This window comes from Nocardia amamiensis, assembly GCF_015477605.1.
GTDB lineage: Bacteria > Actinomycetota > Actinomycetes > Mycobacteriales > Mycobacteriaceae > Nocardia > Nocardia amamiensis_A.
Genome location: NZ_JADLQX010000016.1, coordinates 1 through 57,120 on the forward strand (window position 1 = coordinate 1; position 57,120 = coordinate 57,120).

General features: G+C 67.9%; 51 protein-coding genes and 2 pseudogenes (1 of these 53 only partly in view). 18 read left to right on the forward strand and 35 right to left on the reverse strand.

Features of this window, described 5'->3' with window-relative positions; translation table 11 throughout:
- The 5 genes and pseudogenes from IU459_RS21195 to IU459_RS21215 form a co-directional block, all read right to left on the reverse strand.
- Window positions 1-2,215, reverse strand: a pseudogene (locus tag IU459_RS21195) (hypothetical protein); the annotation flags it as partial.
- Window positions 2,212-4,296, reverse strand: coding sequence for a S1 family peptidase (locus IU459_RS21200; RefSeq protein ID WP_195131298.1), 2,085 nt, complete (start codon window positions 4,294-4,296; stop codon window positions 2,212-2,214). The pseudogene IU459_RS21195 and the gene IU459_RS21200, both read right to left, overlap by 4 nt.
- A gap of 139 nt (window positions 4,297-4,435) precedes the next feature.
- Window positions 4,436-5,230, reverse strand: coding sequence for an AfsR/SARP family transcriptional regulator (locus IU459_RS21205; RefSeq protein WP_195131299.1), 795 nt, complete (start codon window positions 5,228-5,230; stop codon window positions 4,436-4,438).
- 49 nt (window positions 5,231-5,279) lie between these two features.
- Entirely contained in the window at window positions 5,280-6,347 is a 1,068-nt protein-coding gene (locus IU459_RS21210) for a DNA/RNA non-specific endonuclease (RefSeq protein ID WP_228838279.1), read from the reverse strand.
- 196 nt (window positions 6,348-6,543) lie between these two features.
- Window positions 6,544-7,239: a type 1 glutamine amidotransferase domain-containing protein gene (locus IU459_RS21215; protein WP_195131301.1), complete on the reverse strand. Its 696-nt coding sequence runs from the start codon at window positions 7,237-7,239 to the stop codon at window positions 6,544-6,546.
- Between the two features lie 334 nt (window positions 7,240-7,573).
- Here IU459_RS21215 and IU459_RS21220 point away from each other — a divergent pair, with 334 nt between their 5' ends.
- A complete protein-coding gene (locus IU459_RS21220; protein ID WP_195131302.1) occupies window positions 7,574-8,257 on the forward strand; it encodes a PAS and ANTAR domain-containing protein in 684 nt (227 codons plus the stop codon).
- Window positions 8,258-8,270: 13 nt separating this feature from the next.
- On the opposite strand, the gene IU459_RS21225 is transcribed toward IU459_RS21220, so the two are convergent.
- The 3 genes and pseudogenes from IU459_RS21225 to IU459_RS21235 form a co-directional block, all read right to left on the reverse strand.
- Complete coding sequence (locus tag IU459_RS21225) at window positions 8,271-9,656, reverse strand: aldehyde dehydrogenase family protein (RefSeq protein ID WP_195131303.1); 1,386 nt, start codon at window positions 9,654-9,656, stop codon at window positions 8,271-8,273.
- Window positions 9,656-10,747 carry an AMP-binding protein gene (locus IU459_RS21230; protein ID WP_228838280.1) on the reverse strand — a complete coding sequence of 364 codons (1,092 nt, stop codon included), beginning with the start codon at window positions 10,745-10,747 and terminating at the stop codon, window positions 9,656-9,658. The genes IU459_RS21225 and IU459_RS21230 overlap by 1 nt, the downstream gene beginning before the upstream one ends.
- A gap of 215 nt (window positions 10,748-10,962) precedes the next feature.
- Window positions 10,963-11,226: pseudogene (locus tag IU459_RS21235) on the reverse strand (IMP dehydrogenase); the annotation flags it as partial.
- A 429-nt stretch (window positions 11,227-11,655) separates the two neighbouring features.
- On the opposite strand from IU459_RS21235, the gene IU459_RS39345 reads away from it, so the two are divergent.
- Window positions 11,656-12,300: an HAD family hydrolase gene (locus IU459_RS39345; protein WP_324198967.1), complete on the forward strand. Its 645-nt coding sequence runs from the start codon at window positions 11,656-11,658 to the stop codon at window positions 12,298-12,300.
- A gap of 97 nt (window positions 12,301-12,397) precedes the next feature.
- Here IU459_RS39345 and IU459_RS21245 read toward each other — a convergent pair whose 3' ends face one another.
- Window positions 12,398-13,333, reverse strand: a complete 936-nt coding sequence (locus IU459_RS21245) for an NAD-dependent epimerase/dehydratase family protein (protein WP_195131305.1) — start codon at window positions 13,331-13,333, stop codon at window positions 12,398-12,400.
- A 149-nt stretch (window positions 13,334-13,482) separates the two neighbouring features.
- Here IU459_RS21245 and IU459_RS21250 point away from each other — a divergent pair, with 149 nt between their 5' ends.
- From IU459_RS21250 to IU459_RS21260, 3 genes are all read left to right on the forward strand, one after another.
- Window positions 13,483-14,169 carry a TetR/AcrR family transcriptional regulator gene (locus tag IU459_RS21250; RefSeq protein WP_195131306.1) on the forward strand — a complete coding sequence of 229 codons (687 nt, stop codon included), beginning with the start codon at window positions 13,483-13,485 and terminating at the stop codon, window positions 14,167-14,169.
- Between the two features lie 130 nt (window positions 14,170-14,299).
- Window positions 14,300-15,961: a sulfatase-like hydrolase/transferase gene (locus IU459_RS21255; protein ID WP_195131307.1), complete on the forward strand. Its 1,662-nt coding sequence runs from the start codon at window positions 14,300-14,302 to the stop codon at window positions 15,959-15,961.
- 81 nt (window positions 15,962-16,042) lie between these two features.
- Complete coding sequence (locus tag IU459_RS21260; protein WP_195131308.1) at window positions 16,043-17,476, forward strand: MFS transporter; 1,434 nt, start codon at window positions 16,043-16,045, stop codon at window positions 17,474-17,476.
- Window positions 17,477-17,623: 147 nt separating this feature from the next.
- Here the strand turns inward: IU459_RS21260 and IU459_RS21265 are convergent, their stop codons facing one another.
- The 5 genes from IU459_RS21265 to IU459_RS21285 all read right to left on the reverse strand — a co-directional run bounded on the left by IU459_RS21265 (window position 17,624) and on the right by IU459_RS21285 (window position 22,152).
- Window positions 17,624-18,109: a glutathione peroxidase gene (locus tag IU459_RS21265; RefSeq protein WP_195131309.1), complete on the reverse strand. Its 486-nt coding sequence runs from the start codon at window positions 18,107-18,109 to the stop codon at window positions 17,624-17,626.
- Between the two features lie 105 nt (window positions 18,110-18,214).
- A complete protein-coding gene (locus tag IU459_RS21270; protein ID WP_195131310.1) occupies window positions 18,215-19,807 on the reverse strand; it encodes a succinic semialdehyde dehydrogenase in 1,593 nt (530 codons plus the stop codon).
- Between the two features lie 136 nt (window positions 19,808-19,943).
- Window positions 19,944-20,138 (reverse strand): ferredoxin, encoded by a 195-nt coding sequence (locus IU459_RS21275; protein WP_195131469.1) that lies wholly within the window; start codon window positions 20,136-20,138, stop codon window positions 19,944-19,946.
- A 2-nt stretch (window positions 20,139-20,140) separates the two neighbouring features.
- Entirely contained in the window at window positions 20,141-20,950 is an 810-nt protein-coding gene (locus tag IU459_RS21280; RefSeq protein ID WP_195131311.1) for an SDR family oxidoreductase, read from the reverse strand.
- Window positions 20,950-22,152, reverse strand: a complete 1,203-nt coding sequence (locus IU459_RS21285; protein ID WP_195131312.1) for a cytochrome P450 — start codon at window positions 22,150-22,152, stop codon at window positions 20,950-20,952. The genes IU459_RS21280 and IU459_RS21285 overlap by 1 nt, the downstream gene beginning before the upstream one ends.
- A 301-nt stretch (window positions 22,153-22,453) precedes the next feature.
- Between IU459_RS21285 and IU459_RS21290 the strand changes: the two genes are divergently transcribed.
- The 7 genes from IU459_RS21290 (at window position 22,454) to IU459_RS21320 (ending at window position 29,761) form a co-directional block, all read left to right on the forward strand.
- Window positions 22,454-23,920 carry an aldehyde dehydrogenase gene (locus IU459_RS21290; protein ID WP_195131313.1) on the forward strand — a complete coding sequence of 489 codons (1,467 nt, stop codon included), beginning with the start codon at window positions 22,454-22,456 and terminating at the stop codon, window positions 23,918-23,920.
- A 37-nt stretch (window positions 23,921-23,957) separates the two neighbouring features.
- The gene (locus IU459_RS21295; RefSeq protein WP_195131314.1) at window positions 23,958-24,710 is read left to right on the forward strand and encodes an SDR family oxidoreductase; all 753 of its coding nucleotides are present in this window, start codon (window positions 23,958-23,960) and stop codon (window positions 24,708-24,710) included.
- Window positions 24,707-25,582 carry an NAD(P)-dependent oxidoreductase gene (locus tag IU459_RS21300; RefSeq protein WP_195131315.1) on the forward strand — a complete coding sequence of 292 codons (876 nt, stop codon included), beginning with the start codon at window positions 24,707-24,709 and terminating at the stop codon, window positions 25,580-25,582. The genes IU459_RS21295 and IU459_RS21300 overlap by 4 nt, the downstream gene beginning before the upstream one ends.
- On the forward strand, window positions 25,579-25,983 hold the full coding sequence (locus IU459_RS21305) for a carboxymuconolactone decarboxylase family protein (protein WP_195131316.1): 405 nt from the start codon (window positions 25,579-25,581) through the stop codon (window positions 25,981-25,983). The genes IU459_RS21300 and IU459_RS21305 overlap by 4 nt, the downstream gene beginning before the upstream one ends.
- A 12-nt stretch (window positions 25,984-25,995) precedes the next feature.
- A complete protein-coding gene (locus IU459_RS21310; protein WP_195131317.1) occupies window positions 25,996-27,465 on the forward strand; it encodes an FAD-dependent oxidoreductase in 1,470 nt (489 codons plus the stop codon).
- A 33-nt stretch (window positions 27,466-27,498) separates the two neighbouring features.
- Window positions 27,499-28,077, forward strand: coding sequence for a TetR/AcrR family transcriptional regulator (locus IU459_RS21315; RefSeq protein WP_195131318.1), 579 nt, complete (start codon window positions 27,499-27,501; stop codon window positions 28,075-28,077).
- 97 nt (window positions 28,078-28,174) lie between these two features.
- The gene (locus tag IU459_RS21320) at window positions 28,175-29,761 is read left to right on the forward strand and encodes a GMC family oxidoreductase (RefSeq protein ID WP_195131319.1); all 1,587 of its coding nucleotides are present in this window, start codon (window positions 28,175-28,177) and stop codon (window positions 29,759-29,761) included.
- Between the two features lie 176 nt (window positions 29,762-29,937).
- Here the strand turns inward: IU459_RS21320 and IU459_RS21325 are convergent, their stop codons facing one another.
- Window positions 29,938-30,285: a DoxX family protein gene (locus IU459_RS21325; protein ID WP_195131320.1), complete on the reverse strand. Its 348-nt coding sequence runs from the start codon at window positions 30,283-30,285 to the stop codon at window positions 29,938-29,940.
- Window positions 30,286-30,419: 134 nt separating this feature from the next.
- Here IU459_RS21325 and IU459_RS21330 point away from each other — a divergent pair, with 134 nt between their 5' ends.
- The gene (locus IU459_RS21330) at window positions 30,420-31,289 is read left to right on the forward strand and encodes a sigma-70 family RNA polymerase sigma factor (protein ID WP_195131321.1); all 870 of its coding nucleotides are present in this window, start codon (window positions 30,420-30,422) and stop codon (window positions 31,287-31,289) included.
- Window positions 31,290-31,409: 120 nt separating this feature from the next.
- On the opposite strand, the gene IU459_RS21335 is transcribed toward IU459_RS21330, so the two are convergent.
- A complete protein-coding gene (locus IU459_RS21335; RefSeq protein ID WP_195131322.1) occupies window positions 31,410-32,375 on the reverse strand; it encodes an AraC family transcriptional regulator in 966 nt (321 codons plus the stop codon).
- Window positions 32,376-32,625: 250 nt separating this feature from the next.
- Between IU459_RS21335 and IU459_RS21340 the strand changes: the two genes are divergently transcribed.
- Window positions 32,626-33,882 carry a PucR family transcriptional regulator gene (locus IU459_RS21340; protein ID WP_195131323.1) on the forward strand — a complete coding sequence of 419 codons (1,257 nt, stop codon included), beginning with the start codon at window positions 32,626-32,628 and terminating at the stop codon, window positions 33,880-33,882.
- A 10-nt stretch (window positions 33,883-33,892) separates the two neighbouring features.
- On the opposite strand, the gene IU459_RS21345 is transcribed toward IU459_RS21340, so the two are convergent.
- From IU459_RS21345 to IU459_RS21375, 7 genes are all read right to left on the reverse strand, one after another.
- Window positions 33,893-34,888, reverse strand: coding sequence for a DUF4185 domain-containing protein (locus IU459_RS21345; protein ID WP_195131324.1), 996 nt, complete (start codon window positions 34,886-34,888; stop codon window positions 33,893-33,895).
- Window positions 34,889-35,076: 188 nt separating this feature from the next.
- A complete protein-coding gene (locus tag IU459_RS21350) occupies window positions 35,077-36,486 on the reverse strand; it encodes an AMP-binding protein (protein WP_195131325.1) in 1,410 nt (469 codons plus the stop codon).
- Window positions 36,479-37,081 (reverse strand): energy-coupling factor transporter transmembrane component T family protein, encoded by a 603-nt coding sequence (locus IU459_RS21355; RefSeq protein ID WP_195131326.1) that lies wholly within the window; start codon window positions 37,079-37,081, stop codon window positions 36,479-36,481. The genes IU459_RS21350 and IU459_RS21355 overlap by 8 nt, the downstream gene beginning before the upstream one ends.
- Complete coding sequence (locus IU459_RS21360; RefSeq protein ID WP_195131327.1) at window positions 37,078-37,758, reverse strand: energy-coupling factor ABC transporter ATP-binding protein; 681 nt, start codon at window positions 37,756-37,758, stop codon at window positions 37,078-37,080. Before IU459_RS21360 ends, IU459_RS21355 begins: the two co-directional genes overlap by 4 nt.
- Window positions 37,755-38,882: a thiolase family protein gene (locus IU459_RS21365; RefSeq protein WP_195131328.1), complete on the reverse strand. Its 1,128-nt coding sequence runs from the start codon at window positions 38,880-38,882 to the stop codon at window positions 37,755-37,757. The genes IU459_RS21360 and IU459_RS21365 overlap by 4 nt, the downstream gene beginning before the upstream one ends.
- Window positions 38,879-40,000 (reverse strand): AMP-binding enzyme, encoded by a 1,122-nt coding sequence (locus IU459_RS39745; protein WP_195131329.1) that lies wholly within the window; start codon window positions 39,998-40,000, stop codon window positions 38,879-38,881. The genes IU459_RS21365 and IU459_RS39745 overlap by 4 nt, the downstream gene beginning before the upstream one ends.
- Window positions 39,993-40,577, reverse strand: coding sequence for a biotin transporter BioY (locus IU459_RS21375; protein WP_195131330.1), 585 nt, complete (start codon window positions 40,575-40,577; stop codon window positions 39,993-39,995). The genes IU459_RS39745 and IU459_RS21375 overlap by 8 nt, the downstream gene beginning before the upstream one ends.
- Before the next feature lie 176 nt (window positions 40,578-40,753).
- Here IU459_RS21375 and IU459_RS21380 point away from each other — a divergent pair, with 176 nt between their 5' ends.
- The 3 genes from IU459_RS21380 (at window position 40,754) to IU459_RS21390 (ending at window position 42,928) form a co-directional block, all read left to right on the forward strand.
- The gene (locus tag IU459_RS21380) at window positions 40,754-41,206 is read left to right on the forward strand and encodes a CBS domain-containing protein (RefSeq protein ID WP_195131331.1); all 453 of its coding nucleotides are present in this window, start codon (window positions 40,754-40,756) and stop codon (window positions 41,204-41,206) included.
- A gap of 335 nt (window positions 41,207-41,541) precedes the next feature.
- Entirely contained in the window at window positions 41,542-42,003 is a 462-nt protein-coding gene (locus IU459_RS21385) for a hypothetical protein (RefSeq protein ID WP_195131332.1), read from the forward strand.
- Window positions 41,984-42,928, forward strand: a complete 945-nt coding sequence (locus IU459_RS21390; RefSeq protein ID WP_195131333.1) for a hypothetical protein — start codon at window positions 41,984-41,986, stop codon at window positions 42,926-42,928. The genes IU459_RS21385 and IU459_RS21390 overlap by 20 nt, the downstream gene beginning before the upstream one ends.
- A 71-nt stretch (window positions 42,929-42,999) precedes the next feature.
- On the opposite strand, the gene IU459_RS21395 is transcribed toward IU459_RS21390, so the two are convergent.
- Together IU459_RS21395 and IU459_RS21400 are read right to left on the reverse strand one after the other, a co-directional pair.
- On the reverse strand, window positions 43,000-44,016 hold the full coding sequence (locus IU459_RS21395) for an alpha/beta hydrolase (RefSeq protein WP_195131334.1): 1,017 nt from the start codon (window positions 44,014-44,016) through the stop codon (window positions 43,000-43,002).
- A gap of 246 nt (window positions 44,017-44,262) precedes the next feature.
- Window positions 44,263-45,468 carry an esterase/lipase family protein gene (locus IU459_RS21400; RefSeq protein ID WP_195131335.1) on the reverse strand — a complete coding sequence of 402 codons (1,206 nt, stop codon included), beginning with the start codon at window positions 45,466-45,468 and terminating at the stop codon, window positions 44,263-44,265.
- A gap of 565 nt (window positions 45,469-46,033) precedes the next feature.
- Here IU459_RS21400 and IU459_RS21405 point away from each other — a divergent pair.
- Window positions 46,034-47,089: a fused (3R)-hydroxyacyl-ACP dehydratase subunits HadA/HadB gene (locus IU459_RS21405; protein WP_195131336.1), complete on the forward strand. Its 1,056-nt coding sequence runs from the start codon at window positions 46,034-46,036 to the stop codon at window positions 47,087-47,089.
- Here the strand turns inward: IU459_RS21405 and IU459_RS21410 are convergent, their stop codons facing one another.
- From IU459_RS21410 to IU459_RS21455, 10 genes are all read right to left on the reverse strand, one after another.
- Complete coding sequence (locus IU459_RS21410; RefSeq protein ID WP_195131337.1) at window positions 47,090-48,142, reverse strand: LLM class flavin-dependent oxidoreductase; 1,053 nt, start codon at window positions 48,140-48,142, stop codon at window positions 47,090-47,092.
- A 44-nt stretch (window positions 48,143-48,186) separates the two neighbouring features.
- Window positions 48,187-49,230, reverse strand: a complete 1,044-nt coding sequence (locus IU459_RS21415; protein WP_195131338.1) for an alpha/beta hydrolase — start codon at window positions 49,228-49,230, stop codon at window positions 48,187-48,189.
- On the reverse strand, window positions 49,227-49,637 hold the full coding sequence (locus IU459_RS21420; protein ID WP_195131339.1) for an acyl-ACP desaturase: 411 nt from the start codon (window positions 49,635-49,637) through the stop codon (window positions 49,227-49,229). The genes IU459_RS21415 and IU459_RS21420 overlap by 4 nt, the downstream gene beginning before the upstream one ends.
- 58 nt (window positions 49,638-49,695) lie before the next feature.
- The gene (locus IU459_RS21425) at window positions 49,696-50,643 is read right to left on the reverse strand and encodes a transcriptional regulator (RefSeq protein WP_228838281.1); all 948 of its coding nucleotides are present in this window, start codon (window positions 50,641-50,643) and stop codon (window positions 49,696-49,698) included.
- Between the two features lie 598 nt (window positions 50,644-51,241).
- Window positions 51,242-51,823 (reverse strand): Rv1733c family protein, encoded by a 582-nt coding sequence (locus IU459_RS21430; protein WP_195131341.1) that lies wholly within the window; start codon window positions 51,821-51,823, stop codon window positions 51,242-51,244.
- A complete protein-coding gene (locus IU459_RS21435; RefSeq protein WP_195131342.1) occupies window positions 51,805-52,464 on the reverse strand; it encodes a TetR/AcrR family transcriptional regulator in 660 nt (219 codons plus the stop codon). Before IU459_RS21435 ends, IU459_RS21430 begins: the two co-directional genes overlap by 19 nt.
- Window positions 52,465-52,557: 93 nt before the next feature.
- The gene (locus tag IU459_RS21440; RefSeq protein WP_195131343.1) at window positions 52,558-53,520 is read right to left on the reverse strand and encodes a helix-turn-helix domain-containing protein; all 963 of its coding nucleotides are present in this window, start codon (window positions 53,518-53,520) and stop codon (window positions 52,558-52,560) included.
- Window positions 53,521-53,607: 87 nt separating this feature from the next.
- Window positions 53,608-54,465: a helix-turn-helix domain-containing protein gene (locus IU459_RS21445; protein ID WP_195131344.1), complete on the reverse strand. Its 858-nt coding sequence runs from the start codon at window positions 54,463-54,465 to the stop codon at window positions 53,608-53,610.
- Between the two features lie 285 nt (window positions 54,466-54,750).
- Window positions 54,751-55,815, reverse strand: coding sequence for a fused (3R)-hydroxyacyl-ACP dehydratase subunits HadA/HadB (locus IU459_RS21450; protein WP_195131345.1), 1,065 nt, complete (start codon window positions 55,813-55,815; stop codon window positions 54,751-54,753).
- Between the two features lie 94 nt (window positions 55,816-55,909).
- Window positions 55,910-57,120, reverse strand: the 3' portion of a protein-coding gene (locus IU459_RS21455) for a lipase family protein (protein WP_195131346.1). 193 nt of this gene lie beyond the right edge of the window; 1,211 of the gene's 1,404 nt are visible here — the last part of the coding sequence; its start codon lies beyond the right edge, outside the window; the stop codon is at window positions 55,910-55,912.

Below are 57,120 nucleotides of genomic sequence, written 5' to 3' on the forward strand. Positions count from 1 at the left end.
TCGGCGGTGGCTGCGGCACAGTCGGCGGTGGCTGCGGCACAGTCGGCGGTGGCTGCGGCACAGTCGGCGGTGGCTGCGGCACAGTCGGCGGTGGCTGCGGCACAGTCGGCGGTGGCTGCGGCACAGTCGGCGGTGGCTGCGGCACAGTTCGCGGTGGCTGCGGCACAGTTCGCGGTGGCTGCGGCGCGGTCGGTGACGGCGATACCGCGCTCACCTTCGGCGGCGGCGAACCCGGCGACCCTGGTGTAGGTGATGCCGAATTCGCGCTGATACCCGGCCCCGGTGTGTGGCCGGTGAGGACGATGGTCACCGCCCGCCCGCCGTTGTCGTCCGGAACCACCAGTGTCGCCGCGTACGAGCCGGGCGCCTGCGGTCGGAAAATCACTCGGAACACACAGGTCCCGGAACCCCCTGACGATGCGCAAGAGGCGCGCTTCGCGGTGAATGTGGAGTCTGCCTCCAGAAAAGCCGCTGACTCGTCGTCGCAGTCCAGTGCTGGGAACGAGACATCCCGTTCTGCGGCGGAGCCAGCGGCGACCGTACCGAAGTCGATGCTGTCCGCATACCGCGTACAGGATCCATCTCCGGGCGGGGGCAACGGACGCGACCCACCCGATGCGGGTACGGACGCCCCGGGCGGCTCGCCACCCGCATCCGACGGCGGCGGCGGGAGCCTGGTGATATACGCCTCCGATCCGACCTCCGCCGGTCGGCCGGTGGTGAGCATGACCGCCGTGATGGCGGCAGCCACGACCAGTGCGCCGACCCATCCGGTAGCGACCGGATGCGAAGACATCATGGAAACGGACTTACGTGCCGTATGTGTGGAAGCCATGCGGCCCCCCAGCAACTTCCCACCCGCACCGGATACCACGACCGCACCGGCCGCCGCCGCCAGCGCCTGACGGCGAACCCGGTCCTCGTGTTCGAAGTAGGCCAGGTCAGCGGCGGAACCGCTCGCGAGCGCGGCATCTCGACCGAGCTTCAGGACCGTTCCCCACGCACCCCACAGCAGCGTCAAGCCGAGCACGGGCGCGACTTTCCGCGCCAGAGTGCACGCGGACGCTTGCCTGCCATGGCCAACCGCGGCCTCCAGCACACGTTCGATAACCGGTGCGGCCTCCGCGATTTCCCTCGGCGCGGCCCGGTTCGTCCACTCGAGCACGGCGTCGAGGTAGTCGGCGGCATTCGGCGGCGGGATCCCCCATTCGCCCGCGACCGTACGGGGATCCACGGCCAGCCGGTAGCCCGCACCGGAGCTTTCGGCCAAATGCAGACCGGCCAGCTCGTCGAGCGCCGATGGACTGCCGACATCGCGAGTCATCGCCCGGCACAGAGCGGGCGACAGGTGGGCCCCCGCCACGGCACACAGCACCGTAAGAACGCGACGCGACCGCTCCCCGAGGCCGCCGACCAATGCGCGTTGCGGCACGTCGGGGGCAGCAGGCATCGCGGCCGCGCCACCGCCGCGAAGCCATGCGGCGGCCTGCAGTAAAGCGCGCGGATAACCGTTGGCCGCTCGGCACAACTGCAGCGCCGCCGCAACGTTCTCGTCCAACCCGCGGCCGAGTTCACGGGCCATCAGCCCGAGGCCCGCCTGTTCGTCCAAGCCCTGCAAGTCCAGCGAACGCCCCCGCCCCCACGCGACTCGCTGCCTGGTCGATACGACCAGGTCACTGGCGGGCAGCAAGTCGACGAGTGCAGAGAACTCCTCCACGGAACCCTCGAAATCGTCCACCACGACCAGCGCGCGGATGGAAGTCATCAGGCGGCGCAATCGGCGCAGATCGGGAATGTATCCCGGGGCGTCATAACAGGATTCGAACAGCTCCTGGATCACGTCCGGCGCCGCCACCCCGGCGGCGTGCAGGAACACCACGTCGCGGCCTTCGGCCGCACGATCGGCGGCGAACCGCCGCAGCAGTGCGGACTTGCCGACTCCGGGCCCGCCGCATACTTCGACCGGCAGTCCTTCCGCGAGCCACTGCATCAGCAGCGCCAATTCCATTCGCCTGCCGAGCAATTCGGCACCGGTCCTGGGCAGCGCCGTGCTCACCGGCCGCGTCCGCCGCGTCACGACGGGCGCTGGATCGTCGCGTACTACGACCGAGGAATTCTGTGCGTTGATGACGACGTTGCGATCCCCCACAACGACCTGACCGGCTACCGCACCACCCACGTGGACGCGGTAAACGGAATCGGACTCCCCCGTCATGTTCCTGTCGTCGCTGGCACAACACCGTTGTGGATGGCTTGCGCGACAGCGGGATGGGCCAGGTATTCGGCGATGCTGTGTGCCCGTTCCTTGGGATTGTCGACGGGGATTTCCCGGAGCTGTCCCTTCCAGATATGGCGCAGTGGGCAGCCGATGGTGATCGGATCGACCGCGGACCAGGCATTGAGCCAGTCGCCGACGCGCGCAGGCCGGTGCGGCCCTCGGACCAGGAGTTTGTCGTGGACCGAGTCCAACCCCAAGGGGCTGCCGAGAGTGACCAACACGGCGACGTCGAGCTGGGGCTGCAGCCGGGTGAGCAGATCCATCGCGACCACGGTGCCCAGACTGTGGCTGACCAGGGTGAGCTGCCCCGAAGCGGGGACGGTCTCGAGCACACAGTCGAGTACCGCCTGCCGGATCTGCTCGTCGGCGAGGTACGTGGAAACATCACGGAAGACTTGGGCGATGATGAGCTCGTCCAGGTCGCTGCGGGCAGCGAGCCAGCTGAGCTGTCGCTGCAGCTTGCTCACGATCGCACTGCCGATCGAACCCAGTCCTTCCACCTCGATGCGGTCCTCCGGTGGACCGTCCTCGGCGGGCATGCCGGCATCCGCGGCCGCGTTCTGCAGGATCTCTTCGTACAACTGGCGCGCCGGCGGTGTGGCCGGAGCCATTGCCAGGGCATGGTCGACGGCCATCGTTTCGGGCGCGAGGGTGGTCCTCTCCAGGGGCTGCAGCAGGGCGGCCAAACGGTCGCCGTAGAAGGGGAAGTACGCATCCGAGGGATCGAGCGGGCTGAGCCCGGCGAGGGTGAGACCTTTGTTGAGTCCGGCGGTCCACTCCCGGCGCAGGAGCTCGGGATCGCGACCGTGCTGACTGCGGCCGTGCAGGAACAGCAGGTGACGCGTGCCGCCGAAGGCGCCCGCTCGGGCGGTGACGCCGCCCCGGAGTCCCGTGCTCTCCCGTGGCGTGGGAGCTGGAGTCGCCGGCTCGACATGCTCCTCGACAGGTGCGAGGTGGGGAATAGCGGCCGACGGGCCGGCGGCCAGCCCACAGCCGGGACCGAGTTCGGCGAGGAGTTCTTCGTCCCGCGCCGAGCGCGGCAGGCAGGCCAGGTGCCTGAGGATCGCACTGATTCGCACACCCTCGTTGGCTGTCCAGGCGATCGCGTCGTCGCCATCGCCCTGGCGCCAGACCGTCCCGTCGCGGCGCAGAATCCGTCCCTGCTCGTCGGTGCGCGGCACACCGGAGTGGTGCAGCGCGACGACCTCCCACTGGTCATTGAAGACCGGGGAGCCGGAGTTTCCCGGTTCGGTGTCGGTCGAGTAGTGCAGGAAGTGATCGAGTTGCAGGTCGAGCTGGTTCTTGCGGATCCCGATTTCCTTCAGCCGGCCCATCGGGTGGCCGATGATGTTCATCGCCTCACCGACGACGATCTTTCCCTGGTCCATGATCAGGCGGTTCCACCAGCCGACGACGTCCCCAGGCGGTTTGCCGTCGGTCCGGGGAAGGACCGGCACGAGAGTGAAGTCCAGGTGCTCGTCGGTCACGAAGAAGTCGGGGTCGAGATGGAACCGCAGGGGAAGGCAGGGGTCGTTGTCGATCGTGGTCTCGGCGCCGAAATCGACCACGACCTGCCGGGCGGTGTCGAGGTCGGGAAGCACGTGATTGTTGGTCAGGAGCAGCCGGGGCGATACCAGGAACCCGGTGCCCAAAGGTATCTCTCGGCCATTGCGAATCATCGAGATCCGCGCGACCGTCGCGGCCGTGCGAGCGCCACGGGCCAGGAAGTTGGCCGGTTGGAGTTCGTTGCTGGCGCCGATGATCCGCTCGAGGGTGGCGATACGGTCGGCGGGCTCGGCCCTGCCGGCTTCGACTATGGCCTCGACCGGCATCTTGCCACTGGCCGCCAGCCGCTGCGCGCGAGCGCTGATTTGTTCCGGAGAGTCGACAACAGGGCTGTGCTTCATGTCGCGGATTTGCTCGATGTCCTCGCGCTTGGCCTCGGTAGCGCCGTAACGCTCTGCGGCGGCCTCGACCTGCTTCAACCACGCCGCCTGGATTTGTTCGCGAGAATTCATGGTCCATCCGCCTAGAACAGAAGTTGGTGTTGTCGGTCCGCTATCGGCGTGGAGTGTTCCTTGTGCGCGTCACACCACCGTCACCTCGCCGTCTCGCCCGGCGCGGCAGGTCCTCCCCGATGCCGTTCGGCCTCCGCCGTCACGGCGCTCGCAGTGCCTCGTGATCCGGTAGCCACTCGATCGTCGCGGCATCGCACTCCTGGACCGGAAGGAGCAGGTTGTCGATGTCCGGTGACGGCTCCTCGCCGAACTCGGCCCAGAGCAGGTCTCGGTATCGCTGATATTCGCGCAGGGCGTCGATCTTGTTGCCTTGCGCGAGATGAATCCGCATCAGAATCCGGCGGGAGCTCTCTCGCAGCGGCTCTGCCGCCGCGACCGCCGACGCGGCCATCAGGGCGGCCCCGAGCTGCCGGCGCTCCAGCAATGCTTCCGCTGCCGCTTCGAGCGCCGCGACCCAGGCCAATCGATACCGTTCCCGGTCGACGACAACCCACTCCTCGTCCCAGTCCGGCAGTAACTCCCCCCGGGTCAGCAGCAGCGGAACTCGCGAGAGATCCTCTGCGCATGGCTGGTGCACCAGTTTGTGCGCCAATTCGGTCAGGTACGGCAGATCGACGGATACGTTCGGGTGCAGCCGAAGACGATCACCGTTGATCTCGACGACTGCGTCCTGGACACGGCGCAGCCGCCACAGAGCGGTTCGCAGACGCTGTGCCGCGCAGCGATCAGCGCATTCCGGCCACAGCGCGCCGGCAAGGCGGCCACGAGCGACCGGTCGATTCAGCAGTGCCAGATAGGTCAGCACCCGTTCTGCCGCGTGTGGAACGGAAAGCCGAAGACCGCCGCTGTGCAGGGCGAATTCCTCGACCAAAGAGAGCTGGAAACACGCCGTATTCATGGCATTGTGGTCGATGAGCACCATTTCACTACTCAATCGCGAAAGTCGGTCTTCATACTGTCGGCACGAGTAGCCGACTACGTGATCACCACTGGATCTCCGAAACGGCGCGCAACGGACTGGACAATTCCTCCGGCGCCATATGGAGATCCGCGTCCCGCAGGGTTTGCGGGAAGTGGACGAGCGCCCGCTGCTCGATTTCGGTCAATGGAACCTGGAAGACGCGGAACTCGTCCAGGTCCAGCGCTTCGAGTGGCTGCAGGTTCTGGCTCAACAGAAATCCGCGGGCCTTCAGCTCGCCGTTCTCGACGAACGCGAGGATCTTCCAGAACTCGCGCGGGATCTTGACTTGCCGGAACTCCCGGTCGTCGTCGGTGAAGACCGGACCGCCGAACGCGCTCACTTTGAGGTCGTCGACATCGGCGTCGGCGAAGACCGCGTCTTCGAGCCGGCCCCAGATTCCGTTGCGCGCGCTCTGATTGAAGTCGTCCATCTGCGGGGTGATGTTGGTGTAGAAGAACGAGTCCTTGTTGGCTGTCGCCGCCTCGGTCGCACTACCCCAGATCAGATCGGCCCGTCGCGCGAGGTGGCCGCGATCGAGCCGGTTGTCGCGGTACAACTCGTTGCCGACCTGTGCATCCGCATCGAGTCTCGGGTCTTTGACGAAATCGATCTTCTTTCGCGAGAGCTTTCTGATCGAGGCGCCATCGATGTTCCACGCCACCCAGATGGCGAACCGGCGTGACCGGCGCATCGCGAGGGTGAAATGCGTGTAGTGCAGCACTTCCGACCCGTCGAGCGCCGTCGCGACGTCGGGGCGAACCCGCGCGTCGACCACAGGCAGCGGAATCGGCGCCGCGAGGAAACGCGGGTCGTATCCGGTCGCGGCCGCGGCCTCCTCGACGGCGATGCTCTCCGGAATCGTTGTTCGCAGCGCTTCGACCGCTTCCGGTTCGGAGACCTTCTCGTGCATGGTGAACCGCACCGATATCTCGGCGGCGAGTTCCCCGTCGATCTCTTTGTAGCCGAGACCGACCGAGGAAATGCCAGGATCCGTGAGCAAACCCTCACCGTTGGTCCGGATGAACTTTCGCAGGGCGATGAGCAGGCCGTCCTGCCGTTGGTCAGATGATGAATGGATTTTCGCAGGCATTGTCGACTCCATGTTCGGTGTTACGCCGGGCGCACGCCACCAGCCACCACCATCCTTGGTGCACCGGACGGCGCGCAGCACGAGTAGTGAACTACTCGAAAATGGAGTCCTTTTATGGTCGATACCATTTGTCCAATTGACAATTGAATCGGCTCCGGCGCCGAGCACGGTCACCGGAGCCGGTCGGCGACCGTGATCAGCCCAGGGTCTTCAGCAATTCGTCCGCGACACCCGCCGAGGAAGCCGGGTTCTGGCCGGTGATCAGCGTGCGGTCCAGCACCACGTTCGGCGTCCACGGGTCCGCCTCGCGGAAATCCGCACCGATCTGGACCAAGCGGTCCTGGAGCAGCCACTTGGCTTTGCCTGCGAAACCGGCCTGGGTCTCTTCGGCGTTGGTGAAGCCGGTCAGGGTGTATCCGGCGAAGCTGTTGGCGCCGTCGTCCTTGGTGGCGGCCAGCAGCGCGGCCGGTGCATGGCACACCACCGCCAAGGGCTTGCCCGATGCCAGGGCCGCGGTCAGCAGGCGGCCGGAGTCGGCGTCGACCGCGAGATCTTCCATCGGTCCGTGCCCGCCGGGGTAGAACACCGCCGCGTAGTCGTCGAGGTCGACGTCCGCCAGAACGACGGGGTTGTTCAGTTCGGCACTCGTGGCGATCACCTGCGCCCGGTGATCGGCGGTCTCCTGGCCGCCGTTGACCTCCGCGGCGAGGCTGCTCTGATCCACACTCGGTACGGCGCCGCCAGGTGTGGCGACCACGATCTCGTGGCCCGCGGACTTCAGCTTCTCGAAGGGCACCACGAACTCCTCGGCCCAGAAGCCGGTCGGATGCTTCGTCCCGTCGGCGAGCGTCCAGTAGTCGACGCCGGTCATCACGAAAAGGATCTTCGACATGTTGTCTCCGTCTTCCGGAACCCGGTAACCGGGGTTCGATCATCGAGCACGTCGCGCTGACTCGAACGCATTCCTCATGTTCCACAGGCACGCTGGGCCGTCAGCGGCGACACCGTCGAAGGTAGTCCCGCGCCTCCATGGATGACGAATAAGAGGCCCGATTTCAGACATCGGAATTTCGATGGATCGGCGAACATCGCGCGGTGGCGGAATCGGGCCGACCTTCGAATCCGCCGCAAACCCTGAGCACCGTGGCGGCAACGCAATGGTCACCGGCACCGGCCACCAGGGACCTCGGCCCGAGCCAGCCGGTAGCGGGGGCCATACTGGACAAATGACGGAGACGGGACAGTGCCGGCAGGACGCTGCACACAGGGCGCTCGGCGGCTGCCCCGACATCGGCAGTTTTCGATTCTGGTTCGCCGATCAGAGGTGGGAGTGGTCCGAGGACGTCGCCGCGATGCACGGCTACTCCCCCGATGAGACCGAGCCCTCCACCGAGCTGGTGCTGAGCCATCAGCACCCCGACGACCGCGAACGGGTCGCCAAGACGCTCAGCGAGGCCATCGAGACGGCTGCGCCGTTCTGCAGCCGCCACCGGATCATCGACACGTCGGGCGACACGCACGACGTGATCGTGATCGGCGATCGACTGCTCGACGCGCAGGGCACGATGATCGGCACCTCGGGCTACTACCTCGATGTCACCGAGACGTTGCAGGACAACCGGCAGGAAGCCGTCGACGACCTGCTGCCCGATCTCATCGACGCCCGCGCGGTGATCGAACAGGCCAAAGGCATCGTCATGTTCGTCTACGGCCTCAACGCCGATCAGGCGTTCCGGGTGCTGCGCTGGCGCTCGCAGGAAACCAACGTCAAGATCCGCACGCTGGCCGAGCAACTCGTCTTCGAGGTCATCGCGATGGGCGGCGCGCTGGTTCAGCAGCGCACCAGTTTCGACCATCTCCTGCTGACTCTGCACGACCGCGCGACATCATCCGAGCCGGTCGGCGACTGACCGGCGCGTGCCCTCAGGACCCGGCCGCCGAACGGATCATTCCCTTGGTCCGCATGAGGAACTCACCGAGATAGCTGTCGTGCGGGACACCGGGACGCAACCAGGTGGTCGGGTTGTCGCCGAGGTAGAGGTTGGTGATGGTCGGCTCGTCCAGCAGCGTGTCGATGAGATCGCGTCGCTCGGTCATCGCGGTGAGAACGAGCGAATGACGTAAGGGGCCAAGGCCATCCGACGGCGACCACGGCCCGACCCACACACAAGGGAAGGCGAGTTCCACCGCGAGCTGAGGCGCGCTGCTGCTGTCGACGAGGTGAACCGCGGGGCGTAGCACAGCGGCGCCCGGGGACACCTCGTCGACGATGGTGTCGCCGCCCAGCAGCGGACGGGCATCGCCGGCGACCTGGCGCAGGTAGCGGTCCATGGCCGCCACGGATTCGGTGGGCTGCACGGTCAGGATCGCGTCGGGGTGCTCGGCGGGCAAACTGGGAATCCCCGCCAGCTCCGCGGCGAGCGCACGCGCCAGCGGCTCCGGATCGCCCTCCACGAGCACCGCGGTGGTGCAGGTGCAGGCCGTGCCACCGAGATGGCTCACCGATTCGGCGATCAGCGCGACCTTGTCGCGCCAGTCCACGTCCGCGGTCACCAGGATCTTCGAGCGTCCCGGTCCCTGCGTGAGCACCCGCGTGCTGCCGCCGTACTTGTCGACCACGTCTTGTCCGCCGTAGACGATGGCGAAGTCCGATTCGGCGACCAAGACGTCGGCAGCCTCGTAGTCGGTCGGCAGCAAGGTGACCAGCTCCGGCGGCATGCCCGCCATGCGCAGCGCACTGACCAGACGGAACGCGGTATACGGCTCCCGGGTCGATGGCCGCACCGCCACTTTGTAGCCGAGAGCCAGCGCCTCGGGCCACAAGCCGTGCACAGCTGGCGTGTTCCCGGCCGCGTGCACGGCGAACACGTCGCCCTTCCTGGTCCAGACGGCGCAGCCGTCCAGGGTGCGCTCGTCCTGCCAGTCCGCTACCGCGCCTTTCGGCATGGCGAACTCGAGCGTGGCGCGCTGCTCGCGCAGCACGTCCGCGACCCACCGCACCGACTGCCACACCACCGCGAGCGGCACGCCCGACGCGACGCAGACCAGTCGTGCGTACTCATCCGGTCCCAGCCCGCCGATCTCGGCCTCGGTGAACAGGTCGGCCGCACGTTCCAGCACCGCGAAGCGCTCGGCGGCGGGCAGCACCGGCGCCTTGCGCATCGCCGCCAGCGCACGCCGCACATACAGCGCCGGCACCTGCGAGATCTCCCCGATCGGCGCGCCGGACAGCGTGGTCAGCGGCTTACGGTCGCGCGCGCGGAAACTGCCCTGCGGGCCGAGCGCGTCGATGTGCACGAACTCGTCCATCAGTACACCCCCTCGATCACCTCAGCGCCGGCGAACGAGGTCATCGGCGCCACGTCGGCGACGGAGCAACCGGCCGTGCCCTTCGGCGGCTCGACCTTCATGGCGAGATCGCGCTCCGGATTGTTCGGCAGCAGAGCGTATTTGGTGAGGTGATGCATCACGACCTGCCCGCGCTCTCCGTCGGCGACGTCGTCGCCGGTCTCCGGGTCGACCACCTCGAACGCGAGGTAGGGGCTCGGCGGATCGAAGACGGGCAGCCCGTCCGGGCGCTCCTCGTCGCGCTCGCGGGACATGCCCAGAATGGTGGTGCTGCCGTAGAGGCCTTTGAGCGGAATGCCGGGGAAGATCTCCTGCCGGAAGATCTCACGGGAGTCGGCGTTCATGTGCGCTCCGCTCCAGCAGATGAACTTGATCTTCCGGCGAATCTGCTCCACCAGGTCGTCGCGGCGGGCGATTCGTTCCAGCAGCGGCGGCGTGGTGATCAGGATCCCGACCGACTGGGTGGTGAGGATCTGCGCGACCTGGTCGACGACGTGCTCGGCGTAACGTTCGGTGTTCTCGGTGTCGCCGCGCGCGATCATCTGCTTGATCCAGCGCGGATCGAGATCGACGGTGAAGCGGACGCCACGATGCCTGCGCGCCCGGCGCTGCGCGAACTCACCGAACATGTGCGGGCCGCTCGGCGCCACGGCGAGGGTGTTCACCGTGCCGAGGTCGGCGTAGTGGTGCTCGTCCCAGCTCAGCGCGAACTCCATCCAGCGGTCGAACATGACGAACCGTTTCGGCGCGCCGGTGGTGCCCCCGCTCTCGTAGATACCCGCGATCTCGCGGTCGGCGCCCTGCAAACCCCGCGGAATCAGGTCCTCCACGGCGACGGTCCGGAATTCGTCGATGACATTGGGAAAGCGGCGCAGATCCGCGAAGGTGCGGATGTCGGCGATCGGGTCGAAGTCCAGCGTCCGCGCCCGGCGCAGCCAGTACGGACTGCCGGTCTCCTCGCTGAAATGCCATGCCATCACGGCGCGCAGGTATTCCTCGGCGTCGATCATCGCGTAGTCGTGCGCGGCAAGGTCCAGAATTACGGGGCGCAATAGCGGCCTCCAGTGACGTGCCCCGAATCGGGGCATTCAGCTCGAACGCGGCAATCTTCTCCTGTCCGCACCCACGAAAACCGCCGCGTCGCGCAGTTCGATCCGCCGATAGGACACTCTTATGGAGCGAATCGCCACACGCCACGAGCCGCGCCATTGTGTTCACGGCGCGACCCTGGTCGTGGGGTACTCCTGATGCAGCTTTCGTACGGGTGTCACAGAGTGAGCAGGGTTTTGACAGCGCGGCGTTCGTCCATGGCCTCGTAGCCCTCGGCGGCCTGGTCCAGGGGAAGGGTGAGGTCGAAGACCTTGCCGGGGTCGATCGTTCGATCCCAGATGAGCTGAGCGAGGTCGGGCAGGAAGCGGCGGACGGGTGCGGGGCCGCCCATGAGGTGGACTTCGGCGAAGAACAGCTGATCGGCGGGCAGGGTGACGCCGGCGAGTTCTACCCGGACTGGGACCACATGGCCGACGGCGCGGTCGACCTGCGGCGTACCGACGCCGGACGCGAACCCCTACGACCGCGGCATCTCCGACCTCGTCGGTGAACTGTCCACCCGCAGCGAGGGATTCCGTATCCGCTTGATCTCGGCTACGCCGCCGGTGAGACCTTCGGACGGCACTTTGTGGAGCCGATCACCAAGACCCGTTCCGAGTGGTAGCTCGCCGTACCCCTTGGTAGGTTTCGGCTTGTCCGCGCAGCGTCGCGCACCACCTTCAGCTTCGACCCGCGGAACTTTCCTTCGATCCACAGTTCGTGCGCCTCTTCGTCATGGAAGCAGGCGGGAATCGCCATACCCACGCAGCCGATTTCGCGGTCGCTCTCGACGGCGAAGACGGCGGCGGCACCCTGCCCGCCTGCCTGCCGCAGGCGTGACCGTCCTGTCCCATCAAGCCTTGGAGAACCGGTGGTAACCGCACTACCTCACCAGCCCGCGGAACTCGACGCGGTCATCTTCGACTACAACGGCGTCATCGGCCTGCAGCCCACGGTTCCTATGTGGAGCAGGCTCGCCGAACTCGCCGGATGGCACGCAGACCAGCTCGGACTCTTCCAGAACGCTTTCTGGAGCGCCCGCGAACCCTACGATTCCGGCGAGTTCGACCACGCTGACTTCTGGACCGCCGTGCTCGGCCATCGCCCGGAACCGGAACTGCTCACCCGGCTGCTTGCCGTCGACACCGCGCTGTGGACCCGGACCGACGACCGCGTCGTCGCACTCCTGCACCAGGCCCGGCGGGCCGATCTCCCGATGGTGCTGCTCTCCAACGCACCCCATCCGGTCAGCGATGCCCTCGACGCCTCCGACTGGCGCACTCTGATGACCGACGCCCTCTACTCGGCCCGGCTCGGCATGAACAAACCCCATCCCGAGACCTACCGAAACGCACTGGCCGCGACCGGAATCAGCGATCCCGGCCGCGTCCTGTTCGTCGACGACCGTGCCGACAACTGCCAAGCCGCCGCTCGCCTCGGCTTGCGCGCTCTTCACTACACCGGCTCACCCGCCGATATCGAGGACCACCTCCGCCTCGCCAGCGTCGCCGCGTAGATTCCCGCGCGTCGTCGGGCGCCGGAGATCCACCGGATCCTGTCAAGGCGAGCAGGCTCGGCTCGACCGAACCACAGTGGCTGGAACACCATTCCAGCTAGCCGGCTACCGACGCGGCCCGGAAGGCGGCGATAGTGGCGCGCAGCGCGTCTGCGGTGGGCGTCGGTTCGATGCCGAACCTCGCAGTGGCATCGGAGGATTCGATGACGAACGGACGATCGAACTGATAGCGCAACTCGGGTAGCTCACGCGCGTCGGGATCGAAAAGCCCGGCGGCCCACAGCAGCGCGGCGGGCATTCGTCGCACACGTGCGGGTGGTGCGCCCGCAACCGTCGCGGCTAGTTCAGCAAGCTCACGGATGGACATCGGCGGCGCTGTCGGCGTGTGCCACGCTCGACCCCAGGCGTCTGCGTCATCCGCGACCGCGACCAGGGTGCGCGCGGTATCGCCGACATCGGTCCAGCTGTGCGCTGTGTCCAGATCGGCGGGGAACAGCACCCGGCGACCGACGAGCACGGCGGGCAGCGCTACGGCGGTGAATACCGATTTCGCGCCGGCGCCGAGGTAATCCGACCCGCGCACCTCGGCGGTGCGGATCCGGCCCGCCTCGTGAGCGGCAAGCGCCTCGGCCCACAGTTTCGCCCGCACCCGCCCTTTCTCGCTGTTCGGGCGCAGCGGTTGCCGCTCGGTGATCGGTCCGTCGACTTGCCCGTAGCCGTAGAGATTTCCCACACTGAGCAATCCGGCGCCGGTCACCTCGGCCGCATGGAGCGCGGCGGCGGCCAGCGGTGGGAAATCTCTGGCCCAACGGTGGTACGGAGGCTGAGCGCACTGGTAGACGACGCCCGCGCCCGCACAGTGCCGGACCAGCACGGCGGCATCGGTCGCGTCGGCGGCGATCCGCTCGACCAGCGGGTGATCCGGGCCGCTACCGCGCCGGGTGATCAAGCGCACCCGATCGCCGCGCGTGGCGAGCAGCTGGGCGGTGGCCGATCCGACCGGGCCGGCCCCGATGACGACGTGCAGGGACATTGGTAATCCATCCTGTCAGCGTTCCGTTGCGAGAACATTGTTCTCGTTATGACCCAACTGTAGCCGTGAACGCTGATCCCAGTCAAGAACAACGTTCTCTATTCTCGCGCCCGTTCTCGGAACGGTTACTTGTTCTCTATACTTCCCGCATGTCCGCTTCGTCATTGCGCGCCCGCGTCCGCTCCGAGATGACCGACGAGATCAAGGCTGCCGCGCGCAAGCGGCTGGCGGTGGATGGCGCGAATCTGTCCCTCCGCGGTGTCGCCCGCGACCTGGGCATCGTCGCCTCCGCGCTCTACCGATACTTCCCGAGCCGCGACGACCTGCTGACGGCTTTGATCATGGAGGCGTACCGAGCGCTCGCCGCCACCGCCGAAGCCGCCGACGCGAAGCTGCCCGCCACCGACCTCCGCGGCCGGTGGCTTGCGGTGTGCTCCTCCGTGCGGGACTGGGCACTGGCCCATCCGGCCGAGTACGGCCTCCTGTACGGCAGTCCGGTACCCGGTTACGACGCACCGGAGGACACCGTGGCGCCCGCGGCCGCCGTTGTCTTCCGGCTCGTCGCCATCGCGCAGGCCGGCGCGAAAGAGCTGACGCCGCCGCCCCTTCCGACTCCGCTGCCCCCACCCGTCCGGGCCGAGCTGCGCCACCTCATCGAGCAGCAGCCCTCCGAACTGCCCGAAGAGGTGCTCGACCGGGTCTTCGTCGGCTGGACCCACTTGTTCGGCCTGCTCAACTTCGAAATCTTCGGACGTCTGGACAACACCATCGAAGCCAGGGCCGAGTACTTCGCTCACCACATGAACCTGATGGCGGACCTGGTGGGGCTGCCATAGCAGTCCGGCACGGCAACGGCGTGTCCCCGGCCAGTTGGAGCAACCGCCAACCGCTCGACGCTACGGTGACTGAACCGAGATACGCCGCGTTCCACTCGACGACCGAACATCACTCATTCGTGGAGGAACATTGCCGAGCTCGTTCACTCGAAGGGGATTTCTGACCAGCGCGGCGACCTCGGCAACGGCCGCGGCCGCCGTCTCCGCCGGGGCCGCACCGGGCAAGGCGCGAGCGGATATCGATCCGGACAAGCCGAACATCCTCGTGATCATCGTGGACGAGATGCGCACACCCATGTGGTTTCCCGATCAGGGGACTGTGGATCGCGTGCTGCCGAATATCGCCCGGATCCGCGAGGGCGGAGTGTCGTTCGAGAACCACTACACCGCGGCGAACGACTGCACACCGGCTCGCGGTTGCCTGCTCACCGGCCTCTACTCGCAGCAAACCGGCGTGATGGTGGTATCGGAGTCGACGCTGACGCCGCTGTTCCCCACGTGGGGGTCGATGCTGCGCGAGCACGGCTACGACACCACCTACTGGGGCAAGTGGCATCTCGGTAGCTACCCGGATCGCACGCCGGGCGCGCTCGAGGCGTACGGATTCCACGGTGGCACCTATCCCTCCCCCAACGGCGCGCCGGGCCAAGGGCTGCAAGCGGATCCGAAGATCGTCGACCAATTCGTCGACTGGTTCCACAACGATTCCGGCAGCGCTCCGTGGTGCACCACCGTGTCGCTGGTCAATCCGCACGACATCCAGTGGTGGCCGCGCTGGACGCGCCGCGACCAATTCAACGCCGACATCCCGCGCTGGATGAACGACCTTCCGCCCAATTTCGAATCGCTGGAACAACTGTCGAAGAAGCCGCGGCTGCAGATGGCGCTGGTCGAGGTATCCGCCGTGGCATTCGGGCCTGCGCCCTACGGAACGCCCGAAGCCATGCACGCCTGGATCGACATGCGCAACCTCTATCTCTGGGCCCAGCAGCAGGTCGACATCCAGATCGGGCGTGTGCTCGACACCCTGAACTCCCGCCCCGAGGTCGCGGCCAACACCGTCATCGTCTTCACCTCCGATCACGGTGATTACGCCGGTTCGCACGGCCTGCACGGCAAGGGCGGCGCCTCCTACGACGAGGCGATCCGGGTTCCGCTCTACGTCCACGATCCGCGCGGCTACCTCAGCCCGGTCGCGGGTACCAGCAGCAGGATCCAGCTCACCTCCAGCGTCGATTTCACGCCACTGCTGCTCACGATCGCCACCGGCGGAAACGGCTGGCGCGGCGATGGACGCTACGAACACCTCAGCGGCCGACTCGACATCGCCGCGATCTGCCGTAACCCGGGCGCCGCAGGCCGTCCCTGGGTCGCGCACACCACCGACGAGGACTCCATCGAAGAGGCCGCGATCCTGTTCAACCAGAACGCCCCTGGCCACGTGGCGATGGTGCGCACCGCCGACGCGAAATTCACCTCCTACTCCCATTGGGTGCGCGGCCAGATCCAGATCGATGCGGCGAGCGAGCAGGAATTCGAGCTCTACGACTACAGCACCGACGGCGGTCGCCTCGAGCTGGACAACCAGGCTGCCACCGGAAACCCGTTGCGCGGGGAGATGGAAGCGCTGCTCGACAACGTCATCCAGAACGAGATCCAGCAGCCGCTGCCGCCGTATCTGCGGGCCGCCCAAGAGGAAGGCATCGGCGACTACATATCGGCCCAGACCAACGTCTTGGTCCAAGCCGAGCGTATCGGTAACGCTCTGCTGGATGCCGTGCCGAAGCCCTAGCACATCGCTCAGCCTGGTGCTGCCAGTACCAGTGTTATTGGGCTCCTGTTACCGGTGCCCGGCACACCGCAAGCTCGGAGCATGACACAGACCATCCCGCCGGGTGCGGCGGCGCCCGCCGCCGTACCGGCCGCCGCGCTGGGAGCGCGGCGCCCGCTGGCCGTTCTCACGGTCATCCTCACCGGCCAGTTCATGGCCGTGCTCGACGCTTCCATCGTCAACGTGGCGATTCCCTCGATACGCGGCTCGTTGCACACCAGCGGCTCGGCTCTGCAGCTGATTGTCGCCGGTTACGTCATCGCCTACGCCGTCCTGCTGGTCACCGGCGCACGGCTCGGCGACCGGTTCACCCAGCGCCGCACGTTCATCGCGGGACTGGCGGCGTTCACGCTGGCCTCACTGGCCTGCGGGCTGGCTTGGAACGAGTCGTCGTTGATCGTCTTCCGCTTCGCGCAGGGCGTCGGCGCGGCGGCGATGGTGCCGCAGATCATGACGCTCATCCAGCGCACCTTTACCGGTGACGCCCGGGCGCGCGCACTCAGTGTGTACTCGGCGATCATCTCCGGCGGCATGGTCGCCGGACAGGTGCTCGGCGGGCTCATCGTCAACGCCGACCTGTTCGGCAGCAGTTGGCGCGGTGTGTTCCTGGTGAACGTGCCGATCGGCGTCGTGCTGCTCGTCGTGGCGCCGCGCGTCCTGCCGTCGGCGACCCAGCGAATCGAGCGCGAACTCGACCTACCCGGGTTGGCGATGCTCACCGTTTCGGTGCTGCTGCTGGTGCTTCCGCTGGTCCTGGGCCGTGAGCTGGATTGGCCGCTGTGGTCGTGGATTTCATTGGGCGCCAGCGTTGTCGGCCTCATTCTGTTCGTGACCATCGAGCGGCTGGTCGCGGCGCGCGGCGGCGAACCACTATTCGCCCGGCCGGTCCTCGCGGCTCCCGGACTGGTGCTCACGGCGGTCACGCTGTTCGTGATCATGGCGACCTTCGGCGGCTGGATGTTCGTCATGGCGATCCACCTGCAGAGCACTCTCGGCTACAGCGCGCTGCATGCGGGCCTGCTGTTCGTCCCCCTCGGGGTGACCTTCGCGGTGGCCAGCCTCAACTGGGAGCGGATCCCGAATCGGTTCCACACCAGCATGATTCCGCTCGGTCTTGTGCTCGGCGCGGCAAGCATGGTGGCACTCGGCGCGCTGCTGCGTGATGGAGCCGACGTCGGCGTGATCGCGTTGGTGCTGCTCGGCCTGTGCGGAGTCGGCAATGGTCTGGCGTTCAGCCCGCTCATGACACGCACGCTGGCCAAGGTCCCGATGACCCTGGCGGCCGATGCGAGCGGCATCCTGGTGACCACCGTGCAACTCGGCATCGTGGTCGGCATCGCCACCTTCGGGTCGCTGTTTCTCGGCCTCGCGGGCAGCGCGGTGTCGAGCGCCGCGCACGCTCTCGGCGTCACGGCCGTCGCCGAAGGCGTCACTGTATTGCTCGCCGCGGCCTTCTCGGCCCGCGCGGCGCGATAACACAGCAGCGGATCCCGGAGCCGGCACTGTCTCCGGGACCGAGCGCGGCGGCCTCGAAACCTCCGCCGCACTCGCCTTCCAGCCTCGTCAGCTCCCGCTGGTACCCGGGCGTTTGCCGGGTCGAGGATGTGGCGTAGAGATGTGCTCTCAGAGAACGGCTTCGATCGCCGCGACCAGTTCGGGCGCCTCGGGCGTCACGGTCGGGCGGAAGCGGCCCGCAACCTTCCCGTCGCGGTCGATGAGGAACTTCTCGAAGTTCCACTGGATGTCACCGGCGTTGCCGTCGGCGTCGGCGGACTCCACCAGGGTCTGGTACAACACGTGCCGGTTTTCGCCGTTGACATCGGTTTTCTCGAGCAGTGGGAAATCCACGCCGTAGGTGGTGGAACAGAACTGCTGGATCTCCTCCGCGGTGCCCGGTTCCTGGCCCATGAATTGGTTGCACGGTACGCCGACCACGCTGAATCCGCGGGGACCGAAGGACTCGTGCAGCTCGACCAGGCCGGAATACTGCGGTGTCAGGCCGCATTTCGAGGCCACGTTGACCAGCAGGACGGCGTTGTCGCCGGCCAGGTCGGCCAGGGTCGTCGGCTCGCCGGACAGCGTGCGTAGCGGAACGTCTCGAAGGCTCATTCGTGTCGGACCTGCCCATTCTTGATCGTTGATCCACCTCGACGGCCACGGTACCGGATCGTCCGGGTAGGCGGCCCGCCGCCGGTTGCGCGTTGCGAACCGCGCTCAGCGCAATCTGGTTCGGCGCATCAGCCGCAGCGACATCAGCGTCATCTTCAGCTGCTTGTCGTACGGCTGGCCCGCCCGTGCGGCGAGGACCTGTCGTTTGAGCACGCCGACGTTCACGGTGTCGGTGTATTTCAGCAGGCCGTGGTCGCCGTGGCGGGTACCGACGCCGGACTGCTTGACGCCGCCGGACGGCGTGGCCTTGGCGGCGTAGGTCGCGACGAAACCGTCGTTGATGTTGATATTGCCCGCCTGCAACTGCGCGGCGATGCGGTTGGCATGCGCGAGGTCGCGGCTCCAGACGCTGGCGTTCAAGCCGTAGTCGGTGGCGTTGGCGAGCCGGACCGCCTCCTGTTCGTCGGAGAACGGGTACACGGTGACGACCGGGCCGAAGGTCTCCAGCGTCGCGTGGGTCATCTCCGGGGTCACGCCGGTCAGCACGGTGGCCTCGTAGAAGGCGGGACCGATGTCGGGACGCGCTTTTCCGCCGACGTGCACGGTGGCGCCTTTGGCGCGCGCGTCGTCGACATGGGCGGCGACCCGTCCGAGATGTTGCGGGGAGACCAGGGAACCGAATTCCGGTGTGTAGTCATAGGCGGCGCCGATCTTGCCGTTCAATTCCGCGGCGGCCGAGACCAATCGGCGCAGGAACTCGTCGTGGATGTCGCGGTGGACGTAGATCCGTTCGATGTGCATGCACGCCTGCCCGGAGTTGGCGAACGCCGCGAAGACCGCGCCGGGGACCACCTCGTCCAGGTTCGCGTCGGCGAGCACGATCATCGGATTCTTGCCGCCGAGTTCCAGGCTGCATCCGATGAGGTTGCGTCCGGCCTGTTCGCCGACGATCCGGCCGGTGGCGGTGGAGCCGGTGAACATGACGAAATCGACGTCGCCGATCAGGGTCGGCCCGATGTCGGGTCCCTCGCCGCACACCACTTGAACGAGTCCGCGCGGCAGCCCGGCGCGGTGCAGCAGTTCGACGCCGAAGAGCACGCACAACGCGGTCTTGTTGTCCGGCTTGAGCACGACGCCGTTGCCCGCCATGAGCGCGGGCATGGCGTCGGACAGGGCGATGGCGAAGGGGAAGTTCCATGGGGCGATCACCGCGACGAGGCCCTTCGGGCGATGCTCCTCGGTCGACGTGGTCAGCAGCGGCATCGGACCGCCGCGCCGTTTCGGCCGCAGCACGCGGCGCGCGGTCTTCAGGTAGTGGCTGATCACCATCGGCACGTCGCAGGATTCCTCGACGGCCATGCGGCGGGTCTTGCCGCAGCCGATCTGGATGAGGTCGGCGATGGTCTCCACTTCGCGCAGGATCAGTTCGTGGGCCCGCTCGAAAACGCGCAACCGTTCCCGCAGCGGCAGCGCGGCCCAGCCTTGCTGCGCGGCACGGGCGTTCGCGCACGCGGCCAGCACGTCCTGCGGCGTCGACTGCGGCAGGTCGCCGACCGGCGCGCCGGTGTAGACCTCCGTCATCGGGAATGCCGCCGCGCCGCCGTCGGCGGCGACCAGTCCGGTCAGCCGCTCGATCAGCTCCCCGGTGATCCTGGCGGGCACCGTGCCCGCCGCCTTCTCGGTGTGTGCTGTGCTCATCGGGTCTTCTCCATGACGTCGGGCATCGCCGCAGGTGCCGGGCCGGATACCGGACTAAATTAGAACACGTTTCGGTTTTCGTCCATGGTATTCTCCCCGGCGGCGCGTGCCTACCCGCCGCGGCCGGAGATTTCGCTCAGTCGTCCGCGACCATCGACAAGGCCTGCGTCGGGCAGTAGCGGACCGCGCGCCGCACCTCGGCCGATGACGAACCGGCGGCGGCCTCGAGAATCTCCACCTTGCCGCGCTTGGGAACACGGAAGGCGTCCGGCGCCTCGTCTTGGCACACCGCATGCCCCTGACACAGATCCAGATCGGCCAGCACTCGCATGGTCACCTTCCGTTCTCCTCGTCGGACGGGGCGTCGAGCGGACGCACCGGCGCCTCGGGTTGCACCTCGACCAGAACCAGATGCGCGCCCCGCGGCGTCGACACCACCGCGACCACCGCGGCGGCCAGGTCGCCGGCGCGCAGCATGTACGGATGCCTGGCGAATCCCCAGGTCTTCCAGTCCTCCAGCAGTGGACCGACGACCTCCGGCGTGGAGTCCATGCCCATCCCGGTGAGGGTCGGGCCAGGCCGCACCAGCGAAGCACGGATCCCGCTGCCCTCCAGCTCCATCCGCATTTGCGCGGCCATCGCCTCCAGGCCCGCTTTGGCAGCGCTGTAGGCGCCGGTGCGCGGGCGCGGCTCCGGCGCGCAGTCCGAGCTGATCAGCACGACGTCACCGCGTTGCCTGCGCAGCATGCCGGGCAGCACCCGGTGCACCAAGCGATGCGCGCCGACCAGGTGGACCTGCACTTGACGCAGGAATCGTTCCGGATCCATCGCGTGCACCTGGCCGAACTCGATGTCGCCCGCGCTGGACACCAGGATCTCGGTGGGCCCCAACGCGTCCTCGGCAGCGCGCACGAACTCCTCGATCGAATCCGGCTCGGTGACGTCCAGCCGGTGCGCGAAGGCCTCGCCGCCGTTCGACCGGATCTTGTCCGCCAGTTCGGCGCATTGCTCGCCGCGGCGCGCGCCCAGCGCGACCGGATGGCCGAGTTCGGCCAGCGCCGTGGCGGTGGCCGCACCGATCCCGGAGGACGCTCCGGAGATGAGGGCCGGCCTGCGTTCCGGACAGGGTGCGAATCTGGGCACTATCGGTACTCCACGGCGATCGGAAGGTGGGCGAAACCGCGCACGTTCGAGGAATGCACGCGCGCGATTCCGGAGTCCAGCACGCCGTAGGCGCGCACTCGGGACGCGAACTCGCGCAAGGCGACGCTCGCCTCCAGCCGCGCCAGATGCGCGCCGAGGCAGAAGTGCACACCCGCGCCGAAACTGGCCAGTCCGGACTTGTCGGCACGATCGATGCGGAAGGTGTCGCCGTCGTCGAAAACTTCGGAATCGCGGTTGGCTGAGCCGATCAGCAACAGCACCTTGGCGCCTGCCGGAATGGAACCGCCGTGATAGGCGAGGTCCTCCGTCGCGGTCCGCGCGATTATCTGGCTGGAGGTGTCGTAGCGCAGCGTCTCTTCCACCCAGTCGGAGACCAGATCCGGATCGGCGACCACCTTCGCGTACTCCTCCGGATTACGCGCACCCCAATACAGTGCGTTACCAAGGAGCTTCGTCGTGGTCTCGTTCCCGGCCACCACCATCAAGAACAGGAACCCGATAATCTCCTGGTCGGATAACCGGTCGCCATCGATCTCGGCGTCCAGCAGCGCGGAAGTCAGATCCTCACCCGGCCTACGTCGCCGCTCGGCCACCATCTCGATGTAATAGCTCAGGAGTTTCATCGATGCTTCGGCCGCGGCCGGCGGGATATCCAGCACGCCGTCCTCACGGTGCACGACCAGATCGGCCAACCTGCGGATCTCCGTGCGGTCGGCCTCCGGCACGCCCATCAGCTCGGAGATCACGTCCATCGGCAGTTTGCCCGCGACCTGATCGATCCAATCGAATGTCTCGCCCGCCAACGCCGGTTCCAAGTACGACACCGTCAACTCACGAATGCGGTCTTCCATTTCCGCGACTCGCTTCGGCGTGAAGCCCTTGTAGACCAGCCGCCGCATCCGCATATGCCGTGGGTCGTCCATGGCCAGGAACGACATCACCCGATGTGCGTGCGGACCCCATGCCGCCGGATCCAACGACACACCATTCGCACTGGAGAGCCGCGCACTGTCGCGAAACGCCGCGGTCACGTCCGCGTGCCGGGACAACGCCCAGAAATCCAGCTCCGGGTTGCGATACAGCGGCGCTTCCTGCCGGAGCCGCCGATATGTCGGATACGGGTCCTCGTGGAACGAATAGTCGTACGGATCGAACGTCACGGGCCGCACCGCTGCCGTCATCGCCCGTCCTCCGTATTCGGTAACAGGTTCCGGGGGCCGTCGAGGCACCGCACCTGGCGTGGAGACAGATAGCTGGACATGTGTCTGGACACTACCATCGGCTTCCGCGCGCCGACAATCTTTCCGCAGCGACAGCCTCCACTGTCGAGCATCGACAGACGTGGAACCGAGGAATGGAAGCAGATTCCCATCCCCCGGCCGTAACCTCGGCGAGAATGGTCGAATTAGAACCTGTTATTGCCACCCGTCGTCGTTCGAGACTATATTCCGTACACTTGTCCAGACAGCATCGGAGCCAGTCATGAACAGCCTCCTGCCCGCCGACGGGTCGCGCCTGCTGATCGGCGGCAAGCTCGTCGAAGGCGCCGACGGGGTCTTCGCGACGGTCAACCCCGCGACCGAGGACGTCCTCGGCCACGCCGCGAACGCGAACGCGGCCGATCTCGACGCGGCGATCGACGCCGCACGCACCGCGTTCGACCACACCGACTGGTCGCGCGACCACGCTTTCCGCGCCCGCTGCCTCGAACAGTTGCGCGACGCGCTGCAATCACACATCGAGGAACTGCGCGAGCTCACCATCGCCGAGGCGGGCGCACCGGCCATGCTCACCGGCGGGCCGCAGTTGGAAGGCCCGGTCGCCGACCTGGGCTACGCGGCCGGGCTCGCCCGAACCTATGCGTGGGAAACCGATTTGGGTGTCGCCGAGCCGATGGGCATCAAGACGCACCGGGTGCTGCGCCGCGAGCCGGTCGGCGTGGTCGGGGCGATCACGCCGTGGAACTTCCCGCACCAGATCAACTTCGCCAAACTGGGTCCCGCGCTCGCGGCGGGGAACACCGTGGTGCTCAAGCCCGCCCCGGACACCCCGTGGTGCGCGGCGGCGGTCGGGGCGATCATCGCCGAGAAGACCGACATCCCACCTGGCGTGGTGAACATCGTGACCTCCGCCGACCACGCGCTCGGCGCGCGGCTCACCGAGGACCCGCGCGTCGACATGATCAGCTTCACCGGCTCGACCGCCACCGGCCGCGCCGTCATGACCGGCGCGGCGACGACCTTGAAGAAGGCGTTTCTGGAGCTGGGCGGCAAGTCGGCGTTCATCGTGCTGGACGACGCCGATATCGCGGGAGCCTGTTCGGTGGCGGCGTTCTCGGTGTGCGTGCACGCCGGGCAGGGATGTGCGCTCACCACTCGCCTGCTGGTCCCGCGCGCCGCCTACGACCGGGCCGTGCAGGCCGCCGCGGCCACCCTCGGCGCGATCACCCCGGGCGACCCTGCCGACCCGCGCACGGTCTGCGGTCCGCTCATCTCCGAACGTCAGCGCGCCAGGGTCGAACGCTACCTCGATATCGCCCGCGCCGAAGGCGGCCGGATCGTGGTCGGCGGCGGACGGCCGGCTCAGCGCGAGCGCGGATTCTTCATCGAACCCACCTTGATCGCGGACGTCCTCAACACCGCGACCGTCGCCCGCGAAGAGATCTTCGGGCCGGTGCTGGTGATCCCGCATGACGGCGACGAGGACGCCGTCCGCATCGCCAACGACTCCCCCTACGGCCTCTCCGGCTCGGTGTGGGGTACCGACGCCGACCGCATCCGGCGCGTCAGCGAAGGCGTGCGCACCGGAACCTTGAGCGTCAACGGCGGCGTCTGGTATTCCGCCGACGCCCCGTTCGGCGGCTACAAGCAATCCGGCATCGGCCGCGAAATGGGCGTCGCCGGATTCGAGGAGTACCTGGAAACCAAGCTGATCGCCACCGCCGAATGAACGACAACTGCCGGACAACACAGAGGAGCTGAACTCCATGGCCCGTTTCACGGGAAGATCCGCCATCGTCACCGGCGCCGCTCGCGGGATCGGCGCGGCCTACGCGCAGGCGCTGGCCGCCGAGGGCGCGAAGGTCGTCGTCGCGGACAAGGACGCCGACGGCGGCGCGGCGGTGGTCGAGAAGATCGTCGCCGACGGCGGCACCGCGGTGTTCGGACTCCTCGACGTGTCCGATCCCGAATCGGCCACCGCGCTGGCGGATTTCGCCGCCGCGGAGTTCGGCGGCATCGACCACTTGGTCAACAACGCGGCGATCTACGGCGAGATGAAGCTGAATCTGCTGCTCACCGTGCCGTGGGACTACTACAAGAGGTTCATGGGCGTGAACATGGACGGCGCGCTGAACATGACCCGCGCCGTCTGGCCGCACATGTCCACACGCGGCGCCGGGTCGATCGTCAACCAATCGTCCACCGCCGCATGGCTGTATTCCAGCTTCTACGGCCTGGCGAAAGTCGGCGTCAACGGATTGACCCAGCAGCTGGCGTTCGAACTCGGCGGATCCGGCATCCGGGTCAACGCCATCGCGCCGGGCCCGATCGACACCGACGCCACCAAAACGGTCACCCCTGACGTGATCGTCGACGACATCGTCGAACGCCTGCCGCTCAAGCGGATCGGAACTCCGCAGGACCTCGTCGGCGCCTGCCTGTTCCTGCTGTCGGACGAGGCGAGCTGGATCACCGGGCAGATCTTCAACGTCGACGGCGGACAGATCGTGCGGTCATGAGTGAGCGAATCGGTTTTCTCGGTCTGGGCAATATGGGTGCGCCGATGGCCGAGCGTCTTTTGGGCTGGCCGGGTGGGCTCGTGGTGTGCGATGTCCGCCGAGAGGCGGTCGTGCGGTTCACCGCGGGCGGGGCGTCCGCCGCCGCTTCGGCCGCCGAGCTGGGCGAACAGGCCACGATCATCTCGATCACCGTCGTGAACGACGACCAGGTCCTGGAGGTGGTCACCGGCCCCGCCGGGGTGCTGCGGACCGCCGCGCCCGGAACCGTGGTGGCCGTGCACTCGACGATCAGCGACAGCACCGCCGAGGACCTCGCGACGACGTGCGCCGAACACGGCGTCGAACTCGTGGACGCGCCGGTCAGCGGCGGCGCGCCCGGCGCGACCCGTGGCACCCTCGCGGTGATGGTCGGCGGCAACGCGGCGGCATTCGAGCGGGTGCGCGAGCCGTTCGGTCGCTTCGCCGATCTGATCGTGCACGCCGGGCCCATCGGTGCCGGAACACGAATGAAGTTGGCGCGCAATCTCTTGCATTTCGTCTCCTTCGCCGCCGCCACCGAGGCGCAGCGCCTTGCCGAGGCGGCGGGCCTGGACATCACCGCGCTCGGCAAGGTGGTGCGGCATTCCGACGCGGTCACCGGCGGCCCCGGCGCCATCATGCTGCGCGATTCCACCGCGCCGATCGCGGACGGCGACGCCTGGCTGGCGATCCTGCGGCACGTGCGCGATCTCGGCGAGAAGGACCTCGGCCTGGCCCTGGAACTCGGCCAACGGCTCGGCACCGCGCTGCCGCTGGCCGAACTCGCCCTCGACCGGCTCGGACCCGGACTCGGCGTCGGGACGGGCACATCATCGGAAAGGCTTTCCTCATGAGTGACAACGGTTCCGCAGAGACCGTGCGGCAGCGCGGACTGGCCAAGATGGCCGAGGTTTACGGCACCGAATTCCAGGATTACCCTGGCGCCCACTTCGCCGTCACCGCCGACCACCTCTTCGCCGACATCTGGTCGCGTCCCGGGCTCACCATTCGCGATCGCAGGTTACTGCTGCTCGGCGCGCTGACCGCGCAGGGCGCCATCGACACCGCGGGCATCCAGATCGGGGCCGCGCTGCGCAACGGCGAACTCACCGAAGAGCAGCTGCACGAGATCGCGGTGTTCCTGTGCCATTACGTCGGTTGGCCGAACGGCACCAAACTCGACCTGCTGGTTGGCACGATTGTCGCGCAGCAGAAGAAGGCCGCGCGCGAGCGGTCCGATCACGCCGAGCAGTGAAGGATCCGGATCATGTCTGATGCCACCAGCATTCGCCCGTTACGCGCCAGTCGCGTCACGACGTGGCACTACCGAGCCGATGTGGTGGTCGCGGGCTACGGCATCGCCGGGGTGTGCGCGGCGATCGAGGCGGCCCGCGCGGGCGCCGAAGTGCTGATCCTGGAGCGCACCGGCGGTTGGGGTGGCGCGGCCGCGATGGCGGGCGGGTTCATCTACCTCGGCGGCGGCACGCCGTTACAGCAAGCCCTCGGCTTCCAGGACACGCCCGAGAACATGGAGACCTTCCTGCTCGCCGCGCTCGGTCCCGGCGTGGACGAGGCGAAGATCGCCGACTATTGCCGCGGCAGCGTGGAGCACTACAACTGGCTGGTGGCATGTGGTGTGCCGTTCCGGGAAGCGTTCTGGGGCGAGCCGGGCTGGGAGCCGCCGCACGACGAGGGACTGATGTACTCCGGCGGCGAGAACGCCGCGCCTTTCAACACCATCGCGAAACCGGCTCCCCGTGGCCATGTCCCGCGCATGGCCGACAAGCGCATCGGGCAGAAGAGCGGCGGCTACATGCTGATGAAGCCGCTGGCCGAGACCGCGGAGGCGCTCGGAGTCGGCGTCGAATACGACCTGCGGATCGCGCGGCTGATCGTCGACGACGACGATCGCGTGGTCGGAGTGCTGGCCCGCCGCTACGGACAGGAGGTGGCGGTGCGCGCCGAGCGGGGCGTCGTCCTGGCCACCGGCAGCTTCGCCTATCACAAGGAGATGGTCGAGCGGTACGCGCCGCGACTGATCGGCAGGCCCGCCGCCGCGATCGAGGAACACGACGGTATCGGCATCCGGCTGGCGCAGGCACTCGGCGCGGAACTGGCCCACATGGACGCCACCGAGGTGGCGTTCTTCGGCGACCCGCAACTGCTGGCTCGCGGCATCCTGGTGAACGGACGCGGCCAGCGCTACATCCCGGAGGACACCTATCCCGGCCGGATCGGGCAGGCGACGCTGATCCAGCAAGACAACCAGGCGTATCTGGTGCTCGACGAAGCCTCCTACGAGGCCGCGCTGGCCACCGAGACCTCGACGCCGTTCTTCCGTCAGCCACCGACCTGGGTGGCGGAGACGATCGCCGAACTGGAGGCCGAAATGGGTCTGCTCGGCCGGGCTTTGCAGTCGACCGTGGAGTGCTACAACCTGCACGCCGCCGACGGAGAAGACCCACTGCTGGGCAAGAAGCCGGAATGGGTGCGCCCGTTGCGCGGCCCGCTGGCGGCCTTCGATATGCGTGGTTTCACCGCGGGTTTCACGCTCGGCGGGCTGCGCACCGACCTCGATTCCCGGGTGCTGCATGTTTCCGGCGAGCCGATCGCGGGGCTGTTCGCGGCGGGCCGATGCACGTCCGGTCTCTGCGCGGGCGGATATGTCAGTGGCGCGTCGCTGGGCGACGGCAGTTTCTACGGGCGGCGAGCGGGCATCGCCGCGGCCAAGAACTGAACCACCCGGTCCGGCCTAGTAGTATCCAGACACATGTCCGAACCCGATTCCGTCATGCTGGAGGCGACCCGCCGCAGGCTCTCCGGCAAGCAGGCCGACACCGTGGACAAGCTGACCCGCTCGGCGGTGGAAGTGCTTGCGCGCGAAGGCTTCGCCGGCATGACGATCCGGATGGTCGCCGCCGCGGCCGGCGTCGGAACGGCCACCGCGTACACCTACTTCTCCTCCAAGGAGCACTTGGTCGCGGAGATCTTCTGGCGACGGCTGGTCGCTTCCGCTTCACCGGTCAGCGACGACCCGGATCCGAGAACCCGGGTGATCGCCGAGCTGCGCACGATCGCCATGCTGGTGGCCGACGAGCAGGAGCTCTCCGGCGCGGTCACCAGCGCCCTGCTCGGCCGCGACCCGGACGTCGAGCACCTGCGCGGGCGTATCGGGGCCGAGATCCGCAAGCGCATCATCCGCGCACTCGGCCCGGATCCGGAGCCGGACGTGGTCGAATCGCTGGAGTTGCTCTACGCGGGCGCGCTGGTCCGGGCGGGCATGGGCTATGGCTCGTATTCCGAGATCGCCGACCGGATCGAGGTCTCGGCGCGGCTCATCCTGCGCTAGCGCGGGCGGTGACTTCATCCGGGTTCGCCGAAATCGAACCCTTCGCGCGCACTTGCTCGTATCTTTGCCGTAGTCGGTACAGATCGGAGAGGGAACAGTGCAACCAGGTGGGCTTTCCGCGGACTACGTCGTCGTCGGCTCGGGATCGGCCGGCGCGGTGGTGGCCAATCGGCTCAGCGCCGATCCCGGCACGTCGGTGGCGCTGCTGGAGGCCGGTCCGCCGGATAAGAACAAGTTCACGCACATCCCCGCCGGGTTCGCGAAACTCTTTCGCTCCGAGGTGGATTGGGACTATCTCACGCAGCCCCAGCCGGAGCTGAAGAACCGCGAGATCTACTGGCCGCGCGGCAAGATGTACGGCGGCTCGTCCTCGATGAACGCCATGATGTGGGTCCGCGGGTTCCGCGCGGACTACGACGAATGGGCGCTGCTGGCCGGTGACGAGTGGGGCTTCGCCGCGGCCGTCGAGCAGTTCCGCCGCATCGAACGCGTGGAGGACGCCCAATATCCCGACGAGGGCACCCAGGGTCCGCTGCACGTCTCCCGCCAGCGCAGCCCGCGCTCGCTCACCGCCGCCTATTTGGCCGCGGTCAAAGAGGCGGGCTACGACGTCGAGCCGCCGAACCGCCCGCAGCCGGACGGGTTCAGCGAGACCATGGTGACCCAGCGCGGGGGTCGCCGCTGGAGCACCGCCGACGCGTACCTGCGCCCGGCCCTGCGCCGTCCGAACCTCGCGGTGCGCAGCGAGGCGCTGGTCACCAGGGTGCTGTTCGACGGAACTCGGGCCATCGGCGTGGAGTACCGCCAAGGCGGCAGCACGCACACGGTGACCGCCCGGCGCGAGGTGGTGCTGTGCGGCGGTGCGATCAACACCCCGCAACTGCTGATGCTCTCGGGCATCGGCGACCGCGACGAGCTGAACCGCTACGGCATCGAGGTACGCCACCACGCGCCCGAGGTGGGGGCGAATCTGCAGGACCATCTGGTCGCGGCCATCGGCTACGGCGTGGCGGGCGATTCGCTGTTCGGCGCCGAGAAGCCGCGCCAATTGCTGGACTACCTGATCCGCCACCGCGGCATGCTCACCTCGAACGTCGGCGAGGCGTACGGGTTCGTCCGCAGCAGGCCGGATCTGGACCTGCCCGACCTGGAGCTGATCTTCGCGCCCGCGCCGTTCTTCTACGAGGGACTCCAGGACCCGACCGAGCACGGCGTAGTGCTGGCTTCGGTGCTGCTGCGCCCGCAGAGCCGAGGCCGGATCGCGCTGTCGGCCGCGGACCCGTCCGCCAAGCCCGTGATCGATCCGCGCTATCTGTCCGACAGCGCGGGCGCCGACCGCGCCGCCCTCATGGCCGGACTGCGGGTGTGCGCCCGCATCGCCGCCGAGCCGTCGATGAAAGCGGTGCTCGGCCCGTTGATCTACCCGCCGCAGGCGCCCGCCGAACCCGAAGCCGCCCTGGAGTTGACACTCAACTCCTATTCGCACACGCTCTACCATCCGGTCGGCACCTGCCGGATGGGCGCCGACGCCGCCAGCGTCGTCACCCCGCGGCTGGAAGTGCGTGGCGTGCAAGGGCTTCGGGTCGCCGACGCCTCGGTGATGCCGCTGATCATCCGCGGGCACACGCACGCGCCCACGGTGTTCATCGGCGAACAGGCGGCCAAGTTCATCCTCGCCGGATAGGTTCGCCGCTGTCGCGCTGCAGTTGGCAGTTCAGTGCCGGCACGACCCCGGCCGAGCGGCTCCGAACCGGTCGGTACGCCATGGAGCGGGCAAAGGCCCGGGGAGGTGCACCCCGCGGGGGACACACGGCACCGCGCCTACGACTGAATTCCGCCTGAGCCATTCGACTACGCGGCCTACGACGCTATGGACAGCGCCAGCGAGGCGGCTGCCAACGCCAGGTAGGGCAGCGGGTATCCGATATGCGAATAACAGCGCGCCCGGATCACGGTCAGCACCGCGCCGAGGAAGTAGACGACCAACCCGGCGGCCGCCGCCACACCGATCGGCGGCACCGCGAGACCGATCAGCAGGCCGGCGCCGCCGACCGCCTTGATGAGGGCCAGCGGCGACAGCCATGATTCGGGAACCCCGTACGCTCCCATGTTCGTGCGCACCCACTCGGCGCGAACGACGTCGATACCCGCGGCGAGCAACGCGGCGGCGGCCGCCAGCACCGTCGCGGCAATATAGGCGATGACCATGCGAAATACCCTTCTGTCCGGTCGCGCCCGGGCTGCGAAGGTGGAACGGCGGCAAGGTGGCGCCGCGCCACGGTCACCTGGGCGCTGTCGAATCCGTCATCCCGATGACGGGCGGCGAAGCAGAGAGGTGACAGATGCCCACCGATGACGTGCTGACGCGGGAGTTCGCGTCGCAGCGCGACCACCTGCACGCGGTCGCCTACCGGATGCTCGGCTCACCGACCGAAGCCGACGACGCGGTACAGGAGACGTGGCTGCGGCTGGCCCGCCACGACGTGGCGGACGTGCGGAATCTGCCGGGCTGGCTCACCACGGTCGTGTCCCGGATCTGCCTGGACATGTTGCGCGCCCGGGCGGCGCGGCGCGAGGAGCCGCTGGACCAGGTGGACCGGCCGGGGGATGACGACACCGAACCGGAGCGCGAAGCGGTGCTCGTCGAGTCGGTCGGCCGCGCGCTGCTGGTGGTGCTGGATCGTCTCGGCCCCGACGAGCGGGTCGCATTCGTCCTGCACGACCTGTTCGCGGTGCCGTTCGAGCAGATCGGGCCGATCGTCGGCCGCACGACGACGACCGCCAAGAAGCTCGCCAGCCGCGCCCGGCATCGCGTGCGCGGTGATGCTACGGGCTCGAGCGATTTCACCGCGCAACGGCACGTCGTCGACGCGTTTCTCGACGCGGCGCGCGGCGGCGATCTCGACGGGCTCTTGGCTGTTCTCGCACCCGGCGTGATCCGGACCGCCGACCCGGCCGCGCTGCCCGCCGGTCTGCCGACGACGGTGCGCGGCGCGTCGGCAGTCGCCAGGGAAACCGTGCTGCTGCGCCGCCGCTCGCGGCTGGCGGCGTCCGCACTGGTCGACGGTGGCGTGGGCATCCTGGTGGCGCCGCACGGCCGCCTCCTGCTGGCGCTCAGGGTCGCCGTGCGGGCCGACCGCGTCGCCGCCTACGAGGTGATCGCCGATCCCGCCCGGCTGCGGCGGCTGACGATCACCGTGCTGCCCAACTGATCCCGGCCAGCCGCGCGTCCTTGCACCGACGGCCGCTCGCCTCCGGTGCAAACTCGATCGGCCACCCAAACGAGCGCTCTGCGGAGGGGAGCCCCCTCGCGTCGGGCCTCCCGCGTTCGATCAGCGCGTCGCCGGCGGCTCCCGATCGCCGTTGGGCTCGCCCAGTTCCGCCAGCCTGCGTCGCCGGAAATCCCGTGGTGTCTCACCGAAGCGCGCCTTGAACGCCGAGGAGAACCACGCGGGGGTGAATCCGGCGCGGACGGCCAGTTCCTGGATGGGGACTTCCTCGCGGGCCGGATCCTCGAGCAGATCACGTGCGGCGCGCAGCGCTTCGTCCCGCCGCACGTCGCGGTAGGTGGTGCCCATTTGTTGCAGCACCGACCGCAGCTGCCGGGGCGACCAGCCCAGCGCGTGCGCGACGGCGGGCAGTCGCAGGTCACCTCGTCCGACGTTGGCTCGCACGTACTGCCGGACCTGCGCGGCGATCTGGGCGTGATGAGCTCGCTGCGGATCGGTGTCCCCGACCGCGATCAGGCACAGCAACTCGGCGATGCGATCGCAGACCGCATTGAACTCCCGGTCGGAGAGGTTCGCCTGTTCGGCGTGCGTGCTGCGCATCATGGCCTGCGCGACGCGGCCGAGGCCGGAGTTCAGCTCGATCGTCATCCCCCGCCCGGCCACAGGTCCCGCACGGTGATCCAGTTCCGCGCGCGGAACCTGAAACGCGTACGCGGACAACAGCGGAATGTGTTGCTGACACAGGTCGTCCAGCGCGGTCACCGCGGCCTGACCGGAATGCGCTTGCGTCTCCACATCGCGGTACCGAACCGAGTACACGCCCCGCTCGGGGACGACGACCCAGTAGAAATCGTCGCACGGCTGATGGCGGATGTTCGTCCGTGTGCGATAGGACGTACAGCTGCCGCGCTGCTCCCAGCGCAACAATCGATAGACAGCCGATTCCTGAACCGTCAGCCCCGAATACCACCGCTCGGGATCGCCGTACTCGTAGTCCATCGGAACGAAGCTGTTGGCGATTGTGGTCCACGACTTCGAATCGCTCGCGGTCACGCCATAGCACTTCATGGTGACAACCTATCGCCGTCGGTTCACCGATGTCCTATTGTCCACCAACACAACGCGATCCGCTCGGGTTCCACGCAGCGCGCCCGTCTCGCCGTGGACCAGCAGTGTGCCCACCCCCTGTGATCGTTCACAGCGACGATTCGACCGGCCTCCCGCGCTCTCACAGAAGCCGCGGATCGGGTCCGCGACGAGGATCGACCGATTAGTGTGAATGCGCTGCACACCAATCGTGGGCGGAAGGGAGTCGCCAATGTCCGTCGACAGTTCGGCCCGGCCGAGCCTCACCCTGTCGGGGAAGCCGATGTCGTCCCCGCTGAAAGACGTCCGCGGGCTATCGCGTCAGATGGTCGGCCACTTCGTCGAGAACGTCATCCCGTGCGGCACCCTGCCGGGCGACGCCATCTCCGGCGACGTCACCACCATCACCCGCGCCTGCCTGGAGCTGGCGGTGAGCATGCTGGACGGACAGGACCTGCCGGAGAAGCTCCAGCGGCTCGGCGACGCCGCGGCGGGATGGGCGCGCGAGGGCGTGCCGATCGACACCATCCACCACTCCATCCACGAGGGCTTCAAGATGGGGCTCGACCTCGTGGTTTCCAACGCGTCCATCAAGGACTACGACAACCTGGTCGACGGCGCCAAAATGGTCGTCGAGATGCTCGACATGATCAACTCGGCGGTCTCGATGGCGTACGTGCGCGAGCTGCGAGCAGTCGTCAGCGAGCACCACACGGCGGTGCACACGCTGACCTCCGCGCTGCTGGGCGGGCACAGCACCTCGACCATGGCGCGCGAATGCGGCATCGCCATCGCGTCCTCGTATGCGGTGCTGGCCGTGGCGATTCCGCCGCACCGCGAGGAACGCAACCCCATGGTGGACGGCAAGGTGGTCGCGCGCAGGAAATTGCGCCGGGTCCAGGCCGAGCTGGCCACCCGGTGCGGCGAGGCCGCGCTCTCGCTGCTGAGCGTGGACGGCGGCACCGTGCTGATCCCGACCGGCCACCTCGACAACGAGCAGATGGACGCGCTGGTCACCCAGCTTTCGCACGCCGCGCAGGTAGGTATCACCGCGACGATGGTCGAGGCCGCCTCGGCGCAGATTCCGACCGCCGCCGACCAGGCGCACGAACTGCTCGACATGGTGCAGCGGTTGCAGGCGGTGGCCGGGCTCTACCGCTTCGACGAGCTGGCACTGGAATACCAGCTGACCCGGCCGGGGCCCGGCCGGGAATACCTCGGCTCCCTGCTGGACCCGCTGGACGCGCACGCCGAGCTGCTGGAGACCCTGCAGCGGCACATCGCCAACAACCTCAACCGGCAGCGCACCGCCCGCGTGCTGCACGTGCACACCAACACCGTGGACTATCGGCTCAAGCGGATCGGGCAGCTCACCGGTTTCGATCCGACGCAGCCGTCGGGCCTGTGGTACCTGCGCTCGGCGCTGGTGGCGCGCACGTATCGCAGCACACCGACAGCAACGTCATCCGATTCCGACCGCTCGAGCTGATCCGGCGCGACTAGCTGAGCGGGACCGCCGCACTGATGCCGAAGATGCGGAACTGCATGGCGCGATAGGGCATACCGGATTCCGCCCACTCGCTGACGATCATGCCGAACGCACCGTCGAATCTGCTGTCCGGATGGGCATAACAGCCGTACAGGCGCGGCACGATATCCGGCCCGCCCGGCGCCCAGAACGAGCCCTTCACGGGCCGGTACGTTCGCGCCGTCCACCAATTGTCGGTGATCCTGCCGGCGACCTTGACGAAGGCGCCATAGGCTCCGGCGTCGAAGCCGGACATCACCCAGTTCCCCTGTATCCGGCGCAGCCCGATCTCGCCGAGCTTGGTGCCGTCGGGCAGGATGCCGAATCGCGGGTCGCTACCGGGATTTCGGCCCCATCCCCAGTCCTGGCCGTTCCAGCCCCATCCCTCCCAAGCAGCCGGATCGGTGAGCGCGGCATGATTCTCGCGCACCCGCCACAGCAGCATGTTCTTGTTGCGAGCGAGCCCTCCGGTGGAGATGACGTAGACATAGCCGTCACCACCGCGCTCCCAGGAGATCATGGTGCGTTTGCCGCCGAACGCGCTGGTCGACCAGCGAACCCCGCTGTCGGTCCAGCTCTCGCCGTTGTCGTCGGAATACCGGATCTCGCACCATCGCTCGTTACCCAGGCCCTGGGTGACCATCACCCACAGATAGATTCGGCCGCCGATGGTGATCGCGTCGCAGGGCAGGACCGTGGAGAACTCCGGATTGTCGTGGACATAATCCCACAGTTGCCTGGCCCCGCGCGCGGCCGACTGGAACTCGATCGGTCTGGACATATCATGCGTGTTGCTTCGTAGCAGCATGGGCGAACGCCAGTTCGGCCCGCCAACTCTCGGCTCGGTGCCGGAAAACGTGTCACCGGGAAGGTATCCGATGTCGCCGCTCGGCATCCGGAACGGGATGAACAGATCAGAGCCGCCGATGTCGGCCATCGGGAGTGGATTCAGATTCTTGATCTTCATAGCCGGATCCTGTCGATTATCGGTGCGTCGCTTCCCAGATCGGCTCGTAGGCTCGCCTACTCGACCAGTATCGGAGGTCGGTAACCGCAGCGTTGCCCGTTCGGGCGAATCTCCGTGCGCGACTCGCCGGAAAGATTCCGTACTCGGCCACAACGGAAGCGGTCGCGATCCGCGATGTCGGCCCAGGGTCAGCGGTGGGCGTCGCCAGCCGGGCCGCCACCACGGTGGGCCGCGAGCGTCGCGGCCAGTGCCTGCCGATCGAGCTTCCCCCGCGGCGTGCGCGGCAAGCTGTCCACGGTCAGAATCCGCACCGGCATGCTGGGACTCGGCAACGTCGCACGCAGACGCCGCCAGATCTCGTCAATGCTCGGTGCGGCGCTGTCCACGACGATTGCGGCCGCGGGCGCCTGCCCCATGCGTTCGTCCGCGATGCCGATGCAGGCGGCTTCCGCGATACCGGGTATCGCGGTGAGCGCCGCTTCAACGGCGGCGGGTTCCACATTGAGTCCGGCCCGGATCAGCATCTCGGAGTCGCGGCCGAACAGGTACAGACGATTGCCGATCACCCGGCCCCGGTCGCCCACCGTAAGCCACCCGTCCACGGGGCCGTCCACCACGCCGTCCGCGGTGAGGTAGCCGCCGAACAGCATGTCGCTGCGCACATAGACCAGGCCGTCCCGGATCCGCGCCTCGACGCCGTCGAACAGTTCTCCCACCGAGTTCTCGTCGGCGGCCCCGAGTCCTCGGTCGAAGGACACGAAACTCAGTTCGGAAGCACCGTAGAAGTGCACGAGCGAGGCGTTCGGCAAGACCTCCTGCAACGCACGACGTCCCGTGCGCGGCCAGCGGGCCGCCGAGGACAGCACCTCCCGGACGCTCTCGATCGGACCGATACCGGCCCGCACCACGTCCCACGCGATCGTCGGCACCGAATACAGATGTGTCGCGCCGTCGGTCAGCGACTGGACGACCGGCCGCAGATCGACCGTCGCGCCCCGGGTCAGAGCATGCAACGCGCCGTACAGAAAGTGCGTGTGGTCGAGGACGCCGGGCACCGACACGCGATCGTCGGCGCCGATGCCGAACATGCGGTCGGAGCGATCCAGCGTGGTGGCCCACGATCGCTGGTCGCGCACGAAGAGTTTCGGCTCACCAGTGGTGCCGGAAGTAATGCCGACCAGCAGTTCGCTATCCGGCCGCGCACCGCCGACCAGGCCGGCGGATTCCAGTGTCGCCGCGGTCCGCACGCTCCCCTCGAATCCCAGCCTGCGCAGCCGCCGATGCTGGTGCGGCGCGGCCACGACCGCTGCGGGCTCCGCCAGTTCCAGCACCCTGCTCCGCTGGGCGGGCAGTAGATGGCGGTGCAGCAGTACGACACTCACGCCTGCGTGCATCGCCGCCGTCACCACCACCAGCGATTCGATATCGGACGTGGGCAGCACGGCGATTCGGCGCATACCGTCGAGCCCCGCGGCCGTGCGGACCACCCGGGACCAGAAATCCCGGTAGTCGATGCGCTCCCGACGGTCGACCACCGCGCTCGCGCGCGGGACCTCCGCAGCCTGTCCGGCGATCCGCGCGGCAAGCAGGTCAGACATCGTCCACTCCCCTCGCCGCGAGTGCATCGCCCATCGCGTCGGCGGTCCGCAGCGCCCGCACCAGCGTCGGCGTGACCAGCGCCGTCATCGACCACTGCAGTCCGCGGGCCCGGCGCGCCTCGGAGACGTCGTGCACGATTCCGGCCAGCAGCGGGACACACCGGATGGCCAGAGCCAGCAGCAGACCGATCCGCTCGGGATCGACGCCGATCCTGCGCAGCGGCCCCAGCCCTCGGGTGACCGCGTCGAGCAGGTCCGTCACGCGAGTGGTGAGCGTGACCAGCGCGGCGAGTGCCACCGAGATCACCAGGACACCGCACACCACCGCCGCCCGCGCAGGCGAAGTGATGAGCATCTGGAACACCGCGATGAGCGCCACCATCCACACCAGCGGACGCAACTGCGCCACGACGACTCGCCACGGAATCCGGGCCACCGCGAACAGTCCCGCCACGACCACGGCGACGATCACGACCTGCACCGGGCTGCGCACGAACACCGAGGCCGCGACGATCGAAACCAGCAGCAGCACCAGTTTCGGCCCGGCGGGCATCCGGTGCAGCGGGGAATCGCCGGGGCGGTAGACGCCGATCATTCGACCGAGGCCCGGTACGCCGGGACGGCGTCGGCGGGGGCGCCGTCGAACGCCACCGCGCCGTCGTCGATGACGATGACGCGGTCGAAACCCTCCAGCAGCGACAACTGATGCGTCACTACGATCACCTGCTGATCCACGGCGTTCAGCGCCTCGGCGATCAGTCTCGCGTTGCGCAGATCCAGTAGCGTGGTCGGTTCGTCGGCCACGATCACCTCCGGCCTGCGAATGAGGACGGCTCCGATCGCGAGCAACTGCTTCTGACCACCGGACAACAGGTGCGCGGGGTGTTCGGCGTGGTCGGCGAGCCCGAACCGCTCCAGGATCTCCCGGACACGCACCGCGATCTCTTGTTTGCTCAGGCCCGTCCGCCGCAGCGAGAAAGCCAGATCCTCCGCGACTGTGGGCATCACGATCTGCGTATCCGGGTCGGTGAACACGAACCCGACCTTCCGCCGCACCTGCGCGCCTTTGCGGGCGGCGTCCACACCGTCCACCGTGACCGTGCCGGAAGTCGGCGTCAGCAAGCCGTTGATCATGCGCGCCAAAGTGGACTTGCCGGAACCGTTGGCGCCGATGATGCCGACGCGGCGCTCGCTGATCCGCAAGTCGATGTCGCGCAGCACCTTGCGGTCGCCGAAGCGGTGGTGGACCGAGTCGAAGACGATTTCACTCACGACACACGCTCCACAAGCATTGCGATGCCCTGCCCGCCCCCGATGGCGCAGGCCGCGAGACCGAGCTCCGGGCCCTCCGCGCGCAGCATCTGACTGGCCAACCGCACCAGCAAAATGGCTCCGGACGCTCCCCAAGGATGACCCATCGCGATCGCGCCGCCTTGCGGGCAGATCCTGGCTTCGTCCAAGCCCAATTCGTCCGCCACCGCCAGCACCACCGACGCGAACGCTTCGGTGATCTCGATGACGCCGAGATCCGCCACAGTGAATCCGCTGCGCCGCAGAAGTTTTCGTATCGCGGGCACGGGACCGAGCCCGGGCAGCGCCGGATCGGATCCGGCGACCGCGCAGCCGAGGATTCGCAACGCGGGCAGCCCCGCGGCCATAGCCTCGCTGGTGACCGCCATCGCCGCTGCGCCGTCGGAGATCCCGCACGAATTGCCCGCGGTGGCCGTGCCGTCTACACCGAAACCGGGGCGCAGCCGTGCGAGCCGGGTCTCGGTCATGCCCGCGCGGATGCGCTCGTCCCGGTGCACGTCACCGATCGGCACGATCTCCGCGGAGAAGTCGGCGGCCGCGGCGAGGGTGTGCGAGCGTGCCGCGTACGCGTCCTGCCGCGCACGGCTGATGCCGCGCGCTCGGGCGAGATCGTCGGCGGCCACGCCCATATCGGGATCGGGAAAACCCGGTGGTGCGAAGGGAGCACGGGTGTATCGCACAGGGTCGGCGTCCGCGACAGGGGGCCAGAAGCGCCATGGCGCTGTGCTCGCCGACTCGACGCCTCCGGCCAGGATGAGGTCGTCCGCGCCGCTGCGCACGCGCAACGCCGCCTGCATCACCGCGTCGAGACCGGACCCGCACTGCCGGTCGACGGTGACGCCGGGAACGTGCACGCCCAGTCCCGCCCGCAATGCGGCGACCCGCGCCGGATCGCCACCCGGTCCGAGACAGTTGCCGAGGACGACGTCGTCCACCTCGCCGTCGATTCCCGCGCCGCGCAACATCGCAAGCACCTCGCGCAGCACAGGGGTGGCCAGATCGGTGACGGTCAGATCGGCGAATCCGTGCCCGGCGTTGCCGATCGGTGTGCGACGTGGCGCCACGAGAACGGGGACGTGGCTCATGTCAGAAAGTCTTTCAGCTGCCCCCTGGCGACCTTTCCTGCGGCAGTCCTCGGCAGCTCGGGAAGCGGCACCCACCGACGCGGCATCGCCTCTTTCGTCAGCACCCGCCGCGCTCGCGACCGGATCTTCTCGAGGCCGACCATGCCGTCCAGTTGTACTGCGGCCGTGACGATTTCACCGAAAACGGCATGGGGCGCTCCGATCACCGCCGCGGCGGCGACTCCGTCGAGCGTCGCCAGGACGCGCTCAACATCCTCGGCCACCACCGTGGTGCCGCCCACGTTGATCGCACAGTCGCCCCTGCCCCGCACCGTCAGCGTGCGGCCCTCCCCGACCTCGGCGAGGTCACCGACCCCGAACCACTCGGGTGCGCCGAGCACGGTGTAGGGAGATCGAACGAAGAGCAGCCCGCCGCGCACGTCGGCCTCGACTCCGTCGAGCAGGCGCAGCGGCTCGGGAACACGCCGCGCCGCCACCAGGGAGACTTCCGAGGACCCGTAGTACTCGACGACATCGAGGTGGGCGGCGGCGGCCAGCGCACCGTCGTCCACCGCGATGCCCGCGACGATCGCGGTACGCAAGCGCGGGCAGGTACGCGCCGCCTCACGCAGCACGGCGGGTACCGCATGCACCACGGTGGCCCGCGACGCGTCGTCGGTGACGCAGGCGCCGCGCCACAGCGCGTGCAGCGCGCCGAACAGATGCATGGTCGCGTGCAGCGGGCCGGTGATCAGTACGCGGTCGGCCGGCGCCACGCCGGTGATCGCGGTGAACGCCGGGAAGCTGTCGTACCAGGAGGCGGCTGTCCGGGCGAGCGGTCGCGGACGCCCGGTCGACCCGGACGTCGCCACCAGCAGAAACGCCGAAGGTGGAATGCTCGTCCGGTGCGGACGGGCGTCCGGATTCTCGACCAGCACCGGGATTCCGCGCCGGACCGCGGCACAGACACAGATCAGCGCGTCCGGAACCGAGAGGGTCGAGGCGTCGTACACGGTCGCGTCACCCTGCGCAGTGATCCACTGCTCGATCGCCCGGTCGAGGTCGCGATAAGTGTGGGTGCGGCCGTCGAAGTCGAGGGCAGGCTGATCACCCGTGCCACCGAGTTCGGGACTAGGCACGGATCACACCGGGATACGCACGGTGGACCCCCTTGGCCACCACCGTCGCGACGACTACTTTTGCCAGATCGCCGGGAATGAATGCGACGTTGGTGGAGATCGCGGCCCCGATCCCCAGATCGGTGCGCACCAGCAGACCGACGATGCCGCAGAGGTAGATGACGAGCATCCCACCGGCGGCGTTGCTCAGCAGGCCCAGCACGATCGGGTACTTCGGCAGGATACGAGCGGTGAGCAGCCCGATGAGCAGTGCCGCGGGAATCCAGCCGAGCAAGTATCCGGCACTGGGCCCGGCCAGCGCGGTCAAACCGGTTCGGCCGCCGGACAGCAGCGGCAGGCCGAGCATCGTGAGCGCGAGGAAGACCAGCACCGCGGCCGTGCCCTTGCGCGCCCCCAGCACCGCCCCGGCCAGGATGACACCGAGAGTCTGCACGGTGATCGGCACGCCGCTGAATCCGACCGTGATGGCCCCGGGCAGACCGAGCGCGGCGATCAGCGCGGCGAAAACGGCGATCTGCGCCATATCGCGCGCCGGAATCCCAGCCCTCGACTCCCGAGAGTTCTCGACACCCTCCACGACAACCCTCCGCTGAAACTTGAACGACGTTCAAGATAGCAGGTCAGGCTGGTGCCAGGCGCGAGCCCCGCACGACGAGAATTCCGCGACAACGGTGACCTTGTCCTCTGTCGCCGGAAACGGCTTCGAGGGATTGTCGAGTAGCAACCGGCCCGTCGTCGTCGAGGAGGTTCAGCATGATCACCGCCGGAACTGTCATGCGCCCCGATGTCGAGTGCATCAGCGTGCGGGACACCATGGGCTTCGCCGCCCAGCGGATGCGCCAGCTCGACGTCGGCGCACTCCCCGTCTGTGATGGCGAAGGCCATCCGGTCGGGATCGTGACCGATCGCGACATCGTCGTGAAGGTTGTCGGTGTCGGGTTGAATCCCGGGACAACCACAGCGGGCGAACTCACCCAAGGCGCGGACAAAATGCACACCGTCGACGTCAGCGCGGATATCAGCGACGTTCTCGCGTGTATGACCGAGTTCCGCATCCGCCGGCTTCCGGTAACCGCTCACGGCCGCCTCGCCGGCATCATCACCGAGGCGGATCTCGCCCGGCAGCTGCCCGAGCACCAGGTCGGCGAATTCGTCGAAGCCATTTGCGCCGCGAATCTTCCGACTCCGGGCCGGACCGCGTCCTGACTCGGCTGTCCGTTCACGTCCACGACCCGGTAGCCCGGCAAACACCGCGGCACATGCGAAAACAGGAGGAATACGGGGGAATTCCCTGCTGCCGTGCAGTTCTCGAGAGATGATCAGTGGTGCAACACGCGCTGGTCACGCACGGCATCGACCGAACGCTCGTCGTGATCGTGTTCTGGAATGCGGGGAGGGGAACCATGTTCGCTCGGCGAGCGATAGTCCTGGCTACAGTGGCGGTAGCGATCTCGGCATGCGCCACGTCGATACCCGATCCAGAATCGGGCAGTGCGACGACGCAGCAGACACCTTTGCCCGATGCCTCATCAGGCTCTGAAGTGCCCAGGCTACCGACTAAAACCGATGCCGGTAAGACGGCGGGCGCGCCCTTCCGGATTCCGGCTTTCACGGAGCTCCAAGGGACCCCGATCGTGGATGTCCGGGACCTCGCGGTGACGGCGATAGCAAACGAGTGCGGAGGCTGCGTCGAGGTCCACGTCGCGCAGGACAACAGCGACACCCAGCGCAGCGTTTGCCAATACAGCGGTTTCCGTGGCGCAAAAGCGGATTCGACACCGACCGAACAGTCACCCAATGGGACGCTCATCCTGACGCCCGGCTCGACACTGACACTTCTCACCGGGACGCTGGCGCCACGGAAACTCCCCTGCGGCAAAGTCGGATGGGAACCGAAGACGACACCGGAGACCGGCTCGCCCACCACGACCGTGTCGCCCACCGAAACCGCCTCGCCCACCGCGACGGCGACGAGCAAGCCACGTGTCACAACCACCAGATGAGCAGGCGCCGACATCGGCGACGGGGTTGGCGTTCGATGGGTTCACGCACGTCGCGAGATCCCTCGGGCAACTGGTCGCGCCGACCACGCTGCTGACCGCCGTCCTGTTCTACTTCGGCTGGGCCCACGTCTACTGGTTCTTCAACTACTTCGGTGTCGATTCGACGACACTGAATCCGAGCATCCGCGAGTATCTGATGCGCACCGTCGACACGCTGTTCGTGCCGTTGACACTCGTCGGTGTCATCGGCATGGCCGTGCTGTGGGGATATCTCGCGCTTCCCGATTCGGTCCGCGCCCGTCAGCCGGGGCGGTGGGCCACCACCGTGATCGCGGTGATCGCCGCAGCAGTCCTCATCAATGGGCTATCCCGAATCTATGTAGTGACCCCGCTCAACAAAGGCTTGTGTGTGGCGCCGGTATCGATCATCGCTGCGGTGCTGGTGTTCTGGCTGCTGGTGGTGCTGCGCCGCAAGCGCCTGCGTGAACGCCTCCCCGCGACAGCGCCACCACCGTCGCAGGCGGCCGCGGTCGCGGAATGGGTGATCCTGTTCATCATGGTCGGCATCAATTTGTTCTGGATCGCCACCGACTATTCGGTCGCGGTCGGTCAGACCCGGGCGCGTGAATGGGCCGCGCAACTGCCTACCGGTTCCCAGGTCATCATCTACAGCGAAAAGGAGCTGCACCTGTCCGGATCTGATGTTCGCAGGACGTCGTGCGGCACCGATCCCGGCGCTGGATCCGCCTACCGGTTCCGCTACGACGGGCTGGTACCCCTGAGCCGCATCGGCGACCACTACGTCCTGGTCCCCCGGACCTGGCGGCCCGGGCACGGCGCGGCGATCGTCCTGCCCGCGCAGAGTCCAGGCGCGATCCGGTTCGAGTTCCGCCTGGCGGGCGACACGGTACCCGCCAGCTGCTGAGATGGCGCATCCGGCCGTGAGCGGCTTTCCCGGCACTCCGCGGTGTTGCTCCGCGAGGAAGAACAGACGATTCATTGCGGCAGACCGAGTCCTTCGGCCAGTACAGGCCACGACTTCTTCAGTGCTTCCTGCCAATAGCCCCACGAATGGGTTCCGGTGGGCTGGAAATCATAGGTCGCGGGGATTGCGAGTGCGGTCAGTCGGTCACGCATGTTGTGTGTGCACCAGTTCACCGCTGCCTCGATGACGCCGCCGAGGATCAGCTGGTTGAGATAGCCACGGGGGCCGGGCTGCATGTGTGTGCCGTTGTAGGTGTCGTACATTCCGGGCACGCCGGTGCCCGTGGACAGGAACAAGCGCACTCCGCGTAGCTGGTCGGCGTGCAGGTAAGGGTCGTTGGCCGCCCACATCGGGTCGTCGGGCGGGCCGTACATGTTGTGGGTGTCGCCGCCGCCCCAGCTTTCCACGGCCAGCTTCACGAACTCGCGTCCGAGCGGATCGCTGACCTGCGCGCAGCCGCTGTAGGCCGCGACCGCCTGGTACCGGCCGGGTTTCGCGATCGCCAGCTGGAGCACCGAAGTTCCGGATGTCGACAGTCCCGCGATGGCGTTCGCACCGGTGGTGCCGAACTCCGCGTCGATCAGGGGAGGCAATTCCTCGGTGAGGAAGGTCTTCCATTTGTACAGGCCGAGTTTCGGGTCGGGGGCGCGCCAGTCGGTGTAATAGCTCCAGCGCCCGCCGACGGGCTGGACGACGTTCACGTCTTTGTCGGCGAGGAAGCGCAGCACGTCGGTGTTCTTCTGCCACGTCGCGCTGTCCTGGCCACCACCACCACCGTTCAGCAGATACAGGGTCGGCCGGGGCGCCGAGCGGTCCGCCGGGCGCAGCACTTTCACCATGATGTCCTGTCGCATCGCCGCGGAGTACACCCGCAACTGCACCGTGCGCTCTTCCTCCGCCCAGTGGCCGGTGATCACTGACGGCGGATCCGCTTTCGCGTTCGGCGACGCGGCGACCACGCCGAACAGCGCTACGACCGCCGTGATGACGGGTATCCAAGGGCGGCAGAGTTTTTCGCTGCGAGGCATAGCCGGATGCTCCTGTTCTGGTCAGCGCACGTCGTGGTCGACACCCCCGTGCCCACCGAGCGGCGGGTGCGATGGTCCGCTCGGTGGGCTCACCGCCGCGCGCCGGAATGTGCGCGCCAGGACAGGGGCGGGTTCTGAGGGATCCTGTCCGGCGAGCAGCGAACGCGAGGCGGCTGGTGCCTCCGTCGAGCAGCGCGAAGTCGGGCACAATGCACGCCGCGCGACGAAGGCAGGTCTATCGGGTGGTCAGAGCGAGCCTCCGCCGCCGATCAGCCACGGGTTGAAGGTGCACTCCAAGTTCGGATGGCCGACGGGGTCCAACGCACGCAGCGCGATGGACAGCGCCCGTGGCGAGTACATGATGGTGAGGTGGTCGGACACGTCCTGCTCGCATCCGTCCTGCAGGGTGATATTCCGCACCGACACACCAGGCGCCGCCTTAAGGAAGGTCAAGTCGTAAGGGTTGGTGATCTCGTCGTAGCGGGTCGCGACAATGGTGTAGTCGACGCCGGGAATGGTGTCGCCGTTCTCGTTGAGCTTGTTGACGAAGTCCGAGCCGACCGTCTGCTGGATGCCAGCGTGGCCGACGAAGATCTCGATGAAGCCGAGGATGTCGATACCGAAGTTGTTGATCGCCCGGCCCAGCGCGCCGATTCCGATCAGGCTCGTGCCGTGGTGCGTGGCGCCGTAGGTGACCAGGTTCGCGACCTTGGCGGCGCCACCCTCGAACTTGGTGTACCAGTTCGACATCGAACCACCCTGGGAATGCGCGACGATGTCCACTTCGGACGCGCCGGTCGCGGCCAGCACCCGGTCGACGAACGTGGCCAGCTGCTTGGCGGAGTCCTGGATATAGCCTGTGCCCATCACGCCGGGGAGCACCGAACCGAGACCGCCTCCTTCGAGCAGGTTCGACCGGCCGTAGTTGAAAGTGAACGTGCAGAAGCCGGCGTCCTTGATCGGCCGGCCCATGTACGCGAAGCCGTTGTAGGCGTTCATCCAGGTGCCGTGCACCATGACCACCGGGCGCGGATGCTCGGTCGTCGGTTTGCAGTTCCAGTCGTTGGCGCCGGGCGGGGCGACGTCCGGATGCGTCAGCCCGTAGCCGAACGCGGCCAGCCACGACGTCATCGGGGGGCCGTAACCTACGGTGTCGCTGGCGTATCCGCCGGATGACCCCGAGCTGCTGCCGGACCCGCCGTAGCAGTCTCCGGAACCGTTGCCGGAACCGGCGCCGCTGCCCGATGTGCAGGCCGAGCCGGTGCCCGCACTTCCCGAATCGGCGATCGGCGCGGCCTTGCGACCGGCCGCGATGTAGTCCGCGAGCGTCTGCTCGGTCGGCCGCTCCTCGGGCGCCGCGTTCGCGCCGACGCCGGTCGAACCGACAGCGAGCACCGACACGCTCAGCAGCACCGCCGCGATAGACGAGCGCCCGTAGGTACTTCGTTTCATTGCCTGCCTCCTGCAGAACCACGATGTTCGAGGGCCGGTGCCGTTCCCGCGGCACCGAAACTGCGCCAACGCTAGAACCGCGCGACGCGAGCGCCCACGCCGAACGATCGGATCTGGAGACCTCACGAATGCCTTTGTCGCGGCTAGGGATACGCCACAAGGTAGCGACAATTCCCGGTATCGGGAGGCGATATGGCAAGCGGCACAAAAAGACCGCGACGAAACGGTGAATTCTCCAGATCACCGTGGGATCACAGTTCGACATCGGCGTGCACGGGCATCATGGACAAAAACCCGCACCTCGCCGTCGGTGGACATCCGATGGCTAACCGCTCGGAGACCCCGTGTCCAGCACCATGGTTCCCAGCGCAGGCGTCGGCGCTCGCGCGACGCCGTGCCGTTCGCCGCCGGCCATATCGACCGCGGGATCGCTTCTTTCACGACGCGGCGTCGGCATCGCCGCCAACCGTGACAGCCGAGCGAATGCCTTCGCCAGTCCGGCGCATCGGCCCGCTCACCAACCGGGGCCTGCCGACCAGCACCGTTTCGCAATACAGGAGCAACCATGACCCAGACCGCTGTGAATCCGGCTGATCAGGCGAGGGCGCTCGTCGACCACCGTTATCGTTCCGCCGTCCCCTACCAGGTGGAACGAGAAAAGATCCGGGAATTCGCCCGCGCCGTCCAGGATTACCATCCGGCGCATTGGAGCGAGGCCGCCGCGGCCGAACTCGGATTTTCCGGGCTCGTCGCGCCCCCGACCTTCAGCTCGATAATTCTCACCCGGATGCACCGCGAAATCATGGATTCGCTGATCACCGGATACGACCCCACCCGGATTCTGCACGCGGACCAGGTATTCGACTTCGGCAGGCCGCTGGTCGCCGGAGACCGCCTGACCTGTGACGTCTACTTCGAATCGTTCCGGCACTTCGGCGACTACGACGTTCTCGCGATCAAGAGCGTGCTCATCGACCAGGACGGCATGGTGGTGCAGACCGGCTCCAGCGCGCTGCTCGCACGCGTCGGCGGCCCCGATCCGGGGCTGGCCGAGGCGGTACGCACGGTCGCCATGTCCCCTGTCACGACGCGACAGGGCCGAACCGAAGCCGTCGTCCCCGCCGCGGCCGACTCGCTTGCGCCACCGCACGCACCCCGGATCGCGCAGCCGGAGGTCGATTTCGCCGACCTCGCGGTGGGCACGGAACTGCCGACGCGGACTGTGCGCTTGTCTCGTGGGGACCTGGTCAACTACGCCGGAGTGACCGGCGACGTCAATCCGGTGCTCTTCGACGAACGAATCGCCGTCGCCAGCGGTCTGCCGACCGTGGTCGCACCCGGCATGCTGAAACTCGGCCTGGCCGCTTCGTTCCTCAGTGCCTGGCTCGGCGACCCCACGGCGCTCACCCGATTCCGCGCACAGTTCGCGCACAACACGCACTACTTGCGCATTCCGCCCTTGGCGGCCGGGACGGTCGAGTTCCGCGGCCGGGTCACCTCGATCGATCCGCGCAGGCGGCGAGCGACCGTCGCGGTCGACGCACGGGCCGAAGGTCGCAAGCTGTTCGGCTACGCCGCCGCGGAAGTGCTCTTCCAGCAAGCTAGTTGGGCCAGCGCCTGATCACGCCGCCGCGTCGGCCCGGCCCGTATCCGGTCCATCGACCCCGGCGCGGCCACGAACCAGGCCGGTGAGCAGCGCCAGCCTACGGTGCGATGCCAAGCGGGCGGCACGGTCATAGGTACTGGTGTGCACCAAAATCTCATCGGCGCCGGTCCCGATCACCAGCCGCTCCAGCTGTTCGGCCACCTCGTCCTCGGTGCCGAACAGATGCCCGCGCAGACCCTCGTCGAAGATCTTGCGTTCCCGCTCGGTCATGGTGCGCGTCTCGATCTCCGAGGGCGGTATCAGGGGCGGGAACTCACCGCGGGTGCGGGCGTACGCGGCGGACCATGCCTCCGGTAGCAGCAGCCGATGCGCCTGTGCGGCGGTGTCGGCGATGACGATCGAGCCCGATACCACCACGTAGGGTTCCGCGCCCGCCACCCCGGGACGAAAGTCCGCGCGATAACGCTCGATGGCCTCGATCATGCGGTCCTCGCCGCCCACCGCGGCGATCACGAGCGGCAGCCCGAACCGCGCCGCACGCGCGGCGCCGGACCCGGTCGCCAGCAGGAAGGCGGGAACCCGCAGCCCCTCCGCGGGCCAGGCGTGCACGCCCCGGCTGCCGTCGGCGAAGTACGCCAGCAGCTCGGCGAGCTGAGCGTCGAAGTCCTCGGCATCGCGCTTGTCGTGCCCGAGGGCCCGCCGCACGCCGTCGGTGAAACCCACCGACCGGCCCAGGCCCATATCGATACGTCCCGGATACAGCGACTCCAGCACACCGAATTGCTCGGCCACGACCAGCGGCTGATGGTTGGGCAGCATCACGCCGCCGGTGCCGATCCGGATCCGGGAAGTCGCGGCGGCCGCGGCGGCGGCGAGCACCGTGGGCGCCGAGCCGGCCACGCCGGGCACGCTGTGGTGCTCGGACACCCAGAAGCGGTGATACCCCCATTCCTCGGCGAGCCGAGCGAACTCGACGGTCTCGCGCAGCGCGGCCGGATGGCTCTGGCCGCGCCGGACGCGCGAGCGGTCGAGCACGGAGAACCGGACGGAGGACAGAGCCGAGGTCATACCGATGTCAACGCCGCCGCGCCGGACAGATTCCGCGGCGTCGTTCAGGAGGACTCGGGTACCTCGAGTGCCGACGCGAGCACTGCCCACATCTTCGGCAGCTGGGCCTGGAAATCCGGCCAGGTGTGCATTCCCGCGGGCGAGTATTCCACGGTGGCGGGAATCTTCAGTTCCGCCAGACGCGCGGCGAACCGCTCGGTGCACGCCCGGGCGCCCGCCTCCAGCGCCGCGCCACCACCCGCGGTGCGCAGCGCCTCCGCGATCGTCGGCGAGCCGGCGACCGCGACCAAGTCGGCGCCGGTGGGCAGGCCGGTAGCCGCCGACAGGTAGATCCCCGTGCCGCGCAGGCCTTCCGCGTGCAGCAGGCTGTCGTGCGCGGACCATTCCGGTGAGGTCGGCGGGCCCCAGAGGTTGTCGACATTGCCGCCGCGTGAGGCCACGGTGATGGTGGTGACGGCGTGACCGAGCGGGTCCGAAGTCGAGTAGCAGCCGCTCATCCCGGCCACGGCGCGATACCAGCCGGGATGGCGCTGCGCCAGCATCATCGCCGCCTGCGCTCCCATCGACACCCCCGCGATCGCACGGCGGCCGTCGTTGCGCAGCAGCGATTCCACGATGGGTGGAAGCTCGGTGGTGAGGAAGGTCTCCCAGCGATTGAGGCCGAGCGCGGTGTCGTGCCGAATCCAGTCGCTGTACATGCTGCCGGTGCCGCCGCCGGTCAGCACCACGTCGACCGGCTTGTCCGCGAAGAACTCCGCGGCGTTGCCCTTGGTCAGCCACGCGGAGGTGGCGTCGCCGTCGACGCCGTCGAGCAGATACAGGACCGGCCGGGGCCCCGTGCCGGTGCCGCGCAGCACATCGACGGTGATGATCCGGCGCATGGCCGCCGATGCGATCGCCAGCCGTTCCCGGCGCGGCGAAACTTTCTCGATCGAGATCAAGCCGGTGCGGGTCATCGAGGGGTCGACGGCGGGCGGCGGTGCCGCCGGTGCCTGCGGGGCAGGCGTCACCGGATCGGCGAGCACGGGCGCGGCGGCCACCGCGGCGATGACCGCCATCGCCGCGGTGATCGGTCCACGCAGCCTCATAGCGCCGTGGCGGCCCGTTCCGCCTGCTGGACCGCTGCTTGTTCGCACTGCTGCTCGAATCGGTGCACCTGAATCCGGGGTTCGTCCTGCTCTGCGCTGGATCGGCCGCCCCGGGCAGCCCACACGCCGCCGCGGTTGTAGGCCGCCGAGATCATTCTGTGATAAGATGACAGACTGTCTACAGTACGCAGCTTCGTGATCATCGCGATCAGCGCTACAACGGAAAATTCGTATCGGTCCGGCTCCCGATCAACGCGACCCATCGCGGTGAATTCATGTCGGTCCACGCATTGCACGGAATCATGCGGATTCCAGGCCTTGGACTTGCGCAGATGGTCGCTGAGCGGGCGTTCGGCGGTGGGCTCGAGTTCGCGCGGAATATGGCGATCGGACAACGCGGTGGTCACTCGCACTCCTTAGCTCACCCTCGACAACAGGGCAACATCGACAATAGCGGACGAATAGTCATGCCGAGCGTCCAATTACGTGATCGTTGGGCGCGGTGACGATGCTCATAGGCCCCTGCTGGGCTAGCTCACAACCCGGCGCTTCGTCGCCTTCGGCAACCCGGTACAACCCCGGCGGCCCGCCCGCCGCCCGCAGCCGGTCCAGGAGATCGTGCGCACGACCGGCGAGTTCGGGGATGCGCGCGGTGCGGCCGGTCGCGACCGCGGCGGTCAACGGCACCTCGGCGGCGTCACCGACCATGGCCAGAACCTCGTCGGTCATGCTGAACGATCCGGTGCGGGCGAGCGCGTCATCCAGGGGCACCAGCACGGTGCCGCCCGCGGCGGACAGCACCGACAGCGCCCGGGAGCCGAGCGGACCGGCCAGCGCGGCCTGGACACGGCGGAGCTTGCGGCGGGCGGCGAGCACGCCCGCGCCAGGTCTTCGCTCGTCCGGATGCGCGGGAATGCTCAATGCCATCACCTGGTAGGACCGCGCGATCGCGATGCCGGTCTCCCGGGCGAGCTCGCCCACGCCCTGTCCGCCGAGCAAGGCCGAGACCAGCGTCTGAGCGGCGGTTTGATGTTCCCGAGCGACCGCGCGATGCTCGTCGACATAGGCGGTCGACGCGGCCAGGGTCACCGTTTCCAGCACCCGGACCGCCAGTCGCGCGCCGGCGAGAAAATGATCCGCCCGCTCGTCGGCGACCTGGTCGGCGAGGAATTCCAATCCGCTTCTTATTTCGTCGTGGTACGCGCCGAGCACCGTTTCCAGCGCGATTCCCTCACGTGCCCACCGTGCGGCGAATCCGGCGATCTCCTGAGGCTGCGGTTCGGCCGGTGACGTGCGTGGAGCGAGGAGTTCGACGGCCGCGGCCAAACAGTTTCGCGCGGCGGTCGCCACATCGCCGGACGCGTCGGGGCCGGAGTGCCCGGCCAGATGTGCGACGAGTTTCGATGTCAACATCTCGGTACTCGTTGTCGGCTGCCTGCCCATCATGCCTACCGAAGGTTAGCGACTGATCGTGATGAAATCGAGATATGTCCGGACGAATCGGGTAACTCATCACGGACCGCCCGGCGTGTTGGGCGGGATCACAAGCACTCGAGCCGTTCGGCGAATACCGCGACCCAGGTCGCCGGAAATGCTGCGACGCCGTAGTTTCGGATTTCCGTTGCGCGGCCCTCGGATGCGAGGTATGTGACGCAGCGCCGACCGCGCATTCCGGCGCTGCGTCGTCGTCACCCTAGAGCCGTATCGGCCGCCCTGAGAAGCCCCCGTCCGCGCGTTCGGGAGGGTTCATCGGCACCGGTCACCGCGATTGGGGCATCGCACAAGCCGCCGCGCGCCGCCTCCGTTGGCGTCGGATTATGTTGTGTCACAATGCAACCTGGCGACCATAGTGGAATCTCTGATGATCGGCGCCGAAACGGGCGAACCCACACGCCGATGCTTTACCGTCGCAGCAGTGCCGGGCCCCTCGTTCGCCGCGTTGTGGCCCGGCACGCGACGTGCCCGCTGCGCGGGTCCCTACCCTCGCCCGGCGGGCACGCCGCACTCGGGCTCAGCCGTGCCCCCAGGTGAGGTCCGCGGCAACCCATTCGGATTCCCAGCGCCGCAGGCGCCGCCGGTCCAGGCCGCGGCGGACGAGCCAGTAGCTCCCCCCGAGCACGACCGAGACGCCGAGCAGCGCGCCCGCGGTGAGCAGCACCGCTTTGCTGGCGGCCTGGGTCGAGGACGGCGGCTCCACGATTGCCCCACCCTCGTTCAACCAGATCGACACGGTGGAACCCGTTTCCACAACCGTGGTCGACTGGTAGTCGGCCGTGTGCGTCCCGCCTTCGGCGTCCTTCCAGGACACTCGCGCGGGGATGACCGGCGCGTACAGCGGCGCTTTCCCGGTCTCGATCACGGTGGCGTCGACTTGGTGCAGCCGCGCCGTTTCGGCTTGCACCGCAGCCGTTTCCACTCGATACACGGTGCCGCCGACGGTCACCGCCAGCACGGGAACGACGACCAAGAACACCAGGGCGAGCAGAGCGGCCACGCCGGTTTGCAGGCGGTCTTCCCCGCGACGCAGTGGATTTCGGTCCAGCCCGACGCGTCGGCACGTCCGGCGGTACATGCTCACCGACCCGGTAGACATGACGGTGACTCCTCGGAACGGAATTCGGCAGTGAGGGTGAGGAGGGTGTCGAAGAATTCTTCGACGAGGCCGGGCAGGCCCATTGGGTCCGGGCCCGCCGCCCAGCTCTGCAACGCCGCGAGCAGCATGCCCGCACCGGCGGCCACGGCGGTGGCCGGACGTGGATCCGTCAGCGGATCCACCCCCAGCCGCGCCGCGATGATCCGGACGGATTCGCGCTGTCCGTCGATGCGGATGCGCTGATAACCGGCGAACAGCCCGGGCTCGTCCTCGAAACGCTGGAACAGCGCCCAGCGCCGCGCCAACAGCGCGGCGCGGGCGCCACCGTACTCGGTGGCGAGCCAGTCGTGCACGGCGTTGCGATAGGCGACCAAAGGCGGCTCGGACGGCGGTCGACGGCACAGCGCCTCGTTGAACAGGTGCACGTCCTGATCGACATCGCCGAGCACGGCCTCCTCGATGGAGGCGAAGTGCCTGCTGAAAGTGCGCCGGGTGACGCCGGCACGCACCGCGATGTCCTCCACGGCGACCGCGTCGAGACCCCGCTCCGTGAGCAGGTCGAACGCCGCACGCGATAGCGCCGCACGGCTGCGGCGAGTGCGCAGCCGACGACCGTCCAGACCGACTCCGTCGTCGCCCATGGACATAGACTACGCCTTATTGTCCCATTGGGACAATACTTCACTGTGGCCGGACTCACTCCATGCGCGAACACGCACGGCCGTGTCGAGTCGTCAGGCCCCCGACTCCGTCACGTGTGCGCGGGATCCTGGTTCGTCGACCGTCGGCGGGGCGTCGTCGCGGAGCGCTTCCAGCAGCCACCGGGAATGCTCGGGCGGCGGCGCGAGTACCGAAAGCTGGTTGAGCACGGCGTAATACGCGTCCAGATCGGCGACCTTGTCCAGATAGAGCGCGCCGGTCAATTGCTGGAGGTAGACGATGTCGGGCAAGTCCGTCTCGGCGAAACGCAATACGGTGAAGGCACCGTCGGCGAGTGCGGGCCCACCAACGTGGTCGGCCAGGATCTGGATGGTGATGTGCGGCTGCTGCTCCGCCCGCAGCAGATGCTCGATCTGGGCACGCCAGACGGTGGACCCGCCGATCCTGCGCCGCAGCGCGGCTTCCTTGATGATCATCCAGAGCTGTGGGGGTTCCGGCCGGGACAGGATCTCCTGGCGGCGCATACGCAGAGCGACGCGACGCTCGATCGAGGCCGCCGATTCGCCCGCATGAGCCAAGCCGAGCACCGCGCGGGCATACGCCTGTGTCTGCAGCAATTCGGGCACCGCTCTCGGCTCATAGCTGCGAATCAGCCGCGCCGCCTGCTCCAAACCCAGGTAGGTGTCGAACCACTTCGGCAACCAGTCGTTGTCGCGGGCCCACCAGCCCGAGGCGTTGGCTTGCCTGGCCAGCTCGAGGTATCGCTCCCGCTCGCCGGGGTCGGTCACCCGATAGAGGTCGAGCAGGTCCACCAGGTCGCGTTCCCGGCAGCCGGTGCGCCCGAGTTCCAGCCTGCTGATCTTCGAATGCGACCCGCGAATGGCCTCGCCCGCGGCTTCCCGAGTGAGGCCGCGGTCCTCGCGTAGGCGGCGGAGGCGACCACCGAGCACCATCCGGAGAACCGTGGGACCGCCACCGGCCACAGGATGGTCACCGGAGCCGAAATCCGTCGCCTGTCGCACCTTCGAAGGAGGCATCTCCCGAGTGTGCCACGGGCACCCGACGTCGGCTACGCCCGAAATGCCTTGTACGCCCGGGTATTCCTGGCGGGCCGACGAATCCGGTCAGGCTGAGCCCGACGGTCGATCCATCGTCTCCGGTTGACGCTCGCGCAGCGCCGCGACGAGTTCCCTGGTGTATTCCGGTGGCGCGGCGTGCACCGAAAGCAGGTTCGCCACCGCGCGATAGGCGGCGAGATCAGCCTGCTTGTCCAGATACAGCGCACCCGTGAGCTGCTGGAGGTACACGATGTCGGGCAGGTCCGCCTCGGCGAAGCGCAGCATGGTGAAGGCCCCGTCGGCGAGCGCGGGACCGCCGACGTGATCGGCCAGCACCTGCACGGTGACGTTCGGCGCGTCCGCGGCCCGCAGCACGTGCTCGAGCTGGGCCAGCCACACCCGCGACCCGCCGATCCTGCGCCGCAGCGCCGCCTCCTCGACGATCAGCCACAGCTGCGGCGGGTTCGGTCTGGCCAGGATTTCCTGGCGGCGCATACGCAAGGCGACGCGCCGCTCGATCGACTCCTCGTCCTCATGGGGATGGGCGAGGACGAGCAGGGCGCGCGCGTAGTCGGGGGTCTGCAGCAGCTCGGGTATCACCCGCGGCTCGTAGCAGCGAATCAGCTGTGCTGCCTGTTCCAGCCCGAGATAGGTGTCGAACCACTTCGGCAGCCAATCGGAGTCGCGGTGCCACCACCCCGAGGTGTTGGCCTGTTTCGCGAGTCGCTTGAATTCGGCCAGCTCCTCCTCGTCGGTGACCCCGTACAGCTCGAGCAGGTCGACCAGATCCCGTTCCCGGAACCCGGTACGGCCCAGCTCGAGCCGGCTGATCTTGGAATGCGAACCACGAATCGCCTCGCCCGCCTCCTCGAGCGAAATGCCACAAGCCTCGCGCAGCCGTCGCATCCGCCCGCCGAGAATCATCCGCAAAACGGTCGGGCCGCCCTCGACGGCCGGAGCCGTTGTGCGAGCGACTGTTTCAGTTCGAGGCCGCACTACCGAAGCACGCATGTTTCGAGTCTCCCATGTGCGTTCGCCACACTCCAGCACCAACCCGATGGAATCGAAGCGTATGCGCAGGTGCAAGCACATCCGCAAGATCACCGGACGGTAGTACTGAGATCAGCTGGGCTGCGGTGACATCCACTCGACCACAGCGACGCCGACGGATGTCCGCTGCCTACCTGAACGGGATACCGATGCGAGGCATCAGCGCAGCAGCACTGTCGCTGTCGCGCGCCCGAACAACTTGCGCCCCTCGGAAGTGGCACTCAGCGCGATGGTGGCGGCACGATGCTCGGGATCCAATTCCTTTACCCGGCCACTAAATTCAATCGCACTCGCTTTGGCCGCCGGTACCGGTGCGAACCCGGCGAATCGGACCGCGTACTTCGCCACGGCGGCTGGATCGCCCAGCCATGACGTCAGGTACCCGGCGCCGAGCCCCATCGTGAGCAGTCCGTGCGACACCACATTCGGCAGGCCCGCGCTGCTCGCCACCAAGTCGCTGAAATGGATCGGATTCGAATCACCCGAAACGCCAGCGTAATTCACCAGATCACCACGGGTGAGCAGCGTCGTTCGGGGGGCCAGCGCCATGCCGACGGACAACTCCTCGAAAGCGGGGATCGACCGCGGCGTACGCGGCGCGTCGGACGAATCCGGTTGTGCCGGTTCGTCGAAGCACTCGACCAGACCGGCGTCTTCGTCGATCGTTCGCGTGGCCGCCGCTGCCGACCGGTCGGCAGCGGACTGCCCGGTCATGATCACGCCTTCGACCGTGGCGCGCAGGTCGGGGGCGAGATCGACCCCGGTCTGCGCCACCGCGGTGCTGTAGGCGGTCTGCAACACCTCTTTGTGCTGGTTGGTGAGCACATTCTTGGTGACCATGAAGTCCTTGTCACCGAATTGCCGGAACGACTCGATATAGGAGTCGCACCGCAGTTGGTCGCCCGCGACGATCGGGCGGTGCACCTGGATGGACTGCTCGGTCTGCAAGACCTGACCGAGATCGTAGCCGGTGAGCACGGACTCGAACATCTTGCGCTGCACCAGCAGCAGGACGATCGAGGAAAAGGTCGCCGGCGCGACCAGCCCGTCGAAGCCCAACTCCGCGGCGGCGTCCTCATACCGGTGCGCCGGATGGCCGTCCTGCAGCGCTCGCGCGAACTCGCGGATCTTCTCTCGGCCCACCTCGTAGTGGTCGGTCAAGCGGTAATGCCGTCCCACCAACGCCATTGCCTGCTCGGACGCGGTGGTCGTGCTGTCGTTCATGTGTCCTCTCGCGGATTCGAGCTTCCCCCCGCCCAGACCGGCACACCGCTGCCATACCGCGTTACCGGATGCCTCCCCCGGCGCCGTCACACGGTCAGCACTCGTCGGGAGCCTGGATCCCGCGCAGCCGATCGTCCAGCCAGATCATGGCCTCCGGATAACCGAGCGCCCCCGCAATGATGTGCTCACCGAGAACACTACGGTATATCGCGGGCACACCGAGGCGGCACTGTTCCCAGTACAGGTTGCGCGCGCCCTCGGCCGGGATCCAGAACTCCTGTTCCCCGTTGTAGATATAGAGCGGCGCCGCCGACTTCATCCCTTCCATCCTGGTCACCCGATAGACGTCCGCGGCCAGCGCCGAGTTCAGCGGATCCGGGTAGTTCGCCGCGACATCGATCGGCAGCATCAGCAGGCCGGCCAGTCCATAACTGCTGCCGCACATGTCCTTCACCGGCGAGGTCGCCACCCACTGGGCGAGATTGTTCATCCTGGCGAGGATTTCCGGCCGCTCGCGGCCGATCCCGAACACGGCGCCCATGAAAACCGCCGACGCGAGATTTCCGTTCATGCTGCGGGCCAGGATCTCGTAGTCCGCGGGCACCCCGCCCAGCGCGGCGCCCACGATCACATCCGCCAATTCCGGTGCGTAACTCGCGATCAGCTTCACCGCCCCATGGGTCGCGATGGCTCCGCCGGAATAGCCCGCCATACCGAACTTGCTGGTGCCGAACTCCTCCGGCAGCAGTTCACGAACCGCCCTGATCGAGTCGAGCACCGCGTGACCGGCCACGAACGGCTCGGCGTAGGCCATCGACGGACCCTCGTGGTCCGGGATCAGCACGGCGTATCCGCGCAGCGCCGCGATATGCGTTGTGGGCGGCACGAAGTCGGTGATGCTGGTGTCCGGGTGCAGTCCGTGGGCGAGGGTGTACCCCGGGGTGCAGACACGGCCGAGTGCGTCGATCGGCAAGTTGTTCACCACCACCGGCCGCGGGCCCGGGCCGGCCCAGGCTGCCGCGGGAACGACCAGCGTGGCCGTGGCGTACGACGGCGCGCCGTGCGCATCGGTCGTGCGGTACTTCACCAGCAGGGCGCGCTGGATCGGGAGCAGCATCAGCGGCGCGGTCGTCGCGCTGACGTCGCGGACCGCGATGACCTGACCCTCGATCAGCTCCTCGAGGTCAGCGGGACGGTGATCGAACATCGGGTCACCGACGGCCGCAGGCAGTGTGGCCAGGCGCAGCGCCGCCAGCGACGGCGATAATGTGGTGGCTTGCTGCGCCGGCGAACTCGACTCCGGCA

What these genes read in the sequence shown, in the direction of transcription:
- IU459_RS21200 (WP_195131298.1), bottom strand. Translation starts at nt 4,296, where the DNA reads ATGAATTCTCGCGAACAAATCCAGGCGGCGTGGTTGAAGCAGGTCGAG.
- IU459_RS21210 (WP_228838279.1), bottom strand. Translation starts at nt 6,347, where the DNA reads ATGCCTGCGAAAATCCATTCATCATCTGACCAACGGCAGGACGGCCTG.
- IU459_RS21215 (WP_195131301.1), bottom strand. Translation starts at nt 7,239, where the DNA reads ATGTCGAAGATCCTTTTCGTGATGACCGGCGTCGACTACTGGACGCTC.
- IU459_RS21220 (WP_195131302.1), top strand. Translation starts at nt 7,574, where the DNA reads ATGACGGAGACGGGACAGTGCCGGCAGGACGCTGCACACAGGGCGCTC.
- IU459_RS21225 (WP_195131303.1), bottom strand. Translation starts at nt 9,656, where the DNA reads ATGGACGAGTTCGTGCACATCGACGCGCTCGGCCCGCAGGGCAGTTTC.
- IU459_RS21245 (WP_195131305.1), bottom strand. Translation starts at nt 13,333, where the DNA reads ATGTCCCTGCACGTCGTCATCGGGGCCGGCCCGGTCGGATCGGCCACC.
- IU459_RS21250 (WP_195131306.1), top strand. Translation starts at nt 13,483, where the DNA reads ATGTCCGCTTCGTCATTGCGCGCCCGCGTCCGCTCCGAGATGACCGAC.
- IU459_RS21260 (WP_195131308.1), top strand. Translation starts at nt 16,043, where the DNA reads ATGACACAGACCATCCCGCCGGGTGCGGCGGCGCCCGCCGCCGTACCG.
- IU459_RS21265 (WP_195131309.1), bottom strand. Translation starts at nt 18,109, where the DNA reads ATGAGCCTTCGAGACGTTCCGCTACGCACGCTGTCCGGCGAGCCGACG.
- IU459_RS21270 (WP_195131310.1), bottom strand. Translation starts at nt 19,807, where the DNA reads ATGAGCACAGCACACACCGAGAAGGCGGCGGGCACGGTGCCCGCCAGG.
- IU459_RS21275 (WP_195131469.1), bottom strand. Translation starts at nt 20,138, where the DNA reads ATGCGAGTGCTGGCCGATCTGGATCTGTGTCAGGGGCATGCGGTGTGC.
- IU459_RS21285 (WP_195131312.1), bottom strand. Translation starts at nt 22,152, where the DNA reads ATGACGGCAGCGGTGCGGCCCGTGACGTTCGATCCGTACGACTATTCG.
- IU459_RS21290 (WP_195131313.1), top strand. Translation starts at nt 22,454, where the DNA reads ATGAACAGCCTCCTGCCCGCCGACGGGTCGCGCCTGCTGATCGGCGGC.
- IU459_RS21295 (WP_195131314.1), top strand. Translation starts at nt 23,958, where the DNA reads ATGGCCCGTTTCACGGGAAGATCCGCCATCGTCACCGGCGCCGCTCGC.
- IU459_RS21300 (WP_195131315.1), top strand. Translation starts at nt 24,707, where the DNA reads ATGAGTGAGCGAATCGGTTTTCTCGGTCTGGGCAATATGGGTGCGCCG.
- IU459_RS21305 (WP_195131316.1), top strand. Translation starts at nt 25,579, where the DNA reads ATGAGTGACAACGGTTCCGCAGAGACCGTGCGGCAGCGCGGACTGGCC.
- IU459_RS21310 (WP_195131317.1), top strand. Translation starts at nt 25,996, where the DNA reads ATGTCTGATGCCACCAGCATTCGCCCGTTACGCGCCAGTCGCGTCACG.
- IU459_RS21315 (WP_195131318.1), top strand. Translation starts at nt 27,499, where the DNA reads ATGTCCGAACCCGATTCCGTCATGCTGGAGGCGACCCGCCGCAGGCTC.
- IU459_RS21325 (WP_195131320.1), bottom strand. Translation starts at nt 30,285, where the DNA reads ATGGTCATCGCCTATATTGCCGCGACGGTGCTGGCGGCCGCCGCCGCG.
- IU459_RS21330 (WP_195131321.1), top strand. Translation starts at nt 30,420, where the DNA reads ATGCCCACCGATGACGTGCTGACGCGGGAGTTCGCGTCGCAGCGCGAC.
- IU459_RS21335 (WP_195131322.1), bottom strand. Translation starts at nt 32,375, where the DNA reads ATGAAGTGCTATGGCGTGACCGCGAGCGATTCGAAGTCGTGGACCACA.
- IU459_RS21340 (WP_195131323.1), top strand. Translation starts at nt 32,626, where the DNA reads ATGTCCGTCGACAGTTCGGCCCGGCCGAGCCTCACCCTGTCGGGGAAG.
- IU459_RS21345 (WP_195131324.1), bottom strand. Translation starts at nt 34,888, where the DNA reads ATGAAGATCAAGAATCTGAATCCACTCCCGATGGCCGACATCGGCGGC.
- IU459_RS21350 (WP_195131325.1), bottom strand. Translation starts at nt 36,486, where the DNA reads ATGTCTGACCTGCTTGCCGCGCGGATCGCCGGACAGGCTGCGGAGGTC.
- IU459_RS21355 (WP_195131326.1), bottom strand. Translation starts at nt 37,081, where the DNA reads ATGATCGGCGTCTACCGCCCCGGCGATTCCCCGCTGCACCGGATGCCC.
- IU459_RS21365 (WP_195131328.1), bottom strand. Translation starts at nt 38,882, where the DNA reads ATGAGCCACGTCCCCGTTCTCGTGGCGCCACGTCGCACACCGATCGGC.
- IU459_RS21380 (WP_195131331.1), top strand. Translation starts at nt 40,754, where the DNA reads ATGATCACCGCCGGAACTGTCATGCGCCCCGATGTCGAGTGCATCAGC.
- IU459_RS21395 (WP_195131334.1), bottom strand. Translation starts at nt 44,016, where the DNA reads ATGCCTCGCAGCGAAAAACTCTGCCGCCCTTGGATACCCGTCATCACG.
- IU459_RS21400 (WP_195131335.1), bottom strand. Translation starts at nt 45,468, where the DNA reads ATGAAACGAAGTACCTACGGGCGCTCGTCTATCGCGGCGGTGCTGCTG.
- IU459_RS21405 (WP_195131336.1), top strand. Translation starts at nt 46,034, where the DNA reads ATGACCCAGACCGCTGTGAATCCGGCTGATCAGGCGAGGGCGCTCGTC.
- IU459_RS21410 (WP_195131337.1), bottom strand. Translation starts at nt 48,142, where the DNA reads ATGACCTCGGCTCTGTCCTCCGTCCGGTTCTCCGTGCTCGACCGCTCG.
- IU459_RS21415 (WP_195131338.1), bottom strand. Translation starts at nt 49,230, where the DNA reads ATGAGGCTGCGTGGACCGATCACCGCGGCGATGGCGGTCATCGCCGCG.
- IU459_RS21425 (WP_228838281.1), bottom strand. Translation starts at nt 50,643, where the DNA reads ATGTTGACATCGAAACTCGTCGCACATCTGGCCGGGCACTCCGGCCCC.
- IU459_RS21430 (WP_195131341.1), bottom strand. Translation starts at nt 51,823, where the DNA reads ATGTCTACCGGGTCGGTGAGCATGTACCGCCGGACGTGCCGACGCGTC.
- IU459_RS21435 (WP_195131342.1), bottom strand. Translation starts at nt 52,464, where the DNA reads ATGGGCGACGACGGAGTCGGTCTGGACGGTCGTCGGCTGCGCACTCGC.
- IU459_RS21440 (WP_195131343.1), bottom strand. Translation starts at nt 53,520, where the DNA reads ATGCCTCCTTCGAAGGTGCGACAGGCGACGGATTTCGGCTCCGGTGAC.
- IU459_RS21445 (WP_195131344.1), bottom strand. Translation starts at nt 54,465, where the DNA reads ATGATTCTCGGCGGGCGGATGCGACGGCTGCGCGAGGCTTGTGGCATT.
- IU459_RS21450 (WP_195131345.1), bottom strand. Translation starts at nt 55,815, where the DNA reads ATGAACGACAGCACGACCACCGCGTCCGAGCAGGCAATGGCGTTGGTG.